53 protein-coding genes (2 of these 53 running past the window's edge) are annotated in these 57671 nt (G+C 62.7%); 20 read left to right on the top strand and 33 right to left on the bottom strand.

Annotated elements, in window-relative coordinates; genetic code table 11:
• Window positions 1-1204, bottom strand: the 5' portion of a protein-coding gene (locus tag IGX34_RS10205) for an esterase/lipase family protein (RefSeq protein ID WP_192555617.1). It extends 461 nt beyond the left edge of the window; 1204 of the gene's 1665 nt are visible here — the first part of the coding sequence; its start codon is at window positions 1202-1204; its stop codon lies beyond the left edge, outside the window.
• A gap of 232 nt (window positions 1205-1436) precedes the next feature.
• Here IGX34_RS10205 and IGX34_RS10210 point away from each other — a divergent pair, with 232 nt between their 5' ends.
• Window positions 1437-2759 carry a chloride channel protein gene (locus IGX34_RS10210; protein WP_338015450.1) on the top strand — a complete coding sequence of 441 codons (1323 nt, stop codon included), beginning with the start codon at window positions 1437-1439 and terminating at the stop codon, window positions 2757-2759.
• Between the two features lie 44 nt (window positions 2760-2803).
• On the opposite strand, the gene IGX34_RS10215 is transcribed toward IGX34_RS10210, so the two are convergent.
• Window positions 2804-4507 (bottom strand): NAD-dependent malic enzyme, encoded by a 1704-nt coding sequence (locus IGX34_RS10215; RefSeq protein ID WP_192555618.1) that lies wholly within the window; start codon window positions 4505-4507, stop codon window positions 2804-2806.
• Between the two features lie 126 nt (window positions 4508-4633).
• Window positions 4634-5305, bottom strand: coding sequence for a YceI family protein (locus IGX34_RS10220; RefSeq protein ID WP_225737373.1), 672 nt, complete (start codon window positions 5303-5305; stop codon window positions 4634-4636).
• A 173-nt stretch (window positions 5306-5478) separates the two neighbouring features.
• Here IGX34_RS10220 and IGX34_RS10225 point away from each other — a divergent pair, with 173 nt between their 5' ends.
• Together IGX34_RS10225 and IGX34_RS10230 are read left to right on the top strand one after the other, a co-directional pair.
• Window positions 5479-6414 carry a winged helix-turn-helix domain-containing protein gene (locus tag IGX34_RS10225; RefSeq protein WP_192555619.1) on the top strand — a complete coding sequence of 312 codons (936 nt, stop codon included), beginning with the start codon at window positions 5479-5481 and terminating at the stop codon, window positions 6412-6414.
• Between the two features lie 57 nt (window positions 6415-6471).
• Window positions 6472-6954 (top strand): DUF2501 domain-containing protein, encoded by a 483-nt coding sequence (locus IGX34_RS10230; RefSeq protein ID WP_192555620.1) that lies wholly within the window; start codon window positions 6472-6474, stop codon window positions 6952-6954.
• A gap of 203 nt (window positions 6955-7157) precedes the next feature.
• Here the strand turns inward: IGX34_RS10230 and fghA are convergent, their stop codons facing one another.
• Window positions 7158-7985, bottom strand: coding sequence for an S-formylglutathione hydrolase (fghA, locus tag IGX34_RS10235; RefSeq protein ID WP_192555750.1), 828 nt, complete (start codon window positions 7983-7985; stop codon window positions 7158-7160).
• Window positions 7986-8002: 17 nt separating this feature from the next.
• Window positions 8003-9112, bottom strand: coding sequence for an S-(hydroxymethyl)glutathione dehydrogenase/class III alcohol dehydrogenase (locus IGX34_RS10240; protein WP_192555621.1), 1110 nt, complete (start codon window positions 9110-9112; stop codon window positions 8003-8005).
• 314 nt (window positions 9113-9426) lie between these two features.
• Here IGX34_RS10240 and IGX34_RS10245 point away from each other — a divergent pair, with 314 nt between their 5' ends.
• Window positions 9427-10638, top strand: coding sequence for a hypothetical protein (locus tag IGX34_RS10245; RefSeq protein WP_192555622.1), 1212 nt, complete (start codon window positions 9427-9429; stop codon window positions 10636-10638).
• Between the two features lie 12 nt (window positions 10639-10650).
• Here the strand turns inward: IGX34_RS10245 and IGX34_RS10250 are convergent, their stop codons facing one another.
• Complete coding sequence (locus tag IGX34_RS10250; RefSeq protein WP_225737374.1) at window positions 10651-11772, bottom strand: calcium:cation antiporter; 1122 nt, start codon at window positions 11770-11772, stop codon at window positions 10651-10653.
• A gap of 161 nt (window positions 11773-11933) precedes the next feature.
• Here IGX34_RS10250 and IGX34_RS10255 point away from each other — a divergent pair, with 161 nt between their 5' ends.
• Entirely contained in the window at window positions 11934-13316 is a 1383-nt protein-coding gene (locus IGX34_RS10255; protein WP_192555623.1) for an alkaline phosphatase family protein, read from the top strand.
• A 121-nt stretch (window positions 13317-13437) separates the two neighbouring features.
• Window positions 13438-14457 carry a glycoside hydrolase family 16 protein gene (locus IGX34_RS10260; protein ID WP_225737375.1) on the top strand — a complete coding sequence of 340 codons (1020 nt, stop codon included), beginning with the start codon at window positions 13438-13440 and terminating at the stop codon, window positions 14455-14457.
• A 133-nt stretch (window positions 14458-14590) separates the two neighbouring features.
• Here the strand turns inward: IGX34_RS10260 and IGX34_RS10265 are convergent, their stop codons facing one another.
• The 5 genes from IGX34_RS10265 to IGX34_RS10285 all read right to left on the bottom strand — a co-directional run bounded on the left by IGX34_RS10265 (window position 14591) and on the right by IGX34_RS10285 (window position 22009).
• Window positions 14591-16669 carry a M13 family metallopeptidase gene (locus tag IGX34_RS10265; protein WP_192555624.1) on the bottom strand — a complete coding sequence of 693 codons (2079 nt, stop codon included), beginning with the start codon at window positions 16667-16669 and terminating at the stop codon, window positions 14591-14593.
• A gap of 71 nt (window positions 16670-16740) precedes the next feature.
• Window positions 16741-17838: an alpha/beta fold hydrolase gene (locus IGX34_RS10270; protein WP_192555625.1), complete on the bottom strand. Its 1098-nt coding sequence runs from the start codon at window positions 17836-17838 to the stop codon at window positions 16741-16743.
• 93 nt (window positions 17839-17931) lie between these two features.
• On the bottom strand, window positions 17932-19239 hold the full coding sequence (locus IGX34_RS10275; RefSeq protein WP_192555626.1) for a c-type cytochrome: 1308 nt from the start codon (window positions 19237-19239) through the stop codon (window positions 17932-17934).
• A complete protein-coding gene (locus tag IGX34_RS10280; RefSeq protein WP_192555627.1) occupies window positions 19236-21509 on the bottom strand; it encodes a xanthine dehydrogenase family protein molybdopterin-binding subunit in 2274 nt (757 codons plus the stop codon). Before IGX34_RS10280 ends, IGX34_RS10275 begins: the two co-directional genes overlap by 4 nt.
• Window positions 21506-22009, bottom strand: a complete 504-nt coding sequence (locus tag IGX34_RS10285; RefSeq protein WP_192555628.1) for a (2Fe-2S)-binding protein — start codon at window positions 22007-22009, stop codon at window positions 21506-21508. Before IGX34_RS10285 ends, IGX34_RS10280 begins: the two co-directional genes overlap by 4 nt.
• A gap of 237 nt (window positions 22010-22246) precedes the next feature.
• Between IGX34_RS10285 and IGX34_RS10290 the strand changes: the two genes are divergently transcribed.
• The 6 genes from IGX34_RS10290 to IGX34_RS10315 all read left to right on the top strand — a co-directional run bounded on the left by IGX34_RS10290 (window position 22247) and on the right by IGX34_RS10315 (window position 26222).
• The gene (locus tag IGX34_RS10290; RefSeq protein ID WP_192555629.1) at window positions 22247-23341 is read left to right on the top strand and encodes an XdhC family protein; all 1095 of its coding nucleotides are present in this window, start codon (window positions 22247-22249) and stop codon (window positions 23339-23341) included.
• Complete coding sequence (locus IGX34_RS10295; RefSeq protein WP_192555630.1) at window positions 23338-23943, top strand: nucleotidyltransferase family protein; 606 nt, start codon at window positions 23338-23340, stop codon at window positions 23941-23943. Before IGX34_RS10290 ends, IGX34_RS10295 begins: the two co-directional genes overlap by 4 nt.
• Before the next feature lie 161 nt (window positions 23944-24104).
• Window positions 24105-24425 carry a hypothetical protein gene (locus IGX34_RS10300; protein ID WP_192555631.1) on the top strand — a complete coding sequence of 107 codons (321 nt, stop codon included), beginning with the start codon at window positions 24105-24107 and terminating at the stop codon, window positions 24423-24425.
• Between the two features lie 110 nt (window positions 24426-24535).
• Window positions 24536-24859, top strand: coding sequence for a hypothetical protein (locus IGX34_RS10305; protein WP_192555632.1), 324 nt, complete (start codon window positions 24536-24538; stop codon window positions 24857-24859).
• Window positions 24860-24878: 19 nt separating this feature from the next.
• Window positions 24879-25202, top strand: coding sequence for a hypothetical protein (locus tag IGX34_RS10310; RefSeq protein WP_192555633.1), 324 nt, complete (start codon window positions 24879-24881; stop codon window positions 25200-25202).
• Window positions 25203-25220: 18 nt separating this feature from the next.
• Complete coding sequence (locus IGX34_RS10315; RefSeq protein WP_192555634.1) at window positions 25221-26222, top strand: M12 family metallopeptidase; 1002 nt, start codon at window positions 25221-25223, stop codon at window positions 26220-26222.
• A gap of 200 nt (window positions 26223-26422) precedes the next feature.
• On the opposite strand, the gene IGX34_RS10320 is transcribed toward IGX34_RS10315, so the two are convergent.
• Window positions 26423-27133 carry a hypothetical protein gene (locus IGX34_RS10320; protein ID WP_192555635.1) on the bottom strand — a complete coding sequence of 237 codons (711 nt, stop codon included), beginning with the start codon at window positions 27131-27133 and terminating at the stop codon, window positions 26423-26425.
• A 336-nt stretch (window positions 27134-27469) separates the two neighbouring features.
• Here IGX34_RS10320 and IGX34_RS10325 point away from each other — a divergent pair, with 336 nt between their 5' ends.
• Entirely contained in the window at window positions 27470-29041 is a 1572-nt protein-coding gene (locus IGX34_RS10325) for an alpha-amylase family glycosyl hydrolase (protein WP_192555636.1), read from the top strand.
• A gap of 72 nt (window positions 29042-29113) precedes the next feature.
• On the opposite strand, the gene IGX34_RS10330 is transcribed toward IGX34_RS10325, so the two are convergent.
• The 5 genes from IGX34_RS10330 to IGX34_RS10350 all read right to left on the bottom strand — a co-directional run bounded on the left by IGX34_RS10330 (window position 29114) and on the right by IGX34_RS10350 (window position 34061).
• Window positions 29114-30334 (bottom strand): MFS transporter, encoded by a 1221-nt coding sequence (locus IGX34_RS10330; RefSeq protein ID WP_192555637.1) that lies wholly within the window; start codon window positions 30332-30334, stop codon window positions 29114-29116.
• 150 nt (window positions 30335-30484) lie between these two features.
• Window positions 30485-31393, bottom strand: a complete 909-nt coding sequence (locus IGX34_RS10335) for a TolB-like translocation protein (RefSeq protein WP_225737376.1) — start codon at window positions 31391-31393, stop codon at window positions 30485-30487.
• A gap of 186 nt (window positions 31394-31579) precedes the next feature.
• The gene (locus tag IGX34_RS10340; RefSeq protein ID WP_192555639.1) at window positions 31580-32359 is read right to left on the bottom strand and encodes a response regulator; all 780 of its coding nucleotides are present in this window, start codon (window positions 32357-32359) and stop codon (window positions 31580-31582) included.
• Window positions 32352-33476 carry a sensor histidine kinase gene (locus tag IGX34_RS10345; RefSeq protein ID WP_192555640.1) on the bottom strand — a complete coding sequence of 375 codons (1125 nt, stop codon included), beginning with the start codon at window positions 33474-33476 and terminating at the stop codon, window positions 32352-32354. The genes IGX34_RS10340 and IGX34_RS10345 overlap by 8 nt, the downstream gene beginning before the upstream one ends.
• Window positions 33477-33548: 72 nt before the next feature.
• Window positions 33549-34061 carry a Cif family virulence factor gene (locus tag IGX34_RS10350; RefSeq protein WP_192555641.1) on the bottom strand — a complete coding sequence of 171 codons (513 nt, stop codon included), beginning with the start codon at window positions 34059-34061 and terminating at the stop codon, window positions 33549-33551.
• Between the two features lie 278 nt (window positions 34062-34339).
• Here IGX34_RS10350 and IGX34_RS10355 point away from each other — a divergent pair, with 278 nt between their 5' ends.
• A complete protein-coding gene (locus tag IGX34_RS10355; protein ID WP_192555642.1) occupies window positions 34340-35500 on the top strand; it encodes a 3-keto-alpha-glucoside-1,2-lyase-like domain-containing protein in 1161 nt (386 codons plus the stop codon).
• A 56-nt stretch (window positions 35501-35556) separates the two neighbouring features.
• On the opposite strand, the gene IGX34_RS10360 is transcribed toward IGX34_RS10355, so the two are convergent.
• A complete protein-coding gene (locus IGX34_RS10360) occupies window positions 35557-36507 on the bottom strand; it encodes a LysR family transcriptional regulator (protein WP_192555643.1) in 951 nt (316 codons plus the stop codon).
• Between the two features lie 133 nt (window positions 36508-36640).
• Between IGX34_RS10360 and IGX34_RS10365 the strand changes: the two genes are divergently transcribed.
• Complete coding sequence (locus tag IGX34_RS10365) at window positions 36641-37351, top strand: SDR family oxidoreductase (protein WP_192555644.1); 711 nt, start codon at window positions 36641-36643, stop codon at window positions 37349-37351.
• 41 nt (window positions 37352-37392) lie between these two features.
• Here the strand turns inward: IGX34_RS10365 and IGX34_RS10370 are convergent, their stop codons facing one another.
• Window positions 37393-37683, bottom strand: a complete 291-nt coding sequence (locus tag IGX34_RS10370; RefSeq protein ID WP_192555645.1) for a hypothetical protein — start codon at window positions 37681-37683, stop codon at window positions 37393-37395.
• A gap of 361 nt (window positions 37684-38044) precedes the next feature.
• Here IGX34_RS10370 and IGX34_RS10375 point away from each other — a divergent pair, with 361 nt between their 5' ends.
• Entirely contained in the window at window positions 38045-40978 is a 2934-nt protein-coding gene (locus IGX34_RS10375; RefSeq protein ID WP_192555646.1) for a putative bifunctional diguanylate cyclase/phosphodiesterase, read from the top strand.
• A gap of 39 nt (window positions 40979-41017) precedes the next feature.
• Here IGX34_RS10375 and IGX34_RS10380 read toward each other — a convergent pair whose 3' ends face one another.
• Window positions 41018-41350, bottom strand: a complete 333-nt coding sequence (locus tag IGX34_RS10380; protein ID WP_192555753.1) for a low molecular weight protein tyrosine phosphatase family protein — start codon at window positions 41348-41350, stop codon at window positions 41018-41020.
• A gap of 8 nt (window positions 41351-41358) precedes the next feature.
• Window positions 41359-41703 (bottom strand): hypothetical protein, encoded by a 345-nt coding sequence (locus IGX34_RS10385; protein WP_192555647.1) that lies wholly within the window; start codon window positions 41701-41703, stop codon window positions 41359-41361.
• Between the two features lie 204 nt (window positions 41704-41907).
• Here IGX34_RS10385 and IGX34_RS22370 point away from each other — a divergent pair, with 204 nt between their 5' ends.
• Both IGX34_RS22370 and IGX34_RS10390 read left to right on the top strand, forming a co-directional pair.
• On the top strand, window positions 41908-42039 hold the full coding sequence (locus tag IGX34_RS22370) for a hypothetical protein (protein WP_274380825.1): 132 nt from the start codon (window positions 41908-41910) through the stop codon (window positions 42037-42039).
• Window positions 42040-42073: 34 nt separating this feature from the next.
• The gene (locus IGX34_RS10390) at window positions 42074-42934 is read left to right on the top strand and encodes a hypothetical protein (RefSeq protein ID WP_192555648.1); all 861 of its coding nucleotides are present in this window, start codon (window positions 42074-42076) and stop codon (window positions 42932-42934) included.
• Window positions 42935-43174: 240 nt separating this feature from the next.
• Here IGX34_RS10390 and IGX34_RS10395 read toward each other — a convergent pair whose 3' ends face one another.
• From IGX34_RS10395 to IGX34_RS10450, 12 genes are all read right to left on the bottom strand, one after another.
• Window positions 43175-45265, bottom strand: coding sequence for a PAS domain-containing protein (locus tag IGX34_RS10395; RefSeq protein ID WP_192555649.1), 2091 nt, complete (start codon window positions 45263-45265; stop codon window positions 43175-43177).
• Window positions 45258-46751 (bottom strand): ATPase domain-containing protein, encoded by a 1494-nt coding sequence (locus tag IGX34_RS10400; protein ID WP_192555650.1) that lies wholly within the window; start codon window positions 46749-46751, stop codon window positions 45258-45260. The genes IGX34_RS10395 and IGX34_RS10400 overlap by 8 nt, the downstream gene beginning before the upstream one ends.
• A 202-nt stretch (window positions 46752-46953) precedes the next feature.
• Window positions 46954-47493: an SLOG cluster 4 domain-containing protein gene (locus IGX34_RS10405; RefSeq protein ID WP_192555651.1), complete on the bottom strand. Its 540-nt coding sequence runs from the start codon at window positions 47491-47493 to the stop codon at window positions 46954-46956.
• A 14-nt stretch (window positions 47494-47507) separates the two neighbouring features.
• Entirely contained in the window at window positions 47508-49517 is a 2010-nt protein-coding gene (locus IGX34_RS10410; RefSeq protein ID WP_192555652.1) for a CocE/NonD family hydrolase, read from the bottom strand.
• A gap of 215 nt (window positions 49518-49732) precedes the next feature.
• Window positions 49733-49981, bottom strand: a complete 249-nt coding sequence (locus IGX34_RS10415) for a hypothetical protein (protein WP_192555653.1) — start codon at window positions 49979-49981, stop codon at window positions 49733-49735.
• Between the two features lie 45 nt (window positions 49982-50026).
• The gene (locus IGX34_RS10420) at window positions 50027-50485 is read right to left on the bottom strand and encodes a hypothetical protein (RefSeq protein ID WP_192555654.1); all 459 of its coding nucleotides are present in this window, start codon (window positions 50483-50485) and stop codon (window positions 50027-50029) included.
• A gap of 92 nt (window positions 50486-50577) precedes the next feature.
• Window positions 50578-51090, bottom strand: a complete 513-nt coding sequence (locus IGX34_RS10425; RefSeq protein ID WP_192555655.1) for a hypothetical protein — start codon at window positions 51088-51090, stop codon at window positions 50578-50580.
• 20 nt (window positions 51091-51110) lie between these two features.
• Window positions 51111-51557, bottom strand: a complete 447-nt coding sequence (locus tag IGX34_RS10430) for a hypothetical protein (protein WP_192555656.1) — start codon at window positions 51555-51557, stop codon at window positions 51111-51113.
• Window positions 51558-51608: 51 nt separating this feature from the next.
• Window positions 51609-52121: a hypothetical protein gene (locus IGX34_RS10435; protein WP_192555657.1), complete on the bottom strand. Its 513-nt coding sequence runs from the start codon at window positions 52119-52121 to the stop codon at window positions 51609-51611.
• 90 nt (window positions 52122-52211) lie between these two features.
• Window positions 52212-52595 carry a hypothetical protein gene (locus IGX34_RS10440; protein ID WP_192555658.1) on the bottom strand — a complete coding sequence of 128 codons (384 nt, stop codon included), beginning with the start codon at window positions 52593-52595 and terminating at the stop codon, window positions 52212-52214.
• A gap of 12 nt (window positions 52596-52607) precedes the next feature.
• Window positions 52608-53033 (bottom strand): hypothetical protein, encoded by a 426-nt coding sequence (locus IGX34_RS10445; RefSeq protein WP_192555659.1) that lies wholly within the window; start codon window positions 53031-53033, stop codon window positions 52608-52610.
• 317 nt (window positions 53034-53350) lie between these two features.
• Complete coding sequence (locus IGX34_RS10450) at window positions 53351-53650, bottom strand: hypothetical protein (RefSeq protein WP_192555660.1); 300 nt, start codon at window positions 53648-53650, stop codon at window positions 53351-53353.
• A gap of 417 nt (window positions 53651-54067) precedes the next feature.
• Here IGX34_RS10450 and IGX34_RS10455 point away from each other — a divergent pair, with 417 nt between their 5' ends.
• A complete protein-coding gene (locus tag IGX34_RS10455) occupies window positions 54068-56899 on the top strand; it encodes a glycoside hydrolase family 31 protein (RefSeq protein ID WP_192555661.1) in 2832 nt (943 codons plus the stop codon).
• Between the two features lie 393 nt (window positions 56900-57292).
• Window positions 57293-57671 carry the 5' portion of a TMEM175 family protein gene (locus IGX34_RS10460; RefSeq protein ID WP_192555662.1) on the top strand. 293 nt of this gene lie beyond the right edge of the window, so only the first 379 of its 672 coding nucleotides appear in the window; it begins with the start codon at window positions 57293-57295; its stop codon lies off the right edge, out of view.

A 57671-nucleotide genomic window follows, 5' to 3' on the forward strand; every position in this document is an offset into this window, starting at 1 on the left:
AGACCAGTTCGTCCACGCCTGCATACGGCTGGAACTCGAACACGCTCTTGAGCGTGGCCAGATCGTCGGCGCTGCCATGCAGGCTACCGAACGGCACCGTAAAGGCCGCGCTCCACAGCGCCGGTGTGCTTTGTGCGCACAGCAGCCGCGCAATCACACCGCCCATGCTGTGCCCCACCAGCACCACGCCATGCCGGGCCGGCGCGGTACCGGCCGGATCGAGAATTTTCCAGGTCGCGTCGAGATAGCTTTGCACGCGCGCACGTTCGATCAGCAGCGCAGCGTTGCTCTGATAGACCACGTGCCAGATCTGGTAGCGGCGATGCAGCTCGGCGTCGCCCATGATGGCGTTGCTCAACGGCGCCCAGATCAGCGGGCTGCTGCCGAGCCCATGGATCATGATCACCGGCGTCTTGTTCGGATCGTAGTCGTCCAGCAAAAACAGGCCGGCGCGACGGCCGACCGCCTGGCCGCCGATCAGCCCCCACCAGCCCAGGCGGCGCAGCTTGCTGCGTTCGAGCAGTTGCTCGTAGGGCGCGGAAACATCTTCGGCTACCTGATAGCTGATGTTGCCTACGCTGTGCAGGGGCTGCGCAAGCGGATTCTGCACCACCAATACCGGTTGTTCGCCAGCATGCGACGGATCCGGCGCGGCTTCCAGCCATACCGTTGCCGGCCGGAAAATACCCTCAGGCGGATAGAGCGAGCAGACGGGGCGATGCGTACACGGCGGCGCCGCCGCCACCATCGTCACGCCAAAGCCCTGCTGCTGATAACGCGTGCCATCGAGCACCTGCATATTGATGCGGTTCGCCAGCTCCATATGCACGTGCTCGCCAAGGCTGTCGGGCAAACTGCGGAATTGCACATCGACGTAGCGGCCATTCAACAGCATATGGCCGGCATGCAGATTCAAATCCGTGTTCTGCATAATCGCTTCGAGATAAGCGCGGCTGCAACGCGTGGCCAGCGCTGCCGCGGCCAGTTCCGCATTCACCTGTGCGGCGGTCATGGCGTCGTGCGCAAGCATGGCGCAGTTCATCCACGCATCGGCGCGCAAAGCCTGGTCCGGCTGATGCTCGGCATGCGTCGCCCAGCCCTGTGCCTTGCTCAACGCATCCTGCGCCGACACGCCGGAGTAGTTGGCCGAAGGCTTGGGTGCGCCGGTACCGCAGCCATGCAGCAACAGCATGCCGGCCAGCATCAAACATCCCGGCCAGACATATGCATGATGCTTACGGCACGACATGCGGCTTGACCTCATGCTGCGTAGCGTTTCCCCAGGCTACGCATGATGTCACTTTTTTGCGCTCGTGCGCGTTCCACGCGTCAATGGCGCGAGGTCTGCGCACGGACCTGAACCTGCAGCTCGATCCATTGTTACGCTGAAATATTTATGTCAACGTCGCGGCCTGCAGCCACCGGAGGCCAGCACCGTGACAGAGGCCGTATCGTCCGCCCAGGCCGACAGCCTGCCGCACCCGCGCACGAGCATGCCGATCCTGATGGCGGTGACCGTCGGGGTTGGTGCCGGTGCCGGCCTGGCCGGCATGTGCCTGGGATTGCTGCTGCATTACATCCAGCACGTGGCGTATGACTACAGCATGCATCGCCTGCTGAGCACGCAGAGCTTCATGCAGGGTGTAACCGCCTCCACGCCGCAGCGGCGAGTGGAAGTGCTGCTCGGCTGCGGCGTCGTCGCCGGACTGGGCTGGTGGGCGCTGTACCGCTTCGCCAAGCCGCTGGTCAGCGTGAACAAGGTGCTTAAATCCGACGATCCGCGCACGCCGATGGTGGCGACGATGATCAATGCCTTGCTGCAGATCATTACCGTAGGGCTGGGCTCGCCGCTCGGACGCGAAGGTGCGCCGCGCGAAGCCGGCGCGGCGCTGGCCGGCTGGCTGTCGCATCGCATCGGGCTGTCGTCGCAGGAGAGTCGCATCATGGTGGCCTGCGGTGCGGGTGCAGGTTTGGCCGCGGTCTATAACGTACCGCTGAGCGGCACGCTGTTTACGCTGGAAGTATTGCTCGGCACCTTTGCCACCGCGGCGGCGATCCCTGCCCTGCTTACCTCGGTGATTGCCGCCACGGTGGCATGGATCGGCCTGGGCAACGATGCGCAGTACACCGTGCCGATGTTCCAGTTGAGCGACTCGCTACTGGCGTGGGCGATCGTGATCGGCCCGATTTTCGGCTTTGCCGCATACGGCTTCTCGCGCCTGGTCGACGCCGCACGCCGGCAGGCGCCGCGCGACTGGCGCCTGCTGCCGAGCTGCCTGCTGGCGTTCGGATTGATCGGGCTGGCAGCGGTTTTCTATCCGCAGCTACTGGGCAACGGCAAAGGGCCGATCCAGCTCGGCTTCAATGACGGCGTGAGCCTGCAACTGGCAGCCATTCTGCTGGTGCTCAAGCTGCTGGCGATGTTGCTGTGCCTGCGCGCAGGCGCTGGCGGCGGCCTGCTGACGCCGGGCATGTCGCTGGGCGCCATGCTCGCCATCGTGGCCGGCGGCTTGTGGAATCACGCGTTCGGGGACGCACCGCTCGGCGCGTACGCCATTGTCGGCGCCGCGGCGTTCCTCGCAGCATCGATGCGCATGCCGCTGACCGCCATCGTGATGGCGGTGGAACTTACCCGCGTGGACCACGATTACTTGTTTCCAGTGGTATTCGCGGTGGCGGGTTCGAGTGCGGCACTGCGCATCTGCGTACGCCGCTTCGATACCACGCACGAGCCATCGATGGTGGTGCACAAGGAATAGCGGCAAACGCATGCCGCCGCCCGGCACGAACGGCGGCGCGTGGCTTATTTCACCAGCTCGTACGGCCGGTACGTCGGCTCCCACACCAGCTCCTGCAGGCGCCGGTCCAGCGTGGCCTGGTCGCAGGCTTCCGCCACGCCGTCGGCCTGTGCCTGCACGGCTACCGCCCTGGCCACCGCCAGCGATACCGCGCGCAGCTGATCCACCGGCGGCAGCAGGCGGGCGTTGCGATCGGTTGCCGTCGGCGACATCGAAGCCACCACCTTGCCGGCCACCATGAACATGGCATCGGTGACACGCCGCGCATTCGCCGCCAGCACGCCAAGCCCCACGCCCGGGAAAATATACGAGTTGTTGGTTTGATCGACCGGAATATCGCGCCCCTGCCATTGCACCGGCGGAAACGGACTGCCGGTGCCGATCAAGGCGCGCCCGTCGGTCCACTCCATGAGGTGCTGCGGTACCGCCTCGCTGCGCGAGGTGGGATTGGACAGCGGGAAAATCACCGGATGGCGCACGCCCTCGGCCATTGCGCGCACCACATCTTCGCTGAAAGCGCCGGCCTGGCCGGATACGCCGATCAGCACGGTGGGCTTGGCGTTGCGCACCACTTCCAGCAGGCCGATATCGCCGGCCTCATCCACCACCCAATCGCTGATCGCATGGCGGTCCTGCACAAACGGCATCTGCGCCGGCGTAATGCCTTCCATGCCATCCACCAGCAAGCCATTGCGATCGACCAGATAGAACGCACTGCGCGCCTGTTCTTCGCTCAGCCCGGCATCCACCATCGCGCGCAACAGCAGCGAGGAAATGCCGCAGCCGGCCGAACCTGCACCCAGCACGGCGATGCGCTGCTCGGTCAGCTTGACGCCGGTGACATTGATGGCCGCCATCAGCGTACCGGCGGCAATCGCGGCGGTGCCCTGGATATCGTCGTTGAAGGTGCACAGCCGGTCGCGGTACTTGGCCAGCAGGCGGCTGGCATTGGAGCCGGCGAAATCCTCCCACTGCAGCAGCACGTCGGGCCAGCGCTCGATCACCGCGCTGACGAATTCCTCCACGAAGGCATCGTATTCCGCGCCGACGATGCGCTCGTGCCGCCAGCCGATATACAGCGGATTGGTCAGCCGTTCGCGATTGTTGGTGCCCACGTCCAGCAGGATCGGCAAGGTCAGCTCCGGATGGATGCCGGCGCAACCGGTATACAGCGACAGCTTGCCGATCGGTATGCCCATGCCGCCCGCGCCCTGGTCGCCCAGGCCGAGAATGCGCTCGCCATCGCTCACCACGATCACGCGCACGCGGTCGAAGCGCGGATCGGCCAGTATTTCGCGAATGCGATCTTTGTTCGGATAGCTCAGGAACACGCCGCGCGGCTTGCGCCAGATCTCGCTGAAATGCTGGCAGCCCTCGCCCACCGTGGGCGTGTAGACCAGCGGCAGCAATTCCTCGATATGCCGCACCAGCACGGCGTAGAACAGTGTTTCGTTGGTGTCTTGCAGATCGCGCAGGAAAGCGTAGCGCTCGAAGTCGGTGCTGAAGGCGCGCAGCACGCGCAGGCGGCGTTCGGCCTGCTCTTCGATGGTGGCGATATGCGGCGGCAGCAGGCCGTGCAGGCGGAACATGTCGCGTTCGGACTGGCTGAAGGCCATGCCCTTGTTCAACATCGGCTGGGTGATCAGGTCGAAGCCAGTCAGGCGGGTTTTGACAGGTACATCCCAATCCGATGCGAAAGCTTGGGTCATGACGCGTATTCTCCTGATGAACGCATCCGCCCATTAGACCCCTTTTCGTGTTACGACGGCGTTTCGCATGCACGCTGGAACAGGCATCGCGCGTCACACCGGCGAGTGCCGGTGTGACGCGCGCAATCACTGCTGTGCGGCCGCTTGTGCATCTGCCGCTTTCTTCGCCGCCGCCTTGGCATCGGCGGCCGCTGCATCGGCCTCTTCTTTCAACTGCTTCACATAGGCCTTTGCTTCATCCGCCTGGCAGGTAATGTGGATACTTACCTCGTCGCTGACCTGCGGCACGAACAGGCCCATGCCGAAATCGGAACGCTTGAGCGTGGTCATGGCCTCGAAGCCGACCGACGGCAAGTTGCTGCGGATATTGGTACCGACCTTGTTGATGGTCACATCGAGTACTACCGGCTTGGTGATGCCGTGCAGGGTGAGGTTGCCGGTGACCTTGAGCCGGTCCGGCGCATTGCCGCGCTCAACCCGGATGCTCTTGAAGGTGGCGGTGGGGTACTTGGCGACGTCGAAGAAATCGACCGAATGCAAATTGTCGTCCAGGTCCGGTACGCCGCTGCTGAAGTTGGTCAGCTTGATGGTGGCGGTGACCGATGCGCGGGTGGGATCGGCGGGATCGAAATCCAGCGAACCCTCGACCAGGGTGAACTGCGCGGTGGGATTGGAAAAACCCAGGTGGCTCCAGCGCACCACCCCTTCGCTGTGCTGCGATTCCAGCATATAGGTGGTAGCGCAAAGCGGTGTGCAGGCGGCCATCAGGGCCGTGGCAAGGGCAACGCGACGAATCATCGGACAACTCCGTGGTGAGGGACGGCGCCACGGTGAGCGCCCCACGGCGGGAAGTCCTGAAAAAGCGCCTGAAATAGCCTGAAGATCTCTGAATGACCTCCCGCAGTTGTCGCTGTCAGGTCCTGATGCGAAGATTCCCGGTCATTCGTTGGCCATTGCAAACAAAGGTTTGTATGTCATCAGGCGTGGAGCAGTCGTCCCAGGCAAGGCTGCGCATCGGCGACTGGACGGTCAGCCCGGTCTCAGGCCAGATGACGCGCGGCGAGGAGACCGTGCGGCTGGAAGCACGCACCCTGCGCCTGCTGCTGTGCCTGGCCGAGAAAGCCGGGCACGTGGTCAGCATCGACGACTTGCTGGGCGAGGTCTGGCAAGGCGTGATCGTCACCCCCGATTCGGTCTACCAGGCCGTGACTTCGCTGCGTCGGCTGCTCGGCGACGATCCCCGCCAGCCGGTGTATATCGCCACCGTGCCACGGCGCGGATACCGCATGGTGGCGGCGGTGAGTTCCCCCGATCAACCGGGCCGGCCCACCGTGACACAAGCCGCCGCCAACGAGGAGTTCGCGCCGCCTGCCGCACCGGTGCAGCGCCCCGCTTCCGGCCGGCTGTATACCCGGCTGCTGGCGATCGTCGCCCTGCTTGTACTTGCCTGCCTCGGCTTCTATCTGCTGACCAGGCCATCACTGCCGGCACCGTCTACAACGGCCAGCGTTGCGCCCAATCCCCGTTCGATCGCGGTGCTGCCCTTCCTCGACCTGACGGATGCGATGAACGAGGAGCCGTTCGCGGACGGCATGACCGAGGAACTGATCGACAAGCTGAGCCAGTCCAGGGGATTGCAGGTCATACCGCCTACCTCGTCGTTTTACTTCAAGGGCAAGCAGGTCACCATCGCGCAGGTCGCCAAGGCGCTGCACGTGGCCTATGTGCTGGATGGCAGCGTGCGCAAATCCGGCAACACCTTGCGCGTGGCGGCGCGGCTGGTTCGCGCCGGCGACGGGTTCGTGGTGTGGTCGCAGACCTACGACCGTTCCTGGGACGACAAGCTGATGATCCAGGACGATATTGCCGGCGAAGTGGCAAAGGCGCTGAACGGCTCCATCCGCTGACATAAACGTAACGGCCGTCGTTGTTGAATGCGCACACTTCAACAAGGAGATGTGGCCATGAAGACCCGAACCAGCCTTATCGCGACGGCCTGCGCAGCAGCCCTCGCCCTCGGCTTCGCCGGCACCGCCGCGGCCCAGGACCTGGGCAGTCTCGGCAGCAAGCTCGGCGGCAACAGCAGCCTGGGCAATATGCTGCCCGGCGGCGGCTCTTCCGGCAGCATGGGCAATGCGGCCGGCATCCTGCAGTACTGCGTAAAGAACAATTATCTCGGCGGCGACTCGGGCGCTTCGGGCATTGCCGGCAAGCTGCTCGGCAAGACCCAGGGCGGCGGCGGCAACTCCGATTATCTAAGCGGTGCCAAAGGCATCCTGCACGGCTCGAATGGCCAGACCACCGACCTCAACAGTGTCGGCGGCGGCAACAGCGACCTGAAGTCCAAGCTCACGACCAAGGCTTGCGGTGTGGTGTTGAACCAGGGCAAGTCGATGCTCGGCGGCGGGTCGTCGGGTGGGAAGCTGGGGTCGTTGATGGGGCATTGAGGTCACTGCCGGGGGCAGAGGCTGCTGCTGGTACATGATGGCGGCTATCGGTGCACTGAAATCGCCATGTCGGCATTTGCGGCAATGCTTACCTCAACCGCCATTCCTCCTTGCCGTCATTCCCGCGAAAGCGGCAATGACGGCAGGGAGGGATACGGCGGCATTTCATCTTCACAGGGAAACATGGCAGTACGTGGGTCGGCTTAGCGCAACGCCCTGGCGTGATGCGCCAGATGCTCCCCGATAAAACTCGCCACAAAGTAATAGCTATGGTCGTACCCCCGCTGCATGCGCAGGGTAATCGGATACGCCGCAGCCGCTGCAGCCGCCTCGAACAATTCCGGCCGCAACTGCGTGGCAAGGAATTCGTCCGCATCACCCTGGTCGATCAGCAGCGGCAGCCGTTCCGTCGCCGACTTCAGCAGTTCGCTGGCGTCGTACTGTTTCCATGCCGCGCGATCGTTACCCAGGTACGCCGTGAATGCCTTCTCGCCCCACGGCACCTGGCTCGGCGCCACGATCGGCGAGAACGCCGATACGCTGCGATAACGCCCGGGATTCTTCAACGCCAGCACCAGCGCACCATGGCCGCCCATGGAATGCCCGCTGATGGCGCGGGCATCGCTGACCGGAAAGTGCGATTCGATCAGCGCCGGCAATTCCTGCGCGACATAGTCGTGCATGCGGTAATGCCGCAACCACGGCTGCTCCGTCGCATTGAGATAGAAACCGGCGCCCTTGCCCAGGTCGTAGCTGTCCGCATCGGCGACATCCTCGCCGCGCGGGCTGGTGTCGGGCACTACCAGCGCCACGCCGTGCTCGGCGGCATAGCGCTGCGCACCGGCCTTGGTGATGAAGTTCTGCTCGTTGCAGGTAAGGCCCGATAACCAATACAGCACCGGCACCTTCGTCTCTGCGATCTGCGGCGGCAAGTACAGCGCAAACTGCATGCTGCAATCGAGCGCCGCAGAGTGGTGCCGATAGACATCCTGCCAGCCGCCGAAGCAGGCGCGACGTTCGATGCGTTCCAGTGACATGACCACCGCGCTCAGAAATGGATCACGGTGCGGATCGATTTGCCGTCGTGCATCAGGTCGAAGGCTTCGTTGATGCGCTCCAGCGGCAGCGTGTGCGTGATGAACGGATCGAGGCGGATCTCGCCGCGCATCGCTTGTTGCACCATGCCCGGCAGCTGCGTACGCCCCTTCACGCCGCCGAAGGCGCTGCCGCGCCATACGCGGCCGGTAACCAGCTGGAACGGACGGGTATGGATTTCCTTGCCCGCGCCGGCCACGCCGATGATGATGCTTTCGCCCCAGCCCTTGTGGCAGCACTCCAGCGCCGCGCGCATCACGTCCACATTGCCGATGCATTCGAAGCTGTAGTCGACACCACCGTCGGTCAGCTCCACGATCATTTCCTGGATCGGCCGCTGATGATCCTTGGGATTGATCACATCGGTCGCGCCCATGTCGCGTGCCAGCTCGAACTTGGCCGGATTGGTGTCGATCGCCAGAATGCGCCCGGCCTTGGCCTGCACCGCACCCTGGATCACCGCCAGACCGATGCCGCCCAGGCCGAACACCGCCACCGTCGCACCGGGCTCGACCTTGGCGGTGTTGTGTACCGCGCCGATGCCGGTGGTGACGCCGCAACCGAGCAGGCACACTTTTTCCAGCGGCGCCTGCGTATCGATCTTGGCCAGCGAGATTTCCGGCACCACCGTGTATTCGCTGAAAGTGCTGGTACCCATGTAGTGATAGATCGGCTTGCCCTGGTAGGAGAAGCGCGTGGTGCCGTCCGGCATCAGGCCCTTGCCCTGGGTGGCGCGCACCGCCTGGCACAGGTTGGTCTTGCCGGAGAGGCAGAATTTGCACTTGCCGCATTCGGCGGTATAGAGCGGGATCACATGATCGCCCGGCTGCAGCGAGGTAACGCCCTCGCCCACTTCCACCACGATGCCGCCGCCTTCATGACCCAGCACGGCCGGAAAGATGCCTTCCGGATCGTCGCCCGAAAGCGTGAACGCATCGGTGTGGCATACGCCGGTATGCGTGATCTTCACCAGCACTTCGCCGGCCTTGGGCGGCGCCACGTCGATCTCGACGATTTCCAGCGGCTGGCCTGCTGCAAAGGCAACGGCGGCGCGTGATTTCATGGGAAGCTCCTTAAGCGGTCGAATCAATGCGGTGAAGACCGTCAATAATGAGCGCTGCAGCCGGAAATGGCTACCTCCGGCAGCCGTAAAGTGGCTATTCAAGATGTTGCGCAGCTGGCGTAGCGTACGGATACATGGCAACCCGCACTGCCTGACGGTAGCAGCCCATGTCTACGCATTGCAGAACTATCGCGTTCCAATGCCTATGCTGGCTGGCGTGCGCGGCAAACCTTGCACACGCGCAGACAGCCGCCGAATGGGCGGCGCAACAAGACGCCGCCGGCGCCAAATCGGACCGCATCATGGCGCAGGCCATGCAGCACAAAAGCCTGCTCACCCAATACCTGGTGCTGCGCCAGGCTTATGCCAGCGACAACTCCACCGCGTTCCGGCTGATCTTCGGGCAATACATCGCCTGGTATTTGAGTTTTCTCGGCGATTATCCCGCCGCATTGCGCAGCTTTTCGGTAGCGCAGCAGGCACAGCGCGACGATCGCCCGTCGCCTCTCGCACCGGACAGCGGCTATACCGCCACGCCCGCGCTGGATGCCATTCCGGAACTGGCGAAGAACTATCGCATCGTGCTGCTCAACGAGGCTCACAACGTCGCCCTCACCCGCAGCCTTACCGTGCCCTTGCTCAGCCGCCTGCGCCAACAGGGGTTCGACTATTTCGCGGCCGAAACATTATCTGCCACCGATACCCGCCTGCAGGCACGCGGCTACCCCACCGATCAAAGCGGCTTTTATACCGAAGAGCCGGTGTATGCCGAAATGGTGCGTACCGCCCTGAAATTGGGTTTCAAAGTGGTTGCCTATGAAGCGGCCGGAGCTAGCGCCAGCAGCGATGCGCGCGAAACCGAGCAGGCGAAGAATCTCTACGAGCAGGTGTTCAAGCACGATCCCCATGCACGCTTGGTGGTGAATGCCGGCTACGACCATATCGTCAAGTCCGGGCCGTACCTGGGCGGTTCGTCGATGGCCGAACATCTTTACCGGCTGACGCATCTGCCGATGCTGTCGGTGGAGCAGACCATGCTGTATCCGCGCCCATCCGCCGATGACGATCATCCTTATTACACCGCGGTGATCGCGGCGCTGCATCCGCAACAGCCCATCGTCTTCGTCGACCGCAACGGCAAGCCCTGGTCGCTGCGCAATGGCTATGACGTAAGCGTGTTCTTTCCGCCGGAAAAACTGGAGCGCGGCCGCCCGCGCTGGCTTACGCTCGGCGGCTTGCGCACACCGTATTACGTCGGCGCCGAAAACTGCGGGGGCCACTATCCATGCCTGGTCGAAGCGCATGAGAGCCAGGAAGATGCCGACGCCATTCCCGCCGATCGCCTGCTGCTGGATCTGGCGCCGGCCTCCGAATCGAGCTTCCATCCGCCGGTCTACACCAGCAACGAGACCTTGCCATCAGCCAATCTCTACCTGCGCCCCGGCAAATACCAGCTCAGTTTCAGCGACGGCAGCGGACACGTGCTGCACCGGCGGGATATCACCATCGCCGACACTGCGCACTGAAGCGCGCGGTGTTCAGCCCTCGAAGATCAAAAACAGATAGGCCAGAAACAGGATCAGGTGCACGCCGCCCTGCAGGATATTGGTGCGCCCGCTGGAAAAGGTCACCGTGCACAGCACCAGGGTCAGCACGAACAGCAGCAGGTCGGTATGTTCCAGCCCAAGCCGGATCGGATGCTGGGTCAGCTCGCTGATCACGATGATGGCGGGAATGGTCAGGCCGATGGTGGAAAGCACCGAGCCCAGGAAGATATTCATCGAGCGCTGCAGATTGTTCCTGCCGGCGGCGCGCACCGCGCCGATGATTTCCGGCGTCGCCACCAATACCGCCATGATCAGGCCGGCCAGTGCAGCCGGCTTGCCCATGGTCTCCACCACATAATCCACCGGCGGCGCCAGTTGTTCGGCCAGATACACCACCAGTGTCATGTAGATCACCAGCAAGATTGCGTGCACGCCCAACGGCGAGGCATGCGTGGCAGCTTGTTCTTCTGCCGCCTCGGTGGTTCCGGCCTGCGCGGCGAAATAGCTGCGATGCCGGCTCGCCTGCAACACCAGGAACGCCACATACAGTCCCAGCGATACGATCGCCAGAAAGATCTTCTGCGGCATCGACAACATCGGCGGTCCGTCATGCGGCACCACGAAATTAGGCAGCACCAGGCACAGCACGCCCATCGGCAGGATCACGCTCAGATACGTGTTGGCGCCCTGCAGGTTGTAGTACTGCTCGCGATAGCGCCAGCCGCCAAACAGCAAGGACAAGCCGACCATGCCGTTGAGCACGATCATGGTGACGGCGAACAAGGTATCGCGCGCCAGCGTGGGATTATTGGCACCGTGCAGCATGATCGCGGTGATGCTCACCACTTCGATGGAAGTGATGCACAAGGTGAGAATCAAGGTGCCGAACGGTTCGCCCAGGCGTTCGGCCAGATGCTCGGCATGCCGCACTACCGCCAGCGCCGAGCCCAGCACCACCGCAAACAGCCAGAAGAACACCAGCTCCAGCCGATACAGGCTTGCCAGGCCGCCGAACATCGCATCGCCGAAGAAATAGAACGCCAGTGTGGTGAGTACGCTCAGCGCCAGGAAGCGCTCTCTGCGGATCCATCCCGGCATGCCTTGGCTGTGCATGGCAATCCCCCTGTCAACTGCATGGTTGCTACGGGAAATACGGGCCGACGACGCGTGCCGCAGCAGGGTAAACAGCGTGCCCGGCGCTGTCAAAAGCCTTTGCCACGGCTAATCGGCAAATAGTGCTAGTGTCCGGCGCTTCCCCCGCCGCCGCCCCATCCATGCGCAAGATTCCGCTGCTGACCTTCCTGCTGGCCGCCCTGCTGACTGGCAGCGTAGCCGCGCACGATGCCGCCTCGCCGCCGGCCGACGACGGCACCGCCGCCGGCCGCGGTCCGATCGTGGTGCTGATCACCATCGACGGCTTTCCGGCTCGCGCGCTGAACGATCCGCGCCTGCCCATGCCCACCCTGCGCAAGCTGCAGGCCGCAGGCGCCTATGCGCAAGGCATGCAGCCGATCAATCCGGCGGTGACCTGGCCCAACCACACCACCCTGATCACCGGCGTTACCGCGGCCGAACATCATGTGATGGCGAACGGCCTGATCACCCTGCCGGCCGACGGCAGCCAGCTGGAAGTGAAGCCGTGGACGCCGAAAGATCAGCTGGTGCACGCACGCACCTTGTACGACGCGCTGGCCGCGCAGGGCATGAGCACCGGCCAGGTGGACTGGGTTGCCATCTACGGTGCGCAGAACGTGCGCTGGCCGTTTGCCGAACGGCCCGATCCCGACAGCGCCATTGCGCAGGACCTGATTGCGCAGGGTCTGGTCACCCGCCAGCAGCTGGCCGACTTCAACGATGACAGCAGCCCGGCCTGGCACGACCAGATCTGGACCGACGCCGCCATCGACATCCTCACCCGCCACACGCCCAATCTGCTGCTGTTCCATCTGCTGCAGACCGACACGCTGCAGCACGAATACGGCGCGCTGTCGCCGGCCGCGTATGCGGCGCTGGCGTATGCGGACAGCTGCATCGCGCGCCTGATCGATGCAGCGCGCAGCGCCGGCCTGCTGGACCGGATCACTTTCGTGATCGCTTCCGATCACGGTTTCACGGACTACACACACTCCATTCGCCCCAATGTCGCCCTGGTGCAGCAGGGACTGTTGCAGATGCAGAACGGAACCTACCGCGGCGATGCGTGGATCCTGCCGGAAGGTGGCGAGGCTTCGCTGTTCGTGCGCAATCCTGCGCGCCGGGCCGCCCTGGTGCCCAAGCTCAAGGCCTATTTCGAAGCGCAGCCCGGGGTGGCCGCGGTCTATACCCCCGAACAGATGCAGACGCTCAACCTGCCCGCGCCCGCCGCCACCGACCAGGCGCCGCAGCTTTATCTGGTGGCCAAGCCCGGCTATGCGTTCCAGGACGGCGTCGATGCGCCGCTGGTGAAAGACGTGGATCCGGCCAGGGGCGCGCACGGCTACCTGAATACCGATCCGGACATGCAGGCGCTGTTTATCGCCTCCGGCGCGCATATCCGCAAAGCAGGCAATCTGGGGCAGATCACCAATCTGCGCGTGGCGCCCACGATCGCAAAAATTCTCGGCGTAACGCTGCCGGCGGCCAAGCAGCCGCCGCTGACCCAATTGTTACAGCCGTGAGGCATATCCCAGCTTGCCGGTTTCAGATTTGCGCATGCGTGCCGAACAGATTAAACATGCGCATGGGAAATACCCGTGTGCTCGCTTGCCAGGCCTCGCTTGCCGAGGCCCCTGACGCCTGATGTCTATGCAGATCAAAAAAATCGCCGGTCGCCCGGCCGCCATCGCAGCATTGTCCCTTTCGGTGGGTTTGGCAGGCTTTGCCAATACCGCGCTGGCTACCGACATACCCACCCCCAAGGGCTGGGTACTGTCCTGGAGCGATGATTTCAGCGGCCCGGCCGGATCGCTGCCGTCATCGGCCAACTGGCGCATCGATACCGGCCACGGGTATCCGAATGGCCCGCCCAACTGGGGCACCTCCGAGACCGAGCGCTACACCACCGATCCGGCCAATATCCGGCTCGACGGCAAGGGCCACTTGCTGATCACCCCGCAGCGCAGCGCCAGCGGCGAGTGGACCTCGGGGCGGGTGGAATCCGTGCGCGACGATTTCAGCGTGGGCGACGGCGGCATGCTGCGCATGGAAGCACGCATCCAGATGCCCGACATCAGCGGACCGCATGCCCTGGGCTACTGGCCCGCGTTCTGGGCCCTGGGCAGCAATTACCGCAGCACCATGGCCTGGCCGGGCTCCGGCGAGTTCGACATCATGGAGAGCGTCAACGGGCTCGACGCGGTGTGGGGCATCCTGCATTGCGGCATCAATCCGGGCGGTCCCTGCGGCGAGCCGATCGGCATCGGCAGCCGCCTGCCCTGCCCGCATGAAGCCTGTACTGCCGGTGCGCACACCTTCACCTTCGAATGGAACCGCAGCGTCACGCCCGAACAACTGCGCTGGTTCGTGGACGGACAGCTGGTGAACCAGGTTGCCGAAAATCAGCTGCCGGCCGATACCTGGCGGCAGATCACCGGCCAGCACGGCTATTTCCTGCTGTTGAACGTGGCCATGGGCGGCGGCTTTTCCTTCGTGATGGCTGGCTGGAAGCCCACGCCCACGCCGGATACCGAGCCGGGCCATTCGATGGTGGTCGATTACGTGGCGGTGTGGACGCAGCCGGGCAACGGCAAGAAGGTGCCGGCACCGCCGGAGATGGCGTCGGATGCGGCCAAGCAGCAGTCGGCGGCCAGCAATCGCTGAGCACATCGCCGATCACACGTAGGTTGGGTTAGCGCAGCGTAACCCAACGAATCTTCATCGAAACGACCAACATAGTTGGGTTACGCTGCGCTAACCCAACCTACGTATTCGGCGGGCTCGGGATAGCGCCCGACTACCAGATCTTCACCCGCTCATCCGGCGTCAGATAAAGCTTCTGCCCCGACTGCACCTGGAACGCGTCGTACCAGCCATCCATATTGCGCACCGCCTGCGCGCGGATGCGATCGGGCGCGTGCACATCGGTAGCCAGTTGCTGGCGCAGGGCGGCATCGCGGATCTTGCCGCGCCAGCTCTGCGCATAAGCGAGAAAGAAACGCTGGTCGCCGGTAAGGCCATCGATCACCGGCGCCGGCTTGCCATGCAATGACCGGTGATACGCCGCATACGCTACCGCCAGGCCCGCCACGTCGGCGATGTTTTCGCCCAGGGTCTGCTGGCCGTTGACGAACAGGCCGGGCAAGGCTTCGTAGTGGTTGTACTGCTCCACCAGTTTTTGCGTATCGGCCTTGAAATGCGCCGCATCCTGCGCGGTCCACCAATTTTCCAGTTTGCCCTGGGCGTTGAAGTCGGCGCCGGTGTTGTCGAAGCTGTGACTGATCTCGTGGCCGATGGTGGCACCGGTGGCGCCGTAGTTGGCAGCGTCGTCAGCCGCGGGATCGTAGAACGGCGGCTGCAGGATCGCGGCCGGGAAATTGAGTGCGTTCTGCAGCGGCAGATTCACCGCGTCTACCGTCTGCGGCGTCATCCACCACTCGCCGTGATCCACCGGCTGGCTCAGCTTGGCCAGTGCGTATTGATAACGCAGCACCACCGCGCGCTGGTGGTTGCCCAGCGCATCATCCGGCTGCACCGTCAGCGTGGCGTAGCTGCGCCAGCTATCGGGATAGCCCACGCCCACGCGCAAGGTGGCGATCTTGCGCTTGGCCTCGGCGCGCGTGGCCGGCGTCATCCAGGCCAGCGTGTCGATGCGTTCGTCGAAGGTGGCCAGCAGGTTCTTCACCATCGCCTGCAGCTTGGTTTTGGATGAGGGCGGGAAATAGTGTTTGACGTACACCTGCCCCACCGCATCGCCCAGATCGTCGCTGGTGGCGTCGACCGCGCGCTTCCAGCGCGCGGCCTGCTGCGGCGTGCCTTCCAGCGTGCTGCCGTAGAAACCGAAATGCAGGTCGGCGTAGGCCTTGGGCAATAGCGCTGCCGCATCGTCCAGCGCGTGATAGCGCAGCAGCTGCTTCCAGCTGTCGATGGATGCACTGCCGACCAGGGCGGCCAGGCCGATGATGCCGCCAGGCTGCCACACGTCAACTTGCTTTTGGTCGCCCAGGTGCGCGGCCTGGAAATACACGTTCCAGTCCAGGCCCGGTGCCTTCTGCGCAAATTCGCCCGCGCGCCACACAGTGGCCGCCTTGTGCACGTCCTCGCTGTCGACCAGGTTTTCCTGCGCCTGCGCGATCTTGGTTTCCAGCGCGATGATGCTGTCCGCCTGCGCCTCGGCATCGGTCGTGCCGGCGAGTTTCAGCAGCGCCACCACATAAGCGCGGTATTTGCTGCGATAGCCGGCCATGTCCGCATCCTGCGACAGGTAATAGTCGCGGCTAGGCATCGCCAGGCCACCCTGCAACAGATAGGCCATGTTGTGCGCCGGATCCTCCAGCGCCTGGGTGACGAACAGGCCGAACAAGTTGGAAGTCTGGAAGTTGGTGGCGTTGATCGGATCCACGTCGGCGCGCAACTCGCTGCCGAGCACTCGCGCCAGATCCTCGCGGGTGCGGATGGCGGCGATGCGATCCAGCTCCGGCTGCAATGGAGCCAGGCCTCGCTTTTCGATCGCCGCTTCGTCCATGAAGGCAGCGTAGTAATCGGCAATCTTGCGATCGTTGCTGCCGGCCGCCGGATGGGTCTTGGCCATATTGCGGATCAGGTCCGCCGTGCGCTGCTCGGTCAGTTCTTCAAGATCCTGGGTCGGCCCGGTGCTGGAGCGATCGGCCGGAACCTGCGTGCGGCTCACCCAGCTGCCGTTGGCGTAGCTGAAGAAATCGTCGCCCGGCATGATCGCATGGTCCATGCCGGCAAAGTCGATGCCGCTGCGGTCTGTCGCAGGCGCGGTGGCCGCAGGCTCGGCGCCCATCGCGGCCGCCATGCCGGTAAGACCCGCCAATACCGCCGTTACCAGGATCCGTCGTAAACCATGCATCGCAGCGCCCCTTGTTGGAGTGAATAGCGAAGATAGTCTGCCACGTACCGGTTGTGGGTATGACTTGTGGGCTACGGCTGGCTGGATGGGTATTGCAGGTCCTTGCGTACCTGATCCACTACGTGCAGCACGTAGTGAATCACGGTGTCTGGCTGATCGCGCTGGATAAAGTGCCCCGAGTTCGGCACCAGGATGCTCTGCCCGTGCGTTGACAAAGCGGCAAGCCGATCATGCGACTGTTTCCAGTAATCGAAATATTTTTGCTGGTCCTGCGCGGTGAAATCCGGCCATGCCGCCGGATGGCGGGCAGCCGTAAGCACCACCAGCGGCATCGCGCCGAATTCATGCGCGCTCAGCGGCGATTCGCGGTCGTTGCGCGTGCTGCCATGCTCAGCCACGAACGTGCTCTGGAATTCCGACAAATACGCCGCGAAGAAGCCAGGCTGCATTTCCAGATGATTGAGCACGGCATGCAGGCGCGGATCGGGATTGGGCGGATTGTCCAGGCACGGCGATGACTGGTTCTGCGATTTAGCCAGCGCACCGCTGCGCGCCAGTTCGAGGCAGTGCTGTGCCAACGCCACCCATTGCGCATTGCCTTGCTCAAGTTCGGCGACTTTCTCTGGCGCGAGTCCATAGCGCTGGAAATCCTGCTGCCCGGTGAACCCCGGATCGACCAGTACCATGCCGCCGACCTGCTGCGGATAAGTCCTGGCATACAACACCGCATAGATACCGCCATTGGAATGCCCCACCAGCAGCAGCGGCACGGGCAGTGCCGCCTTCGCCACCAATCGGTGCAGATCGTCCACCGCATTGGCAGCATCCGAAGCGCGCGTCGGTGCATCGCTGAAACCGTAGCCGGCGCGATCATAGGAGCAGGCCGTGGTGTGCGCGGCAATGGCACCCTGCACGGCGCGCCAGTCGCGCGTGCCGCCGCCGGTGCCGGAATCGAAGATGACCGTGGGCGCGCCATGGCCCAGGCAATAGAGATTGAGCCGGCGTGTGTCGTCGATAGCGACTAGGCGCTGCGGTGTCAGGTACGCCGCCACTGGAGGCGCGGAGGTAGGTGGCGGGGCGGCGTGAACTGACCACGGCAGCGCGAGCACCGCCAGCCACCATGTGAAGACCGTGCGGTGCGCAGCTCCGCTGATTGATCGCCGCATCATCACTCTGCCCGCCGGATATCCGCCATCGAAGATAACCGCGATGGCATGACGGATAAGCATGACTCCCGACCTAGCCGGCCCGGATCATCCCCTTCAGAGCTGCTTGCGCCGGCGAGCGACGTCATCCGGCGTCACCGTACCCTGCTTGTTGCCGAAATGCCCGATCACGTAATTGCTGAGCTGGGCCACTTCGGTATCCGAATACGCATCGCCGAATTCGGGCATGAAGATATTGGCGCCCAGGCTACGCAGATCCGTGCCGTGCAGAATCACCTGCGTGATATTGGTGCCGTGCACATCGTTGACGCCGCGCGTGCCAAGCAATGAGGCATACGGTGTCTGCTGGCCCTTCCCGTTCCACTGATGGCAACTGGCGCAGGCGCCTTCGAACAGCTTCATGCCCGGATCGTTCGCATTCGCACTGTCGCCGCCGGGCGCCGCATTGTTCGACGCAAGCGCAGGAGCCGCCGCGGCATCGACCGTGACCGGCGCATCGCCAGTGCGTGCCGGCACGCTGCGCAGATACGCCACCAGCGCGGCGGTATCGGTGGGATTGAGGTAGCGCAGACTGTTTTCCACCGCTTCGGCCATCGGGCCGGCCGCGGTACCGCGGCCATCGGCATGCCCGCGGCTGAGGTAGTTGCTGATGTCGCTATCGCTCCAGGCGCCAATGCCATGCACCGGATCGGAGGTGATGTTGTAGGCGCGCCAACCTTGCAGTTCCTGGCCAGCCAGTTCATCGCCGTGTTTCATCGCAAAGGCGAAGTTGCGCGGGGTATGGCATTCATCGCAATGCGCCAGCGCCACCGCCAGGTATTTGCCGCTGTTCCATTGCGGCGTCTGGCCGGGATCGGGCTGAAAGCGCTGGCTCTTGAAGAACACCGCATTCCAGAAACCCATCGCCCAGCGCTGATTGAACGGGAAAGACAGCTGATTTTCGTGATTCGCCTGCGCGATCTTCGGCAGGCTGAACAGATACGCCTTGATCGCCAGCACATCGCTGCGGCTCAGCTGCGTGTATGAGGTATACGGAAACGCCGGATACAGATGCTGGCCGTCGTTGCGCACGCCATTGCGCACGGCGCGCACGAACTCGTCGTCGCTCCAGCTGCCGATGCCGTTCGCTTCGTCGGCGGTGATATTGGAGGAATAGATGGTGCCGAACGGCAGCTTGAACGGCACGCCGCCGGCAAATGCGTTGCCCGAGCCCGGCACGGTATGACACGCGGTGCAGTCGGCGGCCTTGGCCAGATATTCGCCGCGCGCAAGCACATCCGAGGACACCGGTGCCCCTGCCAGCGCCGGCGCGGTGCCGTCGGAGGTATCCGCGCGATTCAAAAACACATAGGCGCCCGCACCCAGCAGCACTACCAGCACTATCGCGATCAACAGGCGGATCATGCCGGCACCCTCCCCGTATCCGTGCTCGCTGCGGCCACCGATTTCAGCGCATCCGGGCTTTGCACCAGCAGTGCGCGGTCGACCGGCAACTGGTACAGCCGTACGCCGGTGGCGGCGAAAATCGCATTGGCCAGGGCCGGCGCGGCAATCGCCGTGCCCACTTCGCCGAGGCCGCCGGGCGGCTCGGCATTGATCACGCGATGCACTTCCACCAGCGGTGACTCGTTGATGCGCAGCACGCGATAGTCATTGAAATTGCCTTGCTCGATCGCGCCGTCCTTGATGCTGAGGCCGCTGTACATCGCCGCGCTGAGGCCGAAGATAAGACCGCCCTGCACTTGCGCTTCGATCGAGCTGGTATTGACCGCGATACCCACGTCGATACCGACCACCACCCGACGCAGGCGCACCTCGCCCTGCGGCGTGACTTCCGCTTCCACGATCGCACACACATGGCTGCCGAACGGTTCGGCCACGGCGATGCCGCGTCCCGTGCGCGCCGGCAGCGGCTGGGCGCCCCAGCCGATTTTCTCGGCCGCAAGATTCAGCACGCCCAGGGCGCGCGGACTCTTTTGCAGCAGCGCGCGGCGGTAGGCCAATGGATCCTGCTTGGCGCGATGGGCGAGTTCGTCGATAAAGCTTTCCACTACGAACAGGTTGTGCGTCGGGCCCACACCGCGCCACCAACCGGTGACCAGGCCTGTGGGCATATCGTGACGAATCCATTCCACCTTGCCCTTGGGAATGTCGTAGGGAATTTCTGCCACGCATTCGACCGCATCGCTGTCCATGCCGTCCTTGCCCATGGCTGCCGGGGCAAAGCGCGCCAGTACCGAGCTACCGCTGGTGCGGTAGCCGTACCACACCGGTTTGCCGTCGGCATCGACCACGGCGGAAATCACGTCGTGATACATCGGGCGCATGCGGTCGTGGCGGATATCTTCCTCGCGCGTCCACACCACTTTGAGCGGATACGGCACCTGCTTGGCAAACGCCACCGCCTGTTCCACCCAGTCCGTTTCCAGGCGACGCCCGAAACCGCCGCCCAGGTACTGGTTGTGCACAATCACCTTGTCCAATGGCAGGCCGGTGATCTTCGCCGCCTCTTGCTGCGCGCGTGCCGGCACCTGCGTGCCGACCCAGATTTCGCATTGATCGGGCGTAACGTGCACCGTCGCGTTCATCGGCTCCATGGTGGCGTGCGCCAGCATCGGCGAGCGGTATTCGGATTGCACCAGCGTGCCCTGCGGCTGATCGCCATCGTTGCGCGCGGGAATGCCCTTGCCGTGACGCGCGGCATCGGCCAGGCCATCGCGCAATTGCTGCGTAGTGAGGTTCGCGTTTTCGCCGCGATCCCAATGGATATTGAGCGCATGCAGGCCTTGCTTCGCCGCCCAGAAATGCTCACCCACCACCGCCACGGCATTGTCCAGCCGCAACACCTCGATCACCCCGGGCAACGCGCGCGCTGCCTTGTCATCCAGCGAAGCCAGCTTGCCGCCGAAGGTGGGGCATGCCATCACGGTAGCGACCTTCATGCCCGGCACCTGCACGTCGATGCCGAACTGGGTGGCGCCCTTGATCTTGTCGACAGCATCCACGCGCCGCATCGGCTTGCCGATCAACTTGAAATCCTTGGGATCGGTGAGCTGCACCTTGTCCGGCATCGGCAGCTTGCCCGCGGCGGTGGCCAGCGCGCCGAAACCGAGGCTGCGCCCCGAGGCGACGTGATGCACCGTGCCGCGATCCACCGTGCAACTGGCCGGATCCACATGCCACTGCGCCGCTGCCGCACTGACCAGCATGCTGCGCGCCACCGCCCCCGCCTCGCGCAGCACCTGCCAGGTCGCGCGCGTGCTGGTGGAACCGCCGGTGATCTGACCGCCCAGCAGCGGAATGCCGTACAGCTCGTCGCTGGGCGGCGAGTGCTCCACCGTGATCTGGTCCAGGCCCACGCCCAGTTCTTCGGCCAGCAACATGCTGCAGCCCGTATAAATGGACTGACCCATTTCCGCCGAGGGCATCACCAGCCGTACCTTGCCGCTGGTATCGATGCGGATAAACGCATTCGGCGCAAACGACGGGTTGCCGTCGGCTTGCGCCGCAGCGCCGTCGCCGGCCTGGCGGCGCGCGCTGATCATCGCCGAGGCGGTGCCGCCGGTGCCCAGCCACAGGAAGGCGATCGCCAGGCCGCCGGCTTGCAAGGCATGCCGCCGACCGAGATCGACATTCGCTGGTTCTACAGGTGCGGGATCCGGCTGCTTGTTCATGGCGCCGCTCCTTGCGGTGCGCTGACGAGCGTCTGCAGGATCTCCGGCGTGCCGGTCGCCGCCTGCTTGATCGCCGCGCGAATACGCACATAGGTACCGCAACGGCAGATATTGCCGGACATGGCCGCGTCGATATCCGCATCGCTGGGGTTGGGCGTGCGCTGCAGCAGCGCGGCGGCCGACATGATCTGCCCGGATTGGCAGTAGCCGCACTGCACCACATCCACCTCCAGCCAGGCCTGCTGGATCTTCTGCCCGGCCGGCGTGGCGCCGATCGCCTCGATGGTGGTGATGGTGCGGTTGCCGATGGCGCCCACCGGCAGCACGCACGAGCGTACCGGCTGGCCGTCCAGATGCACGGTGCAGGCCCCGCACTGGGCCACGCCACAACCGAACTTGGTGCCGGTCAGGCCGATCACGTCGCGCAGCACCCAAAGCAGCGGCATGTCGTCGGGTACATCCAGCGCATGCGACTGGCCGTTGACGGACAAGGAAAGCATCGGAACCTCCGCACTGCGTCGAGCGCCGTACATCGATGGATGAAGCGCGGCCGGAACCCCTGCCCACCGCACGATGGAACCGCCCTGGCCGGCCATTGCCGCCGCCGGTCATTCTGACATCGAGCGATATATAGCTGACACCATGACGACACTCGTCCTGGTAGAAAACCAGGCCCATGGACGACCGTTTCCTGCGACGGCTGCTTCGCCAACGCCTGGCATGCGACGATTGCACCGATGAATTCCGCCCATGAGCTAAGCATCCTGATGGACACCCTGCGCGACCTGCACCGCGCGGGCCCGTCCAAGGCGGCCATGGCCACGCTCACCCGCACGCGCGGCTCCACCTTCCGCCGCCCCGGCACGCGCATGCTGATCTTCGACGACGGACGCGTGGTCTGCGAACTGTCCGGCGGCTGTCCTCAGCGCGATATCGTGGCGCGCGCACAGGAAGCCATCGCCGCCGGCAAGCCGCGACTGGTGCGCTATAACGCCGAATCGGGTCTGGACGTGCTGATCGAAATGGGCTGCGGCGGCGAACTGGAAGTGCTGCTCGAACCGTTGCTGGCGAGCGATGACACCGCTTTCATCGACACCGTGTCACGCTGTCTCGATCAGCGCCACCCCATGCGCATGGCCACGCTGTTTGCCCTCGACGATGCAGCAGTGGCACCCAGGCGCCTGATCTGGAACCAGCACGGCATATTGCACGATTCCTTGCACGAGCCCGCACTGCTCGACACGATCGTGGCGCAGATCCTCGAGCATGATGCACACCGCGCATCCACGCACACCTGGCCTTCCGCACAGGGGCGTGCCGATGTGTTGATCGAACACATCGCGCCGCCGCATGCACTGTTCGTGATCGGCAGCAGCGCCGCCGCACGCGCACTGCTGCCGCTGGCCAGCGCACTGGGCTGGCAGACCACCCTGGTCGATCAGGATCCGGTGCGCCTGCGTGCGACCGATCTGCCACAGGGTCTGCATACCGTATGCGCCGCGCCAGCGACACTCCTGCAAGCGCTGTCGCTGGATGAGCACAGCTCGGTGGTCGTGATGACGCATAACCTGGAGCAGGACATCGCCTATCTCGAGGCGCTGAAAAATGCCCCGGTCGCTTATATCGGCGCACTCGGCTCGCGCGATCGCGTCGCCCGCATGCGCGGCAACCATCTGCTCTCCGGCTTGCGCCTGCATGCGCCGGCCGGTTTGGATATCGGTTCGGAAACACCGGAGGAAATCGCGCTGGCGATCGCCGGGGAAATCATGGCGGTGATCAACCGCCGCAACGGCGGTCCGCTGCGCAACAACAACGGTGCACTGCACGGATGAGCACGCAGCCGGTCATCCTTCTGCTGGCCGCCGGCGAGGGCAGCCGCTTCGGCGGCGCCAAGCAGCTGGCCGATATCGATGGCGAGCCGATGGTACGACGCGTTGCACGCCGGCTGCTGTTGCTGGATCTACCGCTTGTCGTGGTCACCGGCGCCCATGCCGATCAAGTGGAAGCAGTGCTGGACGACCTGCCGCTCGGATTGTCGCGCTGCGACGAGTGGGCGCTGGGCATGGGCCGCTCCATCGCGGCCGGTGTACACGAGGTGGCGTACTCGTTTCCGCAAGCATCTGCCGTGCTGATCTGCCTGGCTGATCAACCGCTGCTTTCCAGTGCCTGCCTGCAGGCGATACTGCAGCACCACCGCGACCTGCCGACACGCATCGTGGCGACCCAGCACGCAAGCATCGTGGCTCCCCCGGCACTCTTCCCCCGCACCTGCTTCGATGCCTTGATGGCATTGTCCGGCCCGCAAGGTGCACGCAGTGTCATCGAGCAGCATGCCGCGTCGGTGGATCTTATCGCCGCAGACAGCACCCTCGACGTCGACACGCAGGACGATCTGCAACAAGTACGAGAGACGCTTGCAAAGCACGGCCGGTAAATCCTGAGACGCTGTCTCCGGAAGGCGCCCTACTGTCACACACACCCAAAGGCGACAAGCGGCGACCGAAAAACCCTACACGCCGCCCAGACTGCTCCGTTATCGCCGCAAAAAGCATGCGTATAGCCTCCAGGTTGCCTAGAGCCACCGGAGTGCCAACCTTGAAATCCTACGCAGCCCCCATTCTTTTTGCCGTCTCATTCGCGCTTTTCTGCCAACCCGGCCATGCGGGCGAATGCAAAACCGGCGTCGTCACCGATCTTGCCGTGGAAGGCGATGCCGATTGGGGCAACCAGATCGCCTTCTATCTGAACACCAATGCCGATCGGCGCTACTACATAGACGACACCCACGACATCAACGATTCGCCGGGTCATGGCCTGCTGCAACTGCTGGCCTTGTCCAGCCTGAGCGAAACCCAGGTGACCACCTACGACCTGTACGGCCGATGCGACGGAATCATCGGCGTCTGGCTCAAATAAGTCCGCAATGCGGTGCCCCCGTCCGCTTATCTCGATCGTCCGACCGGGCCAGGTGAGCGGCGCCTTAGTCGCGCAAATCCCACGCGCAAAAAAATGGAAAGGACGCAACCATGAAAAAAATCATAATCAAGTACGCACTTGCCGCCACCTTCGCCGGTCTCGCCTCGCCGTGCATTGCCACCGACTGCATCACGGGAGCAGTAACCAACGTACGCATCGGGTACGGAAATGCCGACTGGGGCAATTCCATCGAGGTTCGCATCGATACGACCGGTACGCAGTGGTGGCCCATCTACCGGGACCACAATCTCAACGACTCGCCAGGCTATGGCCTGCTGCATTTGTTGACGGTATCGAGGATGAGCGGCAATTCGGTCACCTTGTCGGACAACACGGGTCGCTGCAGGGAAATCGACAGCGTATGGCTCAAGTAATTCCCGGGATGCCAAGACCATGAAGAGTACAGCACTGCTACTTATCGCCGGATCCGCGCTGGCATTCGGCTCGCTTGCCAACGCCACGTCCTGCGGCATTGGGGTCGTCAAAGAACTGCGCGTTGGCTACAAGAACGCCGATCGCGGCAACGCCATTGAAGTACTTCTCGACGATACATACGACAAGCAATGGAAATCGCTGCATGTCTCTCACAACCTGGACGATCCGCAGGGATACAGCCTGCTGCATCTGCTTACCGCATCAAAACTGAGCGGCAAGCGGGCACAACTCACCAGTTCCACGGGGCGCTGCAGCGAACTCGACGGCGTGAGACTGTTGTAAATATTCCGGGGAATTCAAATGAACTATTTCAAGCTCACTTCCATCGCCATTTTAGCCATGGCGGCTGCAGTTCCGGCTCGATTTGCCAGCGATCAATCTGCCGCCAACTACGACCCGTCCTGGGTACTGGCCAGCGTGAACGGAACCCAGCACTATTTCCACCGCGCGAATGGCAAGATCATGCTGTCGGATGACATCGTGGCGTACCCAAGTTCCACCCGCGTCCTATCCAGCCAGACCCAGGCACAGGTCGCAAAAGCCATGACGCGCTCCACCCAGGAAGACTACGACGAGATCGTCGACGTAACGGTGCAGGTATGGCCCAGTAGCACGCTCACCTATGCCATCAACAACGACCTGCCGTCGGATCAACAAGCCGCCGTGCAGTCAGCCGTCAAGCGATGGAACGATAGCAAGGCGAGCTGGAACTCAAACATCGCGCAATGGGACGGCAAAGTTGCCTATCGCTTCGTACCGGCGCCGCAAGGGAAGGACCCCATGGTTCTTTTCGTTCGCAGCGAGGACACCAATTGCTCTGCAAATCTCGGAAAGCCCGGCTCGGCCTCCGATGGCCCGGCCAAAGTCTATATCCCCTCCACCGGATGCCGTACCGGGTCCGTCCTGCACGAAATGGGTCATATCGTAGGCTTGACGCACGTGCATCAGCGGCTGGACAGAAACAATTTCATCAAAATAAACAAAAAGGCGTTCGACTACCTAAAGGAAAAGCACCCCTCGTTTTATCCGAACATGGTGGCAAACTACCGACGACTATCCTTGAATCATGGAAATCCGTTTTCCTTTGATGAGCAGTCGCTGATGATGTACCACCCCTATGCTGCAGCGACAGCCGACATCGCCGATGAACTCGTCAAGCAGAAGCTTCCGTTCTACACCCACTACGATGGAAGCGAAATCGTCAAGGTAAATACGGAATACCTTACCGACCGCGACATGTTCCTGATCAAGCGGAAAAGCATGTTCAGGTTTTGGCCCGCGGTAAATATCAAGCCTCGATAGATCATTACGATAAGGTCAGTGGTTGCAGATCCGCTGCAACCGCTGACCTTTCCACCCGTACATGCCAAAAGCATCTTCCATGCGTTGCGAGGGCGAAAACTTCACCGCACTCCAACCAGGCATGGCGGACCGAATGATCGCCTTCTGGCAATGCTCATCCGAAACGCCATTGCCCTCTTACACACCAAAACCATAACACTCTATCGCGGATGGCAATCCCAGACGCCACAGCCGCTTAGGCTTACCCTGGTGGAACCAACCGATTGCGCACTGAATCCTGCCGGCGAATATCCCTCAAAATACTGATTGAAGAGATAATTCTGGCGTGTCCCTCCCGTAGCAAATACAGCAGGTCCGGCCGGCACGCCGTTCACGAATCTCCTGGTAACCAGCACCGCACTTTCAATGAGCTGTGGAGCAATCCTGTCCACCGCCGCCCACTCGTGCTGCAGGATGTACCTTGCGTAGAAATCGTTCTCCGGCAAATTTTGAGAGATTGAGAAGAAATTGCTCGATCTCGGCGTAATGGTATAGATCCAGGTCCTGCACAGCCTGTCGCCTTGCGATGAGCATGACCATGTATTACGAAACGTGTCGTTTATCTGCGATGAGGCAATCGCCATGGCTGTCTCAAAGCTGTCGGTAGTAGACACATATCTACTGTTGACCAGCATGGATCCGCCAATGACATGAGCCGTTATGTCCGCATCCAGGCCACGCGACGTAAATCCAAAATTGAACACGGCATCCGGGCTTCGGCTATCAACCCTGTATACGCGAGAAGGTACCGGGATATTGGTATTCAAATAAGGATGACTAAGCGGCGGCGCCGCCGCAACGGCATCCAAAGACGTGCATAAAAAGACCAAGAAGCACTCCCATTTTATTTTTTCGATAATCACCGATTTCATAAACCATTCCTTAGTCTTTGCGTGCCAAGTGGCTTACCGATCATATGGATATCCAATTCGGCATCAATGACAAATGGATTTTTTCAGGTGAGCGCTTTTCGACAGAACGGGCCATCGTTTTAAGATCTCGCGTGTAGGTGTTCCCCGACCTCTTCGGCTCTACATAGCTTCGCTGGCGTGCCGAACGATCACCCGTGCCTGCTACGCGAGAATTTCACCTCGCGATGCGGAAAATCCCGAGGGCCTCGACGGCCCTAGTGGAACCCGGCGCCAAGCGATACCCTGCGCCTCTCTGGCGATGCGCCGGGCAGGCTGGCTGAAATGCATGAGGGACGCATGAAAAACTGCACATTCGTGACAGCCGTCGCCCTGCTATGGCTAGCGCTAAGCACTTCGCCCACGCATGCCGCCAGCAGGCCCACATTGGCGCAACCGGCCGACGAGGTGTTCTACCAGATCTTCGAGCGCAGCTTCCGGGACAGCAACGGCGACCGCATCGGGGATTTGAACGGCATCACGTCCAAGCTCGATTACATCAAGCAGCTGGGCGTCACTTCGATCCTGCTTACGCCGCTACAGCCCTCGCCCTATTACCACAACTATTTCGCCACCGCCTTCAAGGCGATCGAACCACGCTATGGCAGCATGGACGATTACCTGGCCTTTATCCGCGCCGCGCATGCGCATGGTTTAAAGGTGTATCTGGACGAAGAATTCCAGTACGTAGCGCAAGGCCACCCGTGGTGGGCGGATGCGCTGTGCAAGCCCAAATCGCGCTACGCCAATTACCTGCTGTGGCGCGATGCCGGCCACTGCACCGCCGAGCCGTTTCTCGATCATGCCCAGTGGGCCGGCTACGACGGCCGCATGATCGGCATTGCCATGGTGGATCTGAACCAGCCGGCAGTGAAGAAATATTTCCAACAATTGCTGCTGTTCTGGATCGACCCGCACGACGACGGCAGCGGGCGCGATGGCGCCGATGGCCTGCGTATCGACCACATGATGGACGACCTGGACCATAAAGGGCTGGACAAGGATCTGTTCGCACAATTCTGGACACCGATGTTCCAGGCGCTGAAAGATCGCCGCCCCGGCTTGCGCGTCCTCGCCGAGCAGGCCGATTGGGGCTACGGCCAGGACTGGCTCACCCACGGCCATGTGGACATGGTGTTTGCCTTTCCGCTGCGCGACGCGCTGACCCGGCTGGACAAGCCGGCGATCGTGAAAGCCTTACGCGAGATGGACGCCATCACGCCGCCTGGCAAGGACCAGGTGTTGTTTCTGGAGAACCATGATGTCGACCGCTACATGTCGGTGGTCGGCAACGACATGGCCAAGGCGCGTGCCGGCGCCGCAATCGAATTGGTGCTCAAGGGCGAGCCGCTGATCTACTACGGCCAGGAACTGGGCATGCGCGGCAAGGCGCTGCAAAACATCCCGGTGTCCGACGGCATCCAGATCCCCTCGCGCGAAGCCTTCCGCTGGCAGGCCGACCTCATGGCACCGGGTTCCGCCGTCTGGTACCAGGGCGAGCAAGCGTGGTGGACGGATCGCTACAACCGCTCCAACGACGGTGTCTCGCTGGAAGAAGAACAGGCTGCGCCCAGTTCGCTCTACCAGTGGTATCGCCAGCTGCTGGCGCTGCGCCAGGGGCGACCCGAGTGGCGCGAAGGTGGTCAGCGCATCCTGTGCGACGACGACAGCGCCGTGCTGTGCATCCTGCGCGAAGCCGGCAACCGGCGTACGTTGCTGATGGTCAACCTGGGCCATACCGATGCGATCCCGCGGCTCGATCCGGGCCTGATCGGCGGCAATGCATGGACGGATCTGCTCGGCGGCGGCGACGCCGGTTCGATCGATGCGATCCTGCGCCCGATGCAGGTGCGCCTGGTGGGAACGCCCTGATCGCCTATCGATGCGGGCAGGCGATCTGCGCGAGCGGCAGTGGGCAGCCGTCGCCATCGTAGAAGGCCGTGCTCATCGCGTGGAACCGGTAGCTTCGTGCGAACGCAAGGTCGCGCGGCTTTGGCACCATAAGACCAGCGATCCGATGGCGATGGCGCCAAGCAATAAGAAGGTCGTGCGATAGCCGAATGCCTGTGCCACCGCACCGCCCAATAGCGGACTCAGGGCCGCGCCGATGCCCTGCATGCTCATCACCGCACCCTGCCCCACATTCACCCGTCCCGTGCCGTGCAACAGCGCGGCAACCATGGCCGGCACCGCCACACTCTGCAAACCGGCACCGATGCCGTCCAATGCCTGCACCGGCCATACACCCCAGCTGTCGATAAAGCAGGCGGCCATCACGCCACGGATCGGCAACGCGATAAACGCAAACAGGATCACCCACCAGTGGCCGTACCGGCGCATCCATCGAACCGCCAACAATGACATCGCCACCATCACCGTCTGCGCCACCACCACCGTGAGCGCGGTGAACAAGGCCGGATTGCCCTGGTGCGCCGTCACCACAGCCATGCCATACAAGGGCAGCATGGCGGCATTGCCCAGATGAAACAGCAGCAAGGCAAAGCCCAGCATCAGCAATGGCTTGCAGGTAAGCAGCACACGCAAACCCGAGACCCGGTCCGCATGCGCGTCGGACGCTTCCCAGCCGCGTGCCGCACGGTCGTCGATGGCGCGTGCCGGAATCAGCCACACACTGATGATGGCAAACACGGCAAACAAGGCCGCCAGGGCAAACACGGCAGCAAAGCCGAATTTCCAGCCGAGCAGGCCCGATAGTGCTGCACCCACCATATTGCCGGCATGATTGATCGCCTGATTGCGCCCGAACTGGCGATCGAATGCCGCCCTGCGCACCATGCCGAGCGTGATGCCGGCCAGCGCAGGCCCCAGCACAGCCGCCGCCAGCGCCGTGGCAATCTGCGAAAACGCCACCAGCGGCACGGCGGCCGAGACCAGCAACAATGCCGACGCCAGCACCGTGCAGATGCTGCTGACCACTACCAGCGCGCGTTTGTGCGACGTGCTGTCGACCAGCGCGCCGGCCGGCGTGGTGGCGAACATGCCGACCACCCCACCCAGCGTCATCACCGCACCGATTGCCCCGGTTTTCCAACCTTGCGCGAGCAGAAACACGCCCAGGAACGGACCGATGCCGGCCTGCACATCGGCCATAAAGAAGCTGAGGCATTCCAGGGCGCGGATACCTGCTTGCGGACTCTTATCCATGCGCCGTCACACGCACGCCAACGCATGCACACCGGTCAACCGCATCGCAGGCATCGATGGCGACTCCGCAAGCAGGAAGCGCCACCGTAGCCAGCATGAAGTTATGCCGCGGTGATCGGTGCCTAGTTCGGCATAACTGCCTGGGGCATGTCAGCCCTGCGTGGCGTGCGCATCCAGCCACGGTGCCAGCGATACCGACCACACGTGATAGCCACCGTTGTCCCAGCTCATCGCCTGCGCCAGTTGCTGGCGCGCCTGGGCCGGCGTGCGCGGATACGGTGCAGGCGCACTGCGGTCGCTGGTGTAATAGAGCGTGCGGTGATCGGGGCTCAGATGCGCGCCCCATTGGTTCCATCGGCCGGTCTTGCTGTTGACCGATTCGCCAAGGTCGATCGGCGTGCCCCAGTGATCGCCATCGCGGAACGTAATAAAGAAATCGTTCAAGCCGGTCTGCCCCGGCGCATTGCCGCTGAACACGATAAAGGACTGATCCGGCGCAATCGCCGCATCCTGGGTTTCCGCTGCCGCATCGCCCAATAGCACTTTCTCGGCAGGCTGATAGCTGCCGTTGCGATACAGCGAACGATAGATATGCGAACCGCTTGGGTCGCGGCTGGTGAAATACAGCGTGCCATCCGCAGCGATGCTGGGTGCGTACGTGCGCGCATTGGCATTGACCGCTGCCGGGAGATGTTGCGGCGCGCTCCAGCCGTTGCCATGGCGATCGATCCGCCACAGATGGTTGCCCGCTCCCGCAAACGACTTGCCTTTGACGGTAATACCCAGGGCCTGCTCGCTGCCATCCACCGGATGATTGGAGGCGTAGACCAGATACGAGCCATCCGGCGCGATGGCCGGATCGTGATCGCCCCAGGTACCGGAAAACGGCGCGATCTGCGGCTTGGACCAGTTGCCTTGGGTACGGTGCGATACCAGGATCATCGTGCCTATATCGAAGTACACCGTGTTGCCGTCCGGCGTAAACGAGGGGCAGTTGTCGTTGCCCGGTCCGGACAGCACGCCCGGCGCAAAAATCGCCGGTGCGTTGTCGCCGGCCATGACGGCACCAGCACAAAGCGCTGCCATGCAGGCAGCGGCCAACCGTAATGGGGCTTTACCGACCACTGCACGCTCCCTGGATAGAAACGCCGCTACTCTCCTCCGCCGCTTCTACGGGCGACATGTGCGGAAAGTCATTCGATCGCCGCACCATGGCTTAAAGTTGGCATCGCCGGCAACCTGCGACTACAACGATTGCCCCAGCCGCGCCTCCAGCAAAGGCCGGAACGTGCGGCTCACATGCACCCGCTGGCCGCCGCGCAACACCAGATCGAATTCACCGTGCGTGGCCGGCTCCAGATGCAGCACGCTGTCGATATTCACCACCGCCGAGCGATGCACCCGCACGAACCGGCGCGGATCCAGCCGCCCTACCAGTTCGCCTAGCGCGGCGCGGTGGATGATGCGCTCCTTACCCACATGCAAAGCCACGTAGACACCGGCACTTTCGATGCAGTCGATCGAATCGACCCGTACCAGCTCGGTCTTATCGCGCTCGCGGATCACAATGCGGTCCAGAAAGCTGCGTTCCAGGCGGCTGCTGTCGAGCAGCTTGAGCACACTGTCGCCCAATTCACGCACATACTTGTCGTCCAGCCGCGCCTTGGCGCGCGCGAACGCCGCCTCCATGCGTTCATCGCCATACGGCTTGAGCACGTAGTCGATCGCGGCGGCTTCAAAGGCACGTACGGCGTGCTGATCGAAGGCGGTGACAAACACCGTGACCGGCATGCGCTCGACACCGATGCTGTCGATCACGCCCAGGCCGTCCAGACCCGGCATCTGCACGTCGAGAAAAACAATATCCGGCTGCTTTTGCAGGATCGCCTCCACCGCATCGAGTCCATGCTCGGCCTCCAGCACCTCGCCGACTTCCGCATCGCCATCCAGCAATTCGCGCAGGCGCTGGCGCGCCGGCTGCTCGTCGTCGACGATAAGCACGCGATACGCTTTTTTCTCAGTCACCGCCGTGGGTCTCCGCTGCGCGGGCAGGTATCGTGACACGGACGCAGGTGCCGCCGCCGTCGCGCGGGCCGATCTGCAGATCCGCCCCTTGCGTTCCGTGCAGCATGGCGATGCGTTCGCGCGTAACGCCCAGCCCCAGGCCGGCGCGATCGTCCCGCCAGTCCTCGCCCAGCCCGACGCCATCGTCTTCGATGGTGAGGCACAACATGGCGTTGTCGACCGCCGCACTCACCCACACGGTGCCCCCGCCCGGCCGCGGCGACAAACCGTGGCGCACCGCGTTCTCCACCAGCGGCTGCAGCATCAGGCTCGGCACCATCACCTCGCGGACAGCGGCGGGAACATCGGTCACCACCTGCAAGCTGTCGCCGAAGCGCGTCTTCTGGATAGCCAGATAATGGCCCAGGAATTCCAGCTCTTCGCCCAGCCGCACCTGCTGCCGCCGACCCGATTCCAGCGACAAACGCAGCAGATCGCCAAGCTGCTCGATCATGCCGCGTGCCTGCTTCGGCTGGCTCACCACCAGCGAGGAAATGGTGTTCAGCGCGTTGAACAGGAAATGCGGATCGAGCTGCATGCGCAGCGCGTTCAAGCGCGCCTCGGAGAAATTCCGCTCCAGCCGCTCCAGCCGCAGCTGCGAAGCAAGATAGTGCTGGCTGTATTGCACCGCCTGCCAGCCGCCGACCACCAGCAGGTAGACCAGCAGGCTCCACAGGAAGTCGCCCTTCAAAGCCTCGTGCAAGGGTGCCGGGCCGAGTGCTGCAGACAAGGCCAGGACGCCCAGCAATACTTGCAGCAGCGCGGTGACATAGCTGTAAAGCAAGGTCACCGGAAGACCGAGCAGGATATGCACAAACAGGCGCGTCCCCAGGCTGTCCGCCGCGATGGGAAGACGCCGGTCCAGTGCGATGATCAACGGCACCAGCACGCCCCACGCCCACCATTGCGCCAGCGTGGTACGCAAGACGAACCACCACGGCATCGTCGAGGCAAAGCGGGGCGCGGCGAAAACCACGCCGACCGCCGTCCATGCCAGCAGCGAGACCAGCGCCAGCCGCAGCCTGGAATCCGCACCGCCTTGCATGATCCGGGCATGCTTGCCGATCGGGCCTGCCATCATCCTCACCAGTCTCGCCGAACGCTCATGCCATCCTACACGGCCGCGCGGACCGGTCACGTCAACCGCGGATCAGGCCGCCCCGGGATTCACCGAATAGGTGATGGCCACAATGCGCCAGCCATCGGCGGTCTTGACCAGCTGCCAGGTTTCATCGCCGCGGTTGTTCACTTTGCCATCGACATTGAAGTCGAAGTGAAAATAGACCGAGGCCACCGTGCCGTCGCTGGCAATCCGGATATCGGTGTGGCGGGGATCGAGTGCCGACTTCGTGTTCGACACGAACGTGGCGAAATCCTTATAGCTGCCTACGTGCACTTTCTGCGCCGAGGCGTTCTTGGCGCGCGCAGCGGCAAACGCCTGGTCGGACAGCGCCATCACCCAGGTGCTGCCGGGATCGAGAAACAGGGCGGCTACACCCTTGCCGTCATGCGCGACTACGGCATGATGGAAGCTGTCCATCACGTGGCGGATGGCGGTCAAATCCTGCGGTGCGGCAGCGGTGACGAACTTGGGCTGATCCTGTGCCATGGCATGGCCGCCGAGTGCCAGCAGGAGCATGCCGATCCAGATACGCTTTTTCATGATGCTTCATCCGATATGACGCGCGTGGCGAAGGCACCAACGTAGCGCGTCCGAGCCGTGACGCAGGCGCCGATGTGGCGAACTGGACGCGCAGCGGGCTCAAGCGGACGAGCGCAAGGCCCAGGCGGAAGCGGCTTGTGCGGCCTCTGCACCGCTGCAAAAGCGCGCAGGCCTGCGCGCAACCGCTTCGGCACGCCACCCGCCCGCTTCGCATCATTGAGCCGGACGCGCCAACACCATGCCGCTAGGGTGCACGCACTCTTCCAACGGTAAGTCCCATGCAAAAGCCATTGACCGGTCTTGTCTGCGCCCTCGCCCTGCTCTGCACCGTGCCCATGCCGGCCACAGCCGATGCGCCGGCGCAGATTCCACTTATCGACAGTGCGTGGGAAGCCAACGGCCATGCCAGCTTCATCACCCGGGAGGCCTTTCCCAACGGCATCCTGCAGGTCACTTCGCCAAGCGAGGAAGGTTTTGTCGCACTGAAAAACCAGTCGTTCAGCAGCGGCACCATCGAATTCGACATCAAGCCGGTGGGCGAAGAAATGCCGGGGATCCGTTTTCGACAGCAAGATGGCGACACCGCCGACATGCTGTATATCCGGGTCAGTCCCGACTGCCCGGCATCGCAGGATTGCCTGCAGTACGTGCCCATTCTGAAAGGCCGCGTGCTGTGGGATGTCTACCCGCAGGACCAGGCCGCCGCACCGTTTCGCGAAAACGAATGGAATCATCTGCGCCTGGTGATTTCCGGCCAGCGCATGGATGTCTACGTAAATCGGCAAACCGAACCTTCGCTGCGCGTCACGCATCTGGAAGGTGCGGCCGGCAGCGGAACCATCGCTTTCGAAGGCCCCGCCTACTACGCCAACCTGACCCTCGCGCCGGGCGTCACCGATGGCCTGGATCCGCAAGCGCCAACCGATCCTGCCGCAGGCGATGCGCGCTACCTGGTGCATTGGCAAGCCAGTGAAGCGGTATCGATGCCCAGCGCCGATCGGCTCGGCTTGGCGGATCGGCCCGGCTCCGGCGCGCACTGGTCGCCGGTGACGCCCGACTATGCCGGCCTGATCAATCTGAGCCGCTATTACGCGCCCACACCCCGGCAGGCGCCACCGCAAGTGATCTGGCTGCGCACCACGCTGCACGCCGATCGCGACCAAGTGCGGCACGTGGCACTCGGCTGGCTGCGCGAGATCTGGGTGTTCGCCGATGGCAAGCCGGTATTCGCCGGCAAGAATCGCTACAACGTCAAAGGCGGCAGGAAAGCACCCGATGGGCGCCTCTCGCTGGAGAACGACGGTTTCGACCTGCCGCTGCATCGGGGCGCCAACTCGGTGGTCGTCGCCATCGATGCCAATACACCCGATATGCGCGGGCGTTATGGCTGGGGTTTCATCATGCGCATGGATCGTGCGGACGGTATCACGCAACAGTAAGTGCCCATGCGCAGGTCATTCCGGCCGCACCGGAATGACCTGCCGCCCAAAGCAGATCAGCGCTTTTCCACCCTGCGCGCCGAAGCTGGATACGCCTTGCGGCACAGCGCGATTACCACGTCGCGCAGCCATCGATGGGCCGGATCGGCGTCCACGCGCGGATGCCAGATCGCCGAGATGGCGAATGACGGCGTTTGCACCGGCAACGGAAAACCCTGCAGCCCCAGCGTGGCGGCAAGATCGCCGGCCAGTGCATTGCCAAGACAGGACTGCGGCACCAGCGCCACCAGCTCGGAATGGCGCGCGATGCGCATGGCATCCGGAAATCCCGGCACCACCACCCGCACTTCCCGCCGCAGCCCCAGCTGTTCCAGCGCAGCGTCGACAGGGCCGGCGAAATCGCCTTTCGGCGAGGCCACCACATGCTCGCAGGCCGCATAAAGCTTGGCCGTTATGCGCGCACTACGCAGCAGCGGGTGGCCTACGCGCGCGACGCCGACCAGGGTGTCCTCGAACAGAAACTGCGTGCGCAGCTCCGGAGCGGCGTTTTCCACCACGCCGATCTCCAGATCGATCAGCCCTTCCCGCAGCGGCGCTGCATCCTTGTTCGGCTTGGGTGCGAAGCGCAGGCGCACATGCGGCGCCGCCTCGGCCACCGCTTTCAACAAGGGCACGGAAAAGAATTCGACAAAGGCTTCGTTGGCGCGGATGGTAAACGTCTGCGCCAGCGAGGCGAGTGCGAGATGTTCGGTTTGCGGGCGCAGAATCGCCTGCACCTCGCGGCTCAATTCATGCACGCGCCCGCGCAGCGCGGCGGCGTAAGGTGTCGGCACCAGCCCGCGTCCGGCGCGCACCAGCAACGGGTCGCCGGTGGCCGCGCGAAGCCGCGTAAGCGTGCGGCTCATGGCCGACGCACTCAAGCCGAGCCGGCGCGCGGCGCCGGTCACACTGCCTTCGGCCAGCAGCACATCCAGGGCAAGCAGCAGGTTCAGATCGATGTCGTCCATGCCGCGAGCCTAGCCCAAGCGGCGCTGCATACCTAGCGTTATATGCAACTATGGATTGCATTCTGTGCGTCTTGTGCATGCCGGATACGTGTATCACCATCGCCGCCGATCACGGCTTCGCAGGACCACCCACATGTCGAGCACATCTTCCCGCAACAGCATTCTCCTGATCGGCGCATCGCGCGGCCTCGGCCACGCCATGGCCGGCGAATTCCTCAAAAGGGGCTGGCAGGTCACCGGCACGGTGCGCGGCGGCACCACCCGCACGCCGCTGCACGAGCTGGCCGACCCGTACCCCGGCCAGCTCGATATCGAAGTGCTGGATATCTGCGAACCGGATCAGCTCGCAGCGCTGAAGCAGCGCCTGTCCGGACGCATGTTCGACACGCTGTTCGTCAACGCCGGCACGACCAATCGCGATCCCGCGCAAAGCATCGGCGCAGTGTCGACCGAGGAGTTCATGCACATCATGAACACCAATGCGCTCAGCCCCATGCGCGTGGTGGAAGGCCTGCAGCAGTACGTCAGCCCTACGGGCATGATCGGTGCGATGTCGTCCGGACAAGGCAGCATCGGCAACAACCAGCAAGGCGGCCGCGAGCTGTATCGCGGCAGCAAGGCCGCGCTGAACATGTTCATGCGCAGCTTTGCCGCACGCCAGCCCGATTCGGCGCGCACCCTGGTATTGATGGCGCCAGGCTGGGTGCGCACCGGCCTGGGCGGTCCCGATGCACCGTTCAGCATGGAAGAAAACGTACCGCGCGTGGTCGATGTACTGCTATCCCGGCAAGGCACGCGCGGCCTGCACTATGTCGACTATCTCGACCGCACCGTGCCCTGGTAAACCACGCACGGTGTCGCCCGGCCACGCCGCCACGCTGCGGCCTAGCCGGAATCCGTCAGCGCGTCATCGCCATCCATGCCGCATGCCTGCGCGCAGCGCTGCGCATCGAGCCGATCCATCATGGCGAGAATCTGCGCCCCGGTGGCGCGCGGATGCAGCAATAGAAAACGGTTGCTGTCATGGCGATCATGGCGGCATGCCGCCGCAATGCATACGGCGCCATCGGCCGACGCGATCACCGGCGGCGCGGTGTAGCGCGGATCCCACAGCTGACGACGCACGACGCCGTGCTGGGGGCCTCCGGCGATAAGGCATTCAACGATCTGTTCCATCTCCACATCCCTCGAAGTACGAGGCTTTCAGGCTTCACACAGCGGTAAGCATGCGCCGCGCCACAGCTGCGCCTAGAATGTGCGCAGCATCACGGTTTCGGATCGGGATAGACCGCGACATTTACCTGCAGCCCTGAAAGCGACGCGACGATGCCTGGAGCAGCCTTATGCAATGGCAGAACCAGCTGTTGAACACCCTTCTGCAGGCCCGCCAGTGCGCCTCCAGCCGCTATCAGGCGGCCTCTTCACATGCCGGGCACGATACGTTCACCGTAAAAAGTGACGCGGCGCGGCACAAGCCTAACTGCGGCACCTGCGCCACCCTCCGCCGCACAGCCATTACATGGCGTGGCGCCAGCGCATGATGAACGAGGCTCCCAAGGTCCCTTCCCAATCCACTGTGCTTATGTTCGGCAGCCTCAGCGCCGTGCTGCTGCTGGCCGTGCTGATGAATGGCTTGCGCTCCGACCTGCGCTCGCAGTTGAGCGAGAGCAGCCAGCACACCCATGAAGTGGCGCTCAACGCCGCCCAGGCGATACGCATTCCGCTGCGTGCCAGCGCCAATTCGATGAGCTTTATCGCGGAAGAGTCCAATCGCCTGCAGCGCACCGCGCCCCAGCAAAGCGATGCACTGCTGCAGGGCCTGCTGGCCGAGATACTGCGGCGGCAACCGCAGATCGTGAACATCAGCTTCATCCATGCGCCCACGCCCGGCAATGCGTCGACCTTGCCGGTACCGGCCGACAGCGTGTGGACATCCTGCGGCGCGCATATCCCGCCCAGCACCGGCCTGCCCTGTTTTGGTCCCATGGCCGATACGCCGCGCGGCCCGGTGTTCTCGGTGACCGCGCCGCTGGGCGCGCAGCAATGGATCGTGGGCGATATCGAGGCCAGCGTATTGCAGCGCTCGATCGCCGATGTGCCCCATTCGGCCGACATCTTCTTCAAGGTGGTCGGTGCCTATGGCCGCACCATCGTGCAGGGTGGCAATCAAGCGGCCGCACTCGGCGCCGAGCACGCCAGCCCGCCCTGGTGGATCGCCACGCTCTTCGGCCTGCGCGACCCGCTGCCGTTATGGGCCGAAGCGCCGGTGGAGTCCTACCCGTTCAAAGTGGTGGCGGAGATCAGCTATCAACGCGCGCTGGCGCCCTGGCACCGGCAGATCGTCACTGCCGTCGCCTTGTATGTTTTCTACTTGCTGGTATTTGCCGGCCTGCTGGGCGTGATGTATCGGGCCACGCGGATGCAGCGCTACTACATCCAGAGCCTGCAGGACAAAACGCAAGATCTGCATACCGCGCAACGCGTGGGGCGCACCGCCATCTGGACCCTCCACGCAGGGCGCTTCCAGTGCACGGACGAAGCCGGCGATATTTTCGGGCTGCCCGACGGCCGCTGCGAGGCCAGTGTCGAAGAACTCCTGGCGCTGGTGCCTGCAGCGGACCGCGCACCGCTGATCGCCAAGGTCAAAACGGCCTGGAACAACGACGAACCGCTGCGTGCGGAGTTCCGCATTAAAAAGCCGGACGGCAGCATCCGCTGCCTGTCGGCCGGCGGCCAGGTGGTGGTCGACCAGGCCGGCGTCAAGCGCATGACCGGCACCGTGGTCGATGTCACCGAGCAATGGAAAGCCCACCAGCAACATGCCGAGAGCGAACAGCGCTTCCGCTCGCTGTTCGAACACAACCCGCTGCCGTTCTGGGTGTTCGACGCCGCATCGCTGCGCTTCCTGGAGGTGAACGCCGCAGCGGTCAGGGCGTATGGCTACACGCGCGAGGAATTCCTCGACATGACCATTCTGGACATCCGCGACCCGGCAGAGCACACCGAACTGAACGATCATCTGCTGTCGTCCTCCGAGGCCAGGCAAATTCCCAAGGTATGGATGCACCGCACCAAGCAAGGCCAGTCCATCGACGTGCGCATCCATGCCGCCAACATCGTTTTCAACGGCCGCCAGGCCCGCCTGGTGCTGGCCGAAGACATCACCGCACAGCTGGCCGGCGAGCGCGAAATGGCCTATCGCGCCCTGCACGACACCACCACCCAGTTGCCCAACCAGCACGCGCTGTTCGGCCAGCTGGACGAATTGATCGACAACGGCCGCCGCTTCGACGTCGCCTATCTGCAGTTGCTGGGCATGGATGCCATCTCCGACACCTTCGGCATCAATGTATCCACCGGCATCCTGCAGGCCGTGGCCGAACGCCTGGCCGAGCACACCGGCGAAGGCGAATTCCTGGCCACCGTCACACACGAGGCCTTCGCCCTGCTCGTCACCTCCGGGCAACTCACCCACACCAAACTGCAGGACATCGCGCACAGCGTGACCGAGCCGCTGCACTACGAGGAAACCCAGCACCAGATCGATATCGTGATCGGCGTAGCCAGCCATCCGCAGGATGGCGCACAAGGCGAGATCTTGTTCGGCCGTGCGGCGCTGGCCGCGCATGCGCATATCCGCAGCGAGCAGCCGATCCATTATTTCGAGACCGCGCTGGCACAAAAATCCAAGGACAAACTGCAATTCGCCGCGCGCCTGCGACGGGCCGTCAAACGCCACGAATTCGAAATGCATTTCCAGCCGATCACCAACTATCCGGACCAGCAGCTGATCGGCCTGGAGGCGCTTATCCGCTGGCCGCAGGACGATGGCACGCTGATTTCACCGTCGACCTTTATTCCCTTGTGCGAAGAATCCGGCCTGATCGTGCCCTTGGGACAATGGGTGTTGAACCAGGCCGCCAAGGCCAGCCTGCAGCTGCGCGAGGCCGGATTCGAAAACCTGCCGATCGGCGTCAACATTTCGCCGGCGGAATTGCGCAGCGACCTGGTCGCCAACCTGCGCGCCATCCGCCGCGCCTATTCGCTGCCGCACGATGCCATCCACATCGAGCTGACCGAGAGCAGCCTGATCGACCATCGCGAGAAGGTCATCGGCATCATGAAGCAGCTGCGCTCCGACGGCACGGCCGTGGCACTGGACGACTTCGGCACCGGCTTTTCCAGCCTGTCCTACCTGCGCGACCTGCCGATCGACATGCTGAAGATCGACCAGGCGTTTATCCGCAACGTCGACTGGGACGCACGCTCGTCCACCATTTGCGACGCCATCATTGCGCTGGGCAAGAGCCTGAAGGTCAGCGTCATCGCCGAAGGCATCGAGCGTTCTGCGCAATATCGCTGGCTCTATCAGCACGGTTGCGACGGCGCCCAGGGTTTCTACCTCGGCAAGCCGGAAACCCTGGCCAGCTTCCTGGCGCGGTGGGGATCGGCCAAGGCCGGCACCCCGTAATCGCCGCCCGCCGAACCGCACGGGCAGCGACGGCAGCCGTTAGCCGCGCGGCAGGAAGCGCGTGACTTTCAGGCGCAGCAATTGCACCAATGCCGGCTGCATAAAGTCATAGTCATCCGGGATGCCCAGGCAAATAACGCGCTTTCCATGCAGGTAGCGCTGAAACTTGCGGGCCAGCTTGCTGCGATGAACCTGCTCCATCACAAAGATCAGATCCGCCCAGGCCAGCAGTTCCGGCGTCACCGGATTGCCGGCGTCATGGGCAAGCCCCGCCGACTGCGTCTCGATGCCGGGCCAATCGGCAAACATCTGCTCGGCCGTCGGACTGCGCAAGCGGTTTTGCGAGCAGATGAAAAGAACGTTGCGAGGCAAATGCGCGCTCAATACATCGACACATGCTTGTCGATCTGAAACCCGCACGATTTGCACGGCAAGGTGTGCTCCGGATTGCGCAGCAGGCTCGCCAGGGCGTGATAAGGCTGTTTGCATTGCGGGCACGGCGAACGCAGAAAGGGCAATGCCGACACCCCAAAAATGACCGGCGCCGCGATCCGCATCACCCAGCACACGGTGTCGGGCAAGCCTGGCATGCCTACCGACAGATACAAACAGCCGGAAGCCACCACGAAACCGCCGGCCGCCAGATTCCGTTTCTGCTTCATGCTTTCCTGCGCTGCGCGCAAGCGGCGGCGCTCCTGCGCCGGATCCCTGATCGTATCGCTCATGTGCTGCTCCCCAAATTCCCCGCAGCTAGTTTGAGTTGGCGAACTTGGCGCCGTCAAGCAAGTCCTCGCCGGCATGCAAGCGTGTGGTACGTGCACGCTTTGTAGGGGATTGGGTCACAAGCCAATAACGGCTTGCCGTAAATAGTTTCCTCCACGCCCGGTCCCAGGCGCATCGCCCCGGCGCGTCGATAGAGGAGTTTTCCCATGCATGACAAACCCGATCGAGCAGCAAATCCCCGTCGTCAAAAAGGCGGTATCGGCTATGTGCTTCTGTGGCTGCTGGGCGTCCCCCTCCCGATCCTGATTGTGATCGCCCTGTTGCGCGGATGCGCGTGACGCTTCGCCTTGCAAACGCTTGAGGAGAATGGCCATGGTCGACGTATTGGTAGCTGAAACATCGGTAATGGAAAGTCGGGTGGCGGCAATGAGCTTTCGCGCCATCGTGGCCGGCTGGCTGGTCGCCACCGGTATCGCCGTGCTGCTCTATGTAGGCGGCATGGCGATGGGATTTTCCGCCTTCAATGCCTGGAACGCGCACGCCAGCGCCAAGGGCATCGGCATCGGCACCGCGATCTGGATGGTGCTGACCTGGATCGTGTCGCTCTGGCTGGGCGGCATGTTCGCCAGCTGGTACGCGGCGCACGATGACCGCACCATCGGCAGCCTGCACGGCGCCACCGTGTGGGGATTGTCGGTAAGCGTGGCGTTCCTGTGGCTGGCGCTCGGGTTGGGCGCGATGCATCGCGAGGCTGCGCCCATGCACGCCGGCATGGGGCCGCCGCCGGCAGATGCCGGCATGCCGGCGGGCCCCGCGCCCGGCGCGCTGGCCGCAGGCGGCGATGGATCGCTCGCAGTACTGCAGGCCGACGTGCAGGCGCGCCTGACCACGCACGACCGGCCTACGGCGGACCAGATCGTTGCCGCCTTGCTCGCCGGCAACGACAACATGGCGGCCAATCTGTTTGCCGCGGTCAATCGCACCAGCGCTGCCGATGGCGCCGGCATCGTGGCCGCCATCGCCGCCGATACGCAGGCGGCCCAGCTGGATGCGAAGCGCCGCGCCGACCAGCTCGCCCACAACGCGGCCACCGTGCTGTGGATCGGCTTCGCCAGCCTGCTGCTCGGCCTGCTTGCCGCCGCCCTGGGCGGCTGGGTGGGCGCGCACCATATCGGGCGCATCTACCATCTGCGCCGCTTCGAGAACTCGGCAGCCCGGCCGCTCCGGCGGTGAACGCGTACGCCGGCCGCATCATTCGCCATGCCGCGGCCGGCATACATTTCGCTCACTGTTCGGGCACAGCTGCATCACGGCGGTCACCGTAAATCTAGAGCTGTACCAAGCGAGCAAGCATGCCGCGTCGGCGCTCCCCCGCAACGATGTGCAGCGAAGGAACGATGAGGAAGTCACGGCGACTTCGAAAAGGACTTGCTCCCCTCCCCCAAGGGCGCCTCCCCAGGCGCCCTTGTTTTTTTATGGCGCCTGGGAAGCGACCCGGTGCGGCTGGCTGGCGAGCGCCTGGCGCACGGCCAGTCCAAAATCGTCCAGCGCGAACGGCTTGGTGATGATGGCCATGTTCTCGCCCAGGAATTCCGACTGCACGGCCGCGGTTTCGGCATAGCCAGTCATGAAAAGCACGGGCACGGCGGGATGATGTTCGCGCATCAGTTCGGCCAGCTGTCGGCCGTTCATGCCGGGCAGGCCCACGTCGGAAATAAGCAGGTCGATATGCTCGGGGCCTGACAAATGCGGCATCGCCGCCATCGCATCGCGTGCGGTGGTAACGGTGTAGCCCAGCTCTTCGAGCAGGAAGCTGACCAGGCAACGGACTTGGTCGTCGTCTTCCACTACCAGGATCTGCTGGCCCTCGCCCTTGGGAATGGACGCGTCCTGCCGGATAACCCCATTAGCGGCGTAATCCCCCGGCGCCACGGGAAGATAGAGCGCAATCACCGTGCCCCTGCCGGGGGCGGATTGAATATCGACATGCCCTTTTGACTGCTGCATGAAACCGTAAATCATCGACAGTCCCAGGCCGGTTCCCTGCCCCAGCGGCTTGGTGGTGAAAAAGGGTTCGAACACGCGCTCCTGCACGCTCAGATCCATGCCCACGCCGGTATCGGCCACTTCGAGCACGGCGTAGCCGGCCGGATTGACCAACCCTACCTCGCGCGTAAACGGCATGGAGGGCGAGAAACGCGTGGTGATGCATAGCTGGCCGCCATCGGGCATGGCATCGCGGGCGTTGATGCATAGATTGAGAATGGCGCTTTCCAGCTGGTTGATATCCACCAACGCCTTATGCAGCGATCCGGCCAGGTCCACCTTGATCTGGATGCGCTCGCCCAGCGTCTGGCTGAGCAGCATATGCATCGACTGCACCAGCGCATTGAGATCCACCGGCTTGGGATCCAGCGACTGGCGACGGGAAAAAGCCAGCAGGCGCTGTGTGAGCCCAGCTGCGCGATTGGCCGATTCGAAGGCGGCACGGATGATCCGCTCCAGCCGGTCGGTGCGTCCTTCCTGCAAGCGCATGCCGATAATGTCCAGCGCGCCGATAATGCTGGTAAGCATATTGTTGAAGTCGTGCGCGATGCCGCCGGTCAGCTGGCCCACCGCTTCCATTTTTTGCGCCTGCCGCAATGCGGTCTCGCTTTCCGACCTGGCCTGCATTTCCGCCTGCAGCGCGGCGGTGCGCTCGGCAACCTTTTGTTCCAGTATGGCGGCCGCGTGCTGGGCCGCTTGCAGCGAAGCTTTGCGTTCGGTGATGTCGGCGGCGAACACATGCACGCCATCCACCTTTCCGTTCTGCGCGAAGCGTGGCAAGAAGCGGATTTCCACTTCGCGCTGACCTTCCTCGCGATGCTGCCACACCTCTTCGATACCGCCTGGCTCGCCGGAAAGCGCCTGCTGCATCGAGGCCAGGAACGCGGGCGAAGATTCCTCGCCGAATACTTCCGGCACCGTTTTACCGAGCATGTCCGCGGGTGCTAAGCCAAACCAGTCCTGGTAGGAACAGTTGACGAAACGGTAGTGCAAGCCCACATCCAGAAAGGCGATCAACACCGGCAACGCATCGGTGATCACCCGCAGTTCCGCTTCGCTTTCGGTCAGCGCATGCCGACTGGCGGCCAGTTCGGCGATGCGATCGCGGATTTCAAATTGCTTTTGCCGCGAGCGCATCGAGGTGGCCACGGCGCTGAGCAGCGAAACCGACCCGATCGGACGTTCCAGCTCGATGCGGTTGATCACCTCGGCCGGCAGCGGCACCGTATGAGTGATCCCGCTGCTGCGCGCTGACCTGAGTACGACAAAAGGAACATCCGACCAGGTTGGCTGGCGCTGCAGGCAACGTCGCAGCCGGTCGATGCCATGCTCGAGCGCTTCATGGGTGAGGATCACCACACCCGTGTTTTCGTCGATCTGCTCGCTCAGCGCGATCAGGTCCGGATATATGCACGTGTGATAGCCATCCTGGGCCAGCACCTTGGCCAGGCTTTCGGCATCGCGCTGCCAGGGCGCCACGATCAGCGCCCGATAGCCGCGTACGGCCTCTTTATGCATCGCGACCTTCCATCAATGGCCGGAGATTGCCGACAAACTCGGGCGTTCCGGTCAGCACGCCGCGGAAGTTGGTCAGCGGTTCGCCCACGCGCAGGCCCTGACGATCGATGCGAACTTCTCTTATCGTCTCCTCATGCCTGCCGCCGCGGTTCTTGATCACCGACAGCGCCTTGCGAATGCGTCCTTCCGCTTCGAAGTAGCGGAACAGCACCACCGTATCGGCGATATAGGACACATTGAGCTGCCCCACATCGATCGAGCTGACCAGACCCAACATCGGATTGATCAAAAAGGTGGTTACGCCCGACTGATTCAGAAACGCCAGTAATTCGTGCATCTGCAACAGCAGATGCTTTTCCTGCGGCATGGCGGTGAGATAGCCGTTGAGGCTATCGATCACCACGATCTTGCAGCCCTTGTCCTGCACCGCCTTGAACACGCTCCAGGCGAATTCGCCGGGGGACATCTCGGCCGGATCTACCTGCATGACGTCGAGCAGCCCCTCCTCGATATACCGGGTGAGCGGCATGCCCATGTTTTCGGCGCGGCTGAGCAGCGTGCCGATGCGTTCGTCGAATTCATACAAGTAGCAGCGCTCGCCGCGCGCGCATGCCGCTGCCACGTACTGCAAGGCAAGCGTGGTCTTGCCGGTGCCCGCCGGGCCGGTAAGCAGCGTGCTGGTACCGCGCAATACACCACCGCCGATCAGCGCGTCCAATTGCGCGATGCCGCTCGGCACCAAGTTATCCGAGAACGTAATGTGGTGCTCGGCAGCGATCAGGCGCGGATATACCTCCAGGCCGCCCTTACGGATGGACAGATCGTGGTAGCCGGCAATAAAGGTGGCGCCACGCAGTTTCCGCACCTGCAGGCGGCGGCGCGCCGCACCGAATTCCAGGGTGAAGCGCTCCAGCGAAATCACGCCGTGGCAAAGGCTGTGCAGATGCGTGTCGCGATCCGCATGATTGCCGGTGAGATCGTCGATCAGCAGCACAGTGATATTGCGCGGCGAAAAAAACTGCTTCAACGCCAGCACCTGGCGCCGATAACGCAACGGATCCTGGGCCAGCAGCCGCAATTCCGAAAGGCTGTCGAACACCACCCGGCGCGGCCCGATGCGCTCGATTTGCTGCTTGATCAGGGCAATGGTTTCGCCCAGCTCCACCTCCCAGGAATGCAGCACCGACTGGCTGCGCTCATCGCCGAGCAGATCTTCCACCGAGGAAAGCTCGAACAAGTCGATGCCTTGCAGATCCCAGTGATGTGAGGTGGCGACATCGGCAAGCTCCTGCGCCGTTTCCGACAGCGTGATGTACAGGCAGCGTTCGCCCAGGCGCACGCCTTCTTGCAGAAATTGCAACGCGAGGGTGGTCTTGCCGGAACCCGGCTGGCCCTCCAGCAGGTAAATATGGCTGGCTGGCAGGCCGCCGTGCAGAACCGTATCAAGGCCAGCATTGCCGGTACTGCAGCGAGCAGAAGAATGCATAGGCGGTCCAATCCTGTGCAGGTAGTTACCCTGCATAGTTGTTATTGGACGGCACGAAAACGTCGATGAAATGTAAGACTTATGTAAGCGCGCACGTCATCGCGCGAGCTTTTTCACATAAATTAAGCCGCTTGCGGCACTTCCCGGCAAAAATTCATTGGCGCATCACGCAGTCATGATTACCGCGAAATTTGCGAAATTTTCATGCTTCCTCGACACCGTAATCGGCTTGGAGCAAGCCCAGCGCGCCCAGTTGCGCCTCAAGCGCCTCCAGCGAGCCCCACGGCAGAATCGGCGAATTCTGCCGCTCATCCGGCGGATGATCGAGCAGTCCATCGGACCAGCCACCGCAGCCGGCTAGCGGCAGCAAAGGCCGGCGATGCAGCCAGGCCAGACACACTTCCGAAATGGTGCCTGCGCGGCCACCGATAACGATGCAGGCATCGCCCGCCAGCGCCATCAGCAGATTGCGCGCATCGCCCATGCCGCACGGGATAACCACCGTCGCCGGCCAATCCGGCGCCGGCATTTCCGCATCGGTAATGATGCTGACCACCGTGCCGCCCGCGGCCACCGCACGCTCCGCCGCAACGCGGGTGGCGGGACTGCCGCAGCCGCTGACCAGGGTGATGCCATGGCGTGCAAGCCATTCGCCGGCATCGCCGGCCAGGTCGAAAGCTTTCGACCCTGGCTCGGCGCTGCCCAGTACACATACCTGCGGCCGTCGTGTTCCGTGGCTCATGGCGGCGCCTGCACTCAGTCGGATGCAGCAGCCGGCGCGTCGGCCACCGGCGCCGCATCCGGCACCACCGTGATGGTGATCTTGGACGGATGCTCGCTATCGTGATGGATCACGTTGTGCGCGATCACGCCCTGGGCTTCGTCGTAGTTATTGCCGCCGGTGTTGAGGTTGCGATCGAAACGCGGGAAGTTGCTGCTGGAAACATCCACCCGCAGCTTGTGGCCGGCGCGGAAGTAATAGCTGGTATCGATCGGCTGGAAGGTCACCTTGTACACCTGCCCCGGCGCCATCCAGGCCAGCGGCTTGTCATAGCCATTGCGATAGCGCATGCGCTGGATATTTTCGGTGATATTGAAAGCGCGGCCGTCCGGATATACGTCGATCACCTTGAAGGTGAAGTCGGTATCTTTCGCACTCGAGGACACATACAGGCTCACCGTGATCGGCCCGCTCACTTCCGTGCCCTGCTTGAACGGCTCCGAATCGTAGACCAGGATGTCGTTGCGCGTTTCCTGCGGACGCTGGTCGTAGGAGCCGAATTTCACCGCGGTGCCCTGGCAGCAACCGCCGCCGCCGAAGGTGGGCACCGGATTGGCCGGATCGTAGACGAACTGGTCGGGGTGATCGGCCGCAGGCGGTGCCGCCACCAGCTTGCCGTTACCGTAAAGCGTGTTGGCCTGGCCCTCGCTGGTGAAGTAAAGATCCTGCGTGGTGGCGCCGGCCGGCGGCCAGGTATCGGCCTTTTCCCAGCGGTTCGCGCCCATCACGTAGTACATCACCTTCGGCTGCTTATCCAGCATCGGGCTGTCTTCGCCCTTGAGGTAATGATCGAACCAGCCGAAGACCAAGTCGTTGTAATTGAAACGCGCATCGCCCACGTCCAGGTCGCCGATCATGGTGTGATCGGTGGCGCGCGTGTACGCGCAATGCAGCACCGGCGCGATGATCGCGTATTGCTGATCGGCCACGACCTTCGGCGCCGTGCGGCGCACCTGGTTATACGCGGCCAGATTGGGCGATACCGACACGTCGAACCAGCTCATGAACCACAGGCCCGGCTTGCTGACCTTCATGTTCTCGTGCCACAGGCCGCCCTTGTACCAGGCCGGATCGTTGGGTGCGCGGGCAATCATGTCGCCACCGGTCGCCACCGGCATATGCGTCTCGAAAATACCCGGCGGTCCGCCCACTGACGTGATCATGTCCTTCTCGGGCAAATGCCAGAACGCCTTGTTCCAGTCGACCGGCGGCATCTGCGGCGCCAGGTCGAAGAAATGCGAAGCGTTGACCAGTTCGGCCTGGGTGGTATCGCCGGGGAACAGCGGCCGCACCTGGTTCTGGATGCCGTAGTCGTAGATCCAGGAAATAAACAGCATCTGCACCGCGCCACCGCGATACCAGTTGCCCTGCTCGTAGTACGGACCGACATGGCCCACGCCCGCACCGAAACCCTGCACATTGAAGGTGGTCAGCGCCGGATTGTTCTGCGCCACCACCGCCAGCTGCCATTCCGCAGTGGAAGAGCAGCCGGTGGTACCCACCTTGCCGTTCGACCAGGGCTGCGCGGACATCCACTTCAATTCATCGGCGCCATCGCTCAAGGGCATGCCGAGAATGTCGTAATTGCCTTGCGAGAAGAAATGCCCACGCTCCTGGATATCCACATAGGCATAACCATGCTTGACCGCATCCAGCTCGCGCGTCATGTCGCTCGGCGCACCCAGCTTCACATCCCAGAAATTGAAGTTGTAAGGCGTGCGCGAAAAGATGATCGGCACCTTGCCGGCGCCCTTCGGGCGATAGATATCGGCCGCCATCAGCTTGCCGTCGCGCATCTTGATCATCACCTTGCGGTCGACCACCGCCACCTTCTCCAGCTCCTGCTCGATGGCGTTGCGCTTGGCGATCAGTTGTGCCTGCGGATCGGGTCTCTGTTGTGCGGCGGCCGGATTGGCCGCCAGCAGCGACAGTCCAAACGAAGCCAATGCTCCGGCAGAGGCGGAAGCCAGCTGAGTGAGACGCATGTTGTATCCCCTACGAGTCGTTCCCCGAGTGTCGGCCAGCAAGGTGCCATGAGTAACCATGACTAAAGGCACAGGGCCGCGGCGCAGCGGGTGCACCTCGCTTTATCGATTTGCCTGATCCTGCATGTGCCTGCATGGAGGGATGCACGCCATGCACATGATGGTGGGAACGGCACACCTTACCGTCTGCCCATTACTCAGCCAGCGCAGGCCGGTCAGTACTTCAAATTCAATTCCGGCACATGCGCTCTATGCGCCTCGAACAGCTGCTGGAACTCTTCCTCGGACAATTCGTCCAGGGCATACACCGCTACGGGGTCCCATGCATGGTCGGTCGGCTGCGGCTGGCGCGGACCGCCACGCAGCGAAAACCAGCGCCCATCGCGCTCAAGCAATTCGGGGGCTTCCTCGATGCGCTCGGTTTTCGCGCTGGCGAGAGAGATCAGGAACACGGCGAAGATCATGGCTGGCGACTCCTGCAGATAAACCGTTTGCCCCTGCGGCCCTGATTAGCGCTGCCTATGCTCGGGAGGCAGCGGCATCCCGCCCGATTGCAACAAAGACAGAGCGTCATCCCACTTTACAAAAAACGTGGCCTTGGTGCCCTTCACATCGAAGCGCACCCAGTTGCTCATGGGAGATTTCGCCCGGTAATAGTCCAGCGACGCCCACGGAATAAACACCGCCTGCTTCAAGAACGCGACGTTATTGCTCCAGTTCGGCCATTTGCGCATCGCATCCGGCGTGACCATATACCAGCCTTCGCGGGTGGTACGCACCGCGCACGGCGCCGGCATGTCATCGAGCACAAAGCGGACGCCGCACTCGATGTAGGGGCCGCCGGGGTCAAACGTTGCCTTGAACTGTCGCTGCAGAATGCCGCGGGCGCTGTACTTGCTGGCGCGCCACATGATGGTGGCTACGGCCAGCATCAATATCGCAACTACCGCAGGAGGATAGGTGTGCATAACTCGACCTTCACACAGCGCAAATAAAAACGAGGATAGGAATAATCAAAAGACCACTTCGTCCACTACGCCTTTTGATCCTCGACCGCCGGTCAGGCCCTTCCTACCCGCTCGTGCGATGCCCCAGGACATCTGTCGGCCAAGCGCCGCATAAGAACATCGAACCCGCTCAAGTTGCTCCAAATGCCGACTTTTTTGCCGCCGACGGTCACCAATATAGCTCTTGGGCTTTTTTCGTTGCGAATCTCAACGATTTTGGCAATGGACTCGTAATGAAGCGACCGCCTCGCCAGCAGACCAAAACGCAACGCAGATGGCTCTAACCGCACTTCATAGCAGCTCCAAACGAGAGCGCACAGGGTTGCTCCAGCACTTAGTGCCAACCCAGGAAAAGCATCCTCTTTTGGGTGGCCAAAATGACCAAAATAGATAGCCGCCGCCATGCAAAGACCAGCAATTGCCATGAATATCATTATGTAGCTCCACGCGCGCGTCATGAAAAACCGGTTTTCAGCGCATTCATCGCTCTGCTCTCGATTCGAATACAACCTCACGATAGACAACGCGAACCCGACGACAAAAGCTGTCAGCCAAAAGAAATGCATGAATCCCCTTCTCTCCGTAGCTACTTATTTTTCTCTTCAGGATAGGTAACGCCGAAAACTCCATCTCCCTCCGCCACCATCTTGGCACTCTCGCTCAGAACCTGCTTCCCTTTCACAGACACATTCAAAGACAAGCTGCCGTTGGTTATGACGAAATACTCCGTAGCGCCGTTAGTGAAGGTCCATCCGTAAACGCCACATGGTGTATTGGGATCGTTGCCGCACATGCGCAAGGCAGTCTTTCCCTTGAGCAGGACCGAAGATCCATTCTGCTTATTTGTACCGGCATAGGTCGCGTTGCATTCGATATCGCCTTGAGTACACGTTTCCGTAATCACGATAAAATAAGTCTTGGTCTCGTAGACATGCCACGCGTATTGCAGGTTGTCATCGCATCTACCGACGGCCGGTATGACAGAAAGAGCAGCAACTGCCGCCAAGGACACCCATGAGACCAGGCTTTTCATGACGTTATCTCCATCGTCTTGACCATGAGGGCGGGCACCCTCGCTCCAAACCTATCGAGCGCGCGTGAAATAGTTCGTCCGCATAACGATCGAACCGTCCTTGCCGGGATACACCGCTGTCTCGACCAGGTGCTGACCGTCGGGCTCGACGGCATAGATGCGTGTCGAAACAAGCACGCTTCCCCTTTGCAGCGCCATGACCAGGACATTGGGTGCGGGCGATTTGAATGAGGCGGCATCGCCTTCGGGGCTGTTCTTGACCGGAGCCGGGGTGCCATCGAGGGGCGCCGTGCTGGCCGAATGCACTTCGTTGCCGGGGGCATAAACAATATCCACATGCATGGCCAAGGTGTTGTTGCCGGCATCGGCGAACGCAAACCTGACACTCTGCGGACGCTGCTCGGGCGGTATGGGCATGCGCGAAGTATCCAGTAGCCAGTTACCGAGCAAAGGGCTTCCGGTGAGGTGTTGCGCAGGGGTGACTATGGGTGATGCCGCAACGGCAAGCGAGGACGCAAGAGCGGCCACGGAGGCCCATACCAGGGCTTTCACCAAGAGCTTCATATCCGTTCTCTCCATGTGAGATGTGAGCTTGAAGATATGCATCAGGCAGGCGTGAACGAGCATGCACTGCCAAAATGTTCTGCGACATCGCTATTGCCAGTAACTTGGTCCGCGCTTCAGAGTTTCCTGCTCGCCACTTTGCCACTTGATCGCAAGAGATGTTCTGCTTAGCTTCCCCTCAAATCGCATTCCGCCATAGGGACCACCGAATGGAAGCGTAAATGAGGCTGTTTTTCCCTGAATGGTGATGGGAACCACGGTGGTATATGGAGCGCCACCTTCCGCAATTTGCACGACTACCGAATAACCGGCAGAGCTGGGAATGATCATAAGCTCCATGCCCAGCAAATCGCTGCCGTCCTTGTTGTAGCAAAGATCGGTATATGTGCCCGTGAACCAGGTTTGACGCGGTTCCGGCTCCAAGGCTGAAGCACACAGCGGAAGCAACAAGAACAGAAGTAAGCACTTATTCACTGCCACCCCTTCTCAACTCATTATTTCGCTGTTCGACGCACCTGCCTCGGCAGGCCGAACCAGCAGATGGATAAATGCCACGCACGCAAGCGCCGTATAACCTAAAACAAGTTTGCCGGCCCCCAGCCCGATGGCGCCTTCGATGTAAGCAGCGCAAGCCAGTGCCGACATAAGGAAAGGATAGAGATACAGGTACCAGCCCAATCGGCTGCTTTTACCTGTGAGCGCAAAAATAGCGGGGATGGGCAAGGCGCCGCACAGCACGAAGGCCCCTAGAAACAGGGCGCCTGCCTCCACGCATTTATGGATAGGCCCCGAATCGCAGAACGCCATACTGATCAGCAACATGATGCCGCCGATCAGCATGGGGCCGATGGCGGCGAAGATGCTCATGATGAGCAAGGCGGTGCGGATGGGTTGTGCGAGCTGTTCCCGCATGGAGGTTCCCTGTCCCTGTTGAAGAGCGTTCGCCGGCTGGTGTGTAGAGGCTTGGCTGCGCGCAGGATATCCGATCCCTGCATTGCCTACGCATCTTGAAGCAGTCGCGCAGTGTTGCTCGGGCAGAGAAATAGCAGACTTGCCCACCGTCATTCCGGTACAGGCTGGAATGACGGCGGGGTGATTGTGAAGGCTGAGGCTAGTTTGCTGGTTTATCCAGGCTATCGAGCAAAAAAGCGGGAAGCCGATGCGCTGTATGGCGTGCACACCGCTAAAGCGCGGAAGCCGGCTACCCGCCTGGTTATCGCACGGCAGGTTTAATCCGCCTTGATGCCGGCACCTGCATCTTCGCCACCTCTAGGCCATCGGCGCATGGCTTCGCGCGTACTGCCTTGCCCCATGTCGATCAAGGTGGCGACGCACCACATGGCGTTGGCCAGGTCGTCGCGATCGAGGCTTTCGGTGGTGGGCAGTGCGTCGCAGAGCATGCGGCTGATGCTCTGGGCGCCGTTGAGCAGCATCGAGGCGTCGTCCAGCAGGCTGAGCGGGTCGCCGAGGCTGGCGGTGTAGTAGCTGGTATTGAGGGTGGTCCAGGGGGTGGGGGTTTGCGTAGTCATCGTTCGCTCCATGCGAAGTGGAACGCCGCCTGCATAACGCGGGCGGCGGGCGTGACGGGGTCAGAAACCGGTTCCCAAGGGCCCGGTCAGGCCGAAGCCTGCCCGGCACGCCCGCCATAAACGCGGGGGTGTTAGCGCTGATGATAAAACGCGCCTGCCGGCGCGCGCGCCTTGGGAGAGTCGGGTTCTGACACCCGGTCGCTGAATTGGCAGCGACCTATGCACGCTAAAACCACGTCACCAGAGCGTCAACGTACGCCCGTGCATATTCAGCAAAAGAAGAATTCCCTGACACCCACTTGCCGTTATCCCGATGCCAATAGCGGCCATCTGTCAGAGACACATCCTCTTATCGGGTTGAAACGAGGCACACAACGCGACCACACTCCGCGAGTACGTGCAGCGAGAGCGATGACGATGAAAGGCTCGAAACCCGGCTTCAAATTCGTAATTGGCTGGTTGTTGTTGGTGTGGCTGGCCAGTCCTTGTTACGCGGATAGCACGATCACCGCCAGCCAAAACGGCAACGGCATCGCGCTGGCCGGCTCGAATGTGTCGATCCACCTGCAGCTGATCGCACCGAATGTGTTGCAAGTGCAGGTGCTGCAGAACGGCGCCGCCGCACTGCCCAAGAGCCTGGTGATGGATCCGCACGCCACGCCTGCGGCCATCACCGCCACGCTGCAGGATGGCGCCGACGCGCTGACCATGTCGTCGGACCGCATCGACGTACGCTGGGACAAACACGCGTCGCAGCTTGCGATCAGCGACAAGCAGGGCCACGTGCTGCTGCGCCAGGACGATCTGGCAGCCTTGGCACAAGGCCGCATTGTGCTGTCGCACGCGGCCGACGATCCGCTCTACGGCATCCACGGCTATTACGCGGCGGAGCCTTCCGATCCCAAGCTGCTGCGCAGCGGTGTGGAAGTGGCCAAGGCCGGCGAGCAGGGCTTTGCGGGTGCCCCGTTTGTATGGAGCACGCGCGGCTATGGCGTGCTGGTGGATGCCATGCCGGCACGTTTCGAACTGCAGGGCGCACGGCTGAGCATCGATGGTTATCCGGGCAATAGCATCGACTACTACCTGATCGTTGGTACGCCTGCCGATATCTTCGCCGCGGTTTCCACCCTCAGCGGCCCTGCCCCGCTCTATCCCAAATGGGCGATGGGTTTTACCAACAGCCAGTGGGGCATTGATGAGCACGAGTTGCTGGACATCATCGATGGCTATCGCCAGCGGCAAATTCCGATCGACAACGTCACCCTGGATTTCGACTGGAAAGCCTGGGGCCAGGACAACTACGGCGAATTCCGCTGGAACACGGATAAATTCCCCGATGGCCCTAGCGGCAAGCTGAAGGCCGAGCTGGACCAGCGCGGTATGCATCTGAGCGGCATCATGAAGCCGCGTATCCATGTAGATACCGTGCAGGGCCGCTACGCCACCGCGCACGACCTGTGGTACGCGGACAAACCCGCCATTGCCGATTATTTCTCGCACAAGCTGGTGCGCGACATCGATTTCAACAAGCCGGCGGCGCGCGCCTGGTTTTTCAACGACACGCTGCAGCACACCTTCGACACCGGCCTGATCGGCTGGTGGAACGACGAAGGGGACGATACCGGCGACGATCGCCAATTCATGAATATGCAGCGTGCGCTGTATGACGGCCAGCGCGCGCATTCACCGCTGCGCGTGTGGTCGATCAATCGCAACTTCTATCTCGGCGCGCAGCGCTATGCCTACGGCCTGTGGTCGGGCGATATCGATACGGGTTTCCAGAGCATGGCCGACCAGCGCGAGCGCATGCTCAGCGCCATCGATCTGGGCGAATGGAAATGGGGCATGGATGGCGGCGGTTTCAAAGGCCACCCCAGCGACGAGAACTACGCGCGCTGGGTGGAATTCGGTGCGTTTACGCCGGTATTCCGCGTGCACGGCTCGCTTAACGAGAAACGCCAGCCGTGGCGCTATGGCTCCGTGGCCGAGGCGGCGGCCACGCGCGCAATCCGGCTGCGCTATCACTTTATTCCGTATATCTACGCCTACGAGCGCAAGCTGCACGACCAGGGCGTTGGCCTGGTGCGGCCGCTGGCGTTCGCGTATCCGGACGATCCGAACGTGCGCAACGATGTGGATGCATGGATGTTCGGCGATGCCTTGCTGGTGGCGCCGGTGATGCAGCAGGGGCAGACGGTGAAGCGCATCTATCTGCCGGCCGGGCGCTGGACGGACTACACCACCGGCGTGGTGTATCAGGGCGGACAGGTAATCGATTATCCGCTCGACGATGTGTCCTGGCAGGATATCCCCCTGTTTGTCCGCGAGGGTGCGATTATTCCGACCGCGCCGGCCATGCAATACGTAGGCGAGAAGCCGCTGACCGTGCTGGACGTGGATGCGTTTCCTGGGCCGTCGCCCACGTCATTCGATTATTACGATGACGATGGCAGCACCTACGCCTATGAACAGGGCGCGTTCTACCGGCAGCGATTGTCGGTAGCCAATACCGGCGAGCAGGCGACGTTCGAACTGGGTGCGCCGCAGGGTTCGTATCAGCCGACGCTGCGTTATTACCTGATCAAGCTGCATGGCGTGCTCGCCGCGCAGGTATCGGCCTTGTCAGGCAAACATGCGGCCAGCCTGGATGCGCTGCGTGCGCAGGATCAGGCCGGCTGGGCTACCGGCGAGGATCTGTACGGCAATGTCACCTATTTGAAGCTCCCCGCCGCGCACGCCATCCACGTGGCACTGCAGCCGGCCAGCCAGAGCCGGCAGGCGGCGCTCGCGCAGCGCTTTGCCGGCAATGCGCAGGCGCTGGTGCATCAGGCCGGCGTGGCGCAGCCTACGCCGGCACAGCTACAGCAGTTGCAGATGGCGCTGGATGGGCCAGGCGTGCCGCTGCCGATCCGGCCTTCCTGGAACCAGGCGCTGCCGAATATCGCGCGGGTGATCATGTATCTGAGCTGCTATCCGGCCTGGGATGCGTGGAATCATCTGCATGCCTATCAAACACCGGGCGTGGGCAGCAGCACGTATTACCTGTCGGCGATGAATGCCACGCGCTATCACGACCGGCATCAGTGCCTGAGCGTGCGCGGGATTCATTCGGTGCAACAGGCATCGCCGGACAGCTTTTCGTTCCGGGTGCTGTTTGTGGCGGACGACAGCCAGGAGAGTGCCGATCGCACCTTTGGTATGGTGCGGCAGCCGGATGGGAGCTGGCTGTTTGCGCGGGGCGGGTTCTAGGGTTGGGGGAATGCGTGATGCCTCTATCACCTATCACCTATCACCTATCACCTATCACCCATTACCCATCACACATCACCCGCCATCTATCACCCCGTCATCCCGGCGCAGGCCGGGACCTAGTGACTTCGGCCGGTGAAAGACGCTGGGTCCCGGCCTGCGCCGGGATGACGGGATCATGGGGTGATGGAAGGGATGATGGGGCGCTGGAAGGGATGATGGGATGATGGGGCGAAGGATGGAATGACGGGCCGATGGAACGGACGGCGGAATGACGGGGTTCGGGTTACGCAAGCGGCGCACCGACTATGATGGTCGCCATTCGCAAGCGCGGTGCACGCGCTTGCCGGGGGTTATACGGCCGCAGGCCACTGGAATGTCACGGGGAGAGATATGGATACAGGCACGCCGCAGCACGTGAAGGAACATCATGTACACCAGCGCCATTTCGATCGGCTGGTGATGCTTTCCGATGGCGTATTCGCCATCGCACTGACGCTCTCGGCGGTGGAGCTGCGCCCGGAGGCGTTACCCGGACAAACCGTGGTGCAGGTGTGGGGCAAGCCGCTGGCGGTGTATTTCCTGAGTTTCTTTCTGATCGGCATTGTATGGATGCGCCATCGCCGCACACTGGCGCATCTGTATCGTGTGGATACGCCGATAACCTTGATGAGTCTGTTGCTGCTCAGCCTGGTGGCCTTGGTGCCGGTGTTTGTGCGCGTGCTGCTGGAAGGACTCAGCGATTCCGCGGCCAACGGCATGTTGATTTATT

This window comes from Dyella acidiphila (assembly GCF_014863405.1).
GTDB classification, from domain to species: Bacteria; Pseudomonadota; Gammaproteobacteria; order Xanthomonadales; family Rhodanobacteraceae; genus Dyella_B; species Dyella_B acidiphila.

Coding starts and splice junctions, on each gene's coding strand:
- IGX34_RS10215 (WP_192555618.1), bottom strand. CDS start 4,507: ATGACCCAAGCTTTCGCATCGGATTGGGATGTACCTGTCAAAACCCGC.
- IGX34_RS10220 (WP_225737373.1), bottom strand. CDS start 5,305: ATGATTCGTCGCGTTGCCCTTGCCACGGCCCTGATGGCCGCCTGCACA.
- IGX34_RS10225 (WP_192555619.1), top strand. CDS start 5,479: ATGTCATCAGGCGTGGAGCAGTCGTCCCAGGCAAGGCTGCGCATCGGC.
- IGX34_RS10230 (WP_192555620.1), top strand. CDS start 6,472: ATGAAGACCCGAACCAGCCTTATCGCGACGGCCTGCGCAGCAGCCCTC.
- IGX34_RS10240 (WP_192555621.1), bottom strand. CDS start 9,112: ATGAAATCACGCGCCGCCGTTGCCTTTGCAGCAGGCCAGCCGCTGGAA.
- IGX34_RS10245 (WP_192555622.1), top strand. CDS start 9,427: ATGCAGCACAAAAGCCTGCTCACCCAATACCTGGTGCTGCGCCAGGCT.
- IGX34_RS10250 (WP_225737374.1), bottom strand. CDS start 11,772: ATGCACAGCCAAGGCATGCCGGGATGGATCCGCAGAGAGCGCTTCCTG.
- IGX34_RS10255 (WP_192555623.1), top strand. CDS start 11,934: ATGCGCAAGATTCCGCTGCTGACCTTCCTGCTGGCCGCCCTGCTGACT.
- IGX34_RS10260 (WP_225737375.1), top strand. CDS start 13,438: ATGTCTATGCAGATCAAAAAAATCGCCGGTCGCCCGGCCGCCATCGCA.
- IGX34_RS10265 (WP_192555624.1), bottom strand. CDS start 16,669: ATGCATGGTTTACGACGGATCCTGGTAACGGCGGTATTGGCGGGTCTT.
- IGX34_RS10270 (WP_192555625.1), bottom strand. CDS start 17,838: ATGATGCGGCGATCAATCAGCGGAGCTGCGCACCGCACGGTCTTCACA.
- IGX34_RS10275 (WP_192555626.1), bottom strand. CDS start 19,239: ATGATCCGCCTGTTGATCGCGATAGTGCTGGTAGTGCTGCTGGGTGCG.
- IGX34_RS10280 (WP_192555627.1), bottom strand. CDS start 21,509: ATGAACAAGCAGCCGGATCCCGCACCTGTAGAACCAGCGAATGTCGAT.
- IGX34_RS10285 (WP_192555628.1), bottom strand. CDS start 22,009: ATGCTTTCCTTGTCCGTCAACGGCCAGTCGCATGCGCTGGATGTACCC.
- IGX34_RS10290 (WP_192555629.1), top strand. CDS start 22,247: ATGAATTCCGCCCATGAGCTAAGCATCCTGATGGACACCCTGCGCGAC.
- IGX34_RS10295 (WP_192555630.1), top strand. CDS start 23,338: ATGAGCACGCAGCCGGTCATCCTTCTGCTGGCCGCCGGCGAGGGCAGC.
- IGX34_RS10305 (WP_192555632.1), top strand. CDS start 24,536: ATGAAAAAAATCATAATCAAGTACGCACTTGCCGCCACCTTCGCCGGT.
- IGX34_RS10310 (WP_192555633.1), top strand. CDS start 24,879: ATGAAGAGTACAGCACTGCTACTTATCGCCGGATCCGCGCTGGCATTC.
- IGX34_RS10315 (WP_192555634.1), top strand. CDS start 25,221: ATGAACTATTTCAAGCTCACTTCCATCGCCATTTTAGCCATGGCGGCT.
- IGX34_RS10320 (WP_192555635.1), bottom strand. CDS start 27,133: ATGAAATCGGTGATTATCGAAAAAATAAAATGGGAGTGCTTCTTGGTC.
- IGX34_RS10325 (WP_192555636.1), top strand. CDS start 27,470: ATGAAAAACTGCACATTCGTGACAGCCGTCGCCCTGCTATGGCTAGCG.
- IGX34_RS10330 (WP_192555637.1), bottom strand. CDS start 30,334: ATGGATAAGAGTCCGCAAGCAGGTATCCGCGCCCTGGAATGCCTCAGC.
- IGX34_RS10335 (WP_225737376.1), bottom strand. CDS start 31,393: ATGGCCGGCGACAACGCACCGGCGATTTTTGCGCCGGGCGTGCTGTCC.
- IGX34_RS10345 (WP_192555640.1), bottom strand. CDS start 33,476: ATGGCAGGCCCGATCGGCAAGCATGCCCGGATCATGCAAGGCGGTGCG.
- IGX34_RS10350 (WP_192555641.1), bottom strand. CDS start 34,061: ATGAAAAAGCGTATCTGGATCGGCATGCTCCTGCTGGCACTCGGCGGC.
- IGX34_RS10355 (WP_192555642.1), top strand. CDS start 34,340: ATGCAAAAGCCATTGACCGGTCTTGTCTGCGCCCTCGCCCTGCTCTGC.
- IGX34_RS10360 (WP_192555643.1), bottom strand. CDS start 36,507: ATGGACGACATCGATCTGAACCTGCTGCTTGCCCTGGATGTGCTGCTG.
- IGX34_RS10365 (WP_192555644.1), top strand. CDS start 36,641: ATGTCGAGCACATCTTCCCGCAACAGCATTCTCCTGATCGGCGCATCG.
- IGX34_RS10370 (WP_192555645.1), bottom strand. CDS start 37,683: ATGGAACAGATCGTTGAATGCCTTATCGCCGGAGGCCCCCAGCACGGC.
- IGX34_RS10375 (WP_192555646.1), top strand. CDS start 38,045: ATGATGAACGAGGCTCCCAAGGTCCCTTCCCAATCCACTGTGCTTATG.
- IGX34_RS10385 (WP_192555647.1), bottom strand. CDS start 41,703: ATGAGCGATACGATCAGGGATCCGGCGCAGGAGCGCCGCCGCTTGCGC.
- IGX34_RS22370 (WP_274380825.1), top strand. CDS start 41,908: ATGCATGACAAACCCGATCGAGCAGCAAATCCCCGTCGTCAAAAAGGC.
- IGX34_RS10390 (WP_192555648.1), top strand. CDS start 42,074: ATGGTCGACGTATTGGTAGCTGAAACATCGGTAATGGAAAGTCGGGTG.
- IGX34_RS10395 (WP_192555649.1), bottom strand. CDS start 45,265: ATGCATAAAGAGGCCGTACGCGGCTATCGGGCGCTGATCGTGGCGCCC.
- IGX34_RS10400 (WP_192555650.1), bottom strand. CDS start 46,751: ATGCATTCTTCTGCTCGCTGCAGTACCGGCAATGCTGGCCTTGATACG.
- IGX34_RS10405 (WP_192555651.1), bottom strand. CDS start 47,493: ATGAGCCACGGAACACGACGGCCGCAGGTATGTGTACTGGGCAGCGCC.
- IGX34_RS10410 (WP_192555652.1), bottom strand. CDS start 49,517: ATGCGTCTCACTCAGCTGGCTTCCGCCTCTGCCGGAGCATTGGCTTCG.
- IGX34_RS10415 (WP_192555653.1), bottom strand. CDS start 49,981: ATGATCTTCGCCGTGTTCCTGATCTCTCTCGCCAGCGCGAAAACCGAG.
- IGX34_RS10420 (WP_192555654.1), bottom strand. CDS start 50,485: ATGCACACCTATCCTCCTGCGGTAGTTGCGATATTGATGCTGGCCGTA.
- IGX34_RS10425 (WP_192555655.1), bottom strand. CDS start 51,090: ATGCATTTCTTTTGGCTGACAGCTTTTGTCGTCGGGTTCGCGTTGTCT.
- IGX34_RS10430 (WP_192555656.1), bottom strand. CDS start 51,557: ATGAAAAGCCTGGTCTCATGGGTGTCCTTGGCGGCAGTTGCTGCTCTT.
- IGX34_RS10435 (WP_192555657.1), bottom strand. CDS start 52,121: ATGAAGCTCTTGGTGAAAGCCCTGGTATGGGCCTCCGTGGCCGCTCTT.
- IGX34_RS10445 (WP_192555659.1), bottom strand. CDS start 53,033: ATGCGGGAACAGCTCGCACAACCCATCCGCACCGCCTTGCTCATCATG.
- IGX34_RS10450 (WP_192555660.1), bottom strand. CDS start 53,650: ATGACTACGCAAACCCCCACCCCCTGGACCACCCTCAATACCAGCTAC.
- IGX34_RS10455 (WP_192555661.1), top strand. CDS start 54,068: ATGAAAGGCTCGAAACCCGGCTTCAAATTCGTAATTGGCTGGTTGTTG.